The 57,671-nt window shown below is 29.2% G+C and carries 40 protein-coding genes, 4 tRNA genes and 1 other RNA gene (2 of these 45 running past the window's edge); 19 read left to right on the forward strand and 26 right to left on the reverse strand.

Annotation, left to right across the window (positions count from 1 at the left end):
• The 14 genes from pal to M9397_RS01020 form a co-directional block, all read right to left on the reverse strand.
• Positions 1-31, reverse strand: partial view of a peptidoglycan-associated lipoprotein Pal gene (pal, locus tag M9397_RS00955; protein WP_250259802.1) — the start only. Its footprint begins 506 nt before the window's first position; only the first 31 of its 537 coding nucleotides appear in the window; the start codon lies at positions 29-31; its stop codon lies beyond the left edge, outside the window.
• 60 nt (positions 32-91) lie between these two features.
• The gene (tolB, locus tag M9397_RS00960) at positions 92-1,390 is read right to left on the reverse strand and encodes a Tol-Pal system beta propeller repeat protein TolB (RefSeq protein WP_250227235.1); all 1,299 of its coding nucleotides are present in this window, start codon (positions 1,388-1,390) and stop codon (positions 92-94) included.
• Positions 1,391-1,535: 145 nt separating this feature from the next.
• Positions 1,536-2,255, reverse strand: a complete 720-nt coding sequence (gene tolA / locus M9397_RS00965) for a cell envelope integrity protein TolA (RefSeq protein WP_250259804.1) — start codon at positions 2,253-2,255, stop codon at positions 1,536-1,538.
• An 83-nt stretch (positions 2,256-2,338) separates the two neighbouring features.
• Positions 2,339-2,764 carry a biopolymer transporter ExbD gene (locus tag M9397_RS00970; protein WP_250259806.1) on the reverse strand — a complete coding sequence of 142 codons (426 nt, stop codon included), beginning with the start codon at positions 2,762-2,764 and terminating at the stop codon, positions 2,339-2,341.
• The gene (gene tolQ, locus M9397_RS00975) at positions 2,727-3,479 is read right to left on the reverse strand and encodes a protein TolQ (protein WP_250227104.1); all 753 of its coding nucleotides are present in this window, start codon (positions 3,477-3,479) and stop codon (positions 2,727-2,729) included. Before tolQ ends, M9397_RS00970 begins: the two co-directional genes overlap by 38 nt.
• A 373-nt stretch (positions 3,480-3,852) precedes the next feature.
• Positions 3,853-4,731 carry a succinate--CoA ligase subunit alpha gene (gene sucD, locus M9397_RS00980; protein ID WP_250227105.1) on the reverse strand — a complete coding sequence of 293 codons (879 nt, stop codon included), beginning with the start codon at positions 4,729-4,731 and terminating at the stop codon, positions 3,853-3,855.
• Positions 4,715-5,887 (reverse strand): ADP-forming succinate--CoA ligase subunit beta, encoded by a 1,173-nt coding sequence (gene sucC / locus M9397_RS00985; protein WP_250227106.1) that lies wholly within the window; start codon positions 5,885-5,887, stop codon positions 4,715-4,717. Before sucC ends, sucD begins: the two co-directional genes overlap by 17 nt.
• A gap of 115 nt (positions 5,888-6,002) precedes the next feature.
• Complete coding sequence (odhB, locus tag M9397_RS00990; protein WP_250259808.1) at positions 6,003-7,259, reverse strand: 2-oxoglutarate dehydrogenase complex dihydrolipoyllysine-residue succinyltransferase; 1,257 nt, start codon at positions 7,257-7,259, stop codon at positions 6,003-6,005.
• Between the two features lie 22 nt (positions 7,260-7,281).
• Entirely contained in the window at positions 7,282-10,140 is a 2,859-nt protein-coding gene (locus tag M9397_RS00995; protein ID WP_250227108.1) for a 2-oxoglutarate dehydrogenase E1 component, read from the reverse strand.
• A 211-nt stretch (positions 10,141-10,351) separates the two neighbouring features.
• Positions 10,352-11,098: a succinate dehydrogenase iron-sulfur subunit gene (locus M9397_RS01000; protein WP_250227109.1), complete on the reverse strand. Its 747-nt coding sequence runs from the start codon at positions 11,096-11,098 to the stop codon at positions 10,352-10,354.
• A 17-nt stretch (positions 11,099-11,115) separates the two neighbouring features.
• Positions 11,116-12,894: a succinate dehydrogenase flavoprotein subunit gene (sdhA, locus tag M9397_RS01005; RefSeq protein WP_250227110.1), complete on the reverse strand. Its 1,779-nt coding sequence runs from the start codon at positions 12,892-12,894 to the stop codon at positions 11,116-11,118.
• On the reverse strand, positions 12,895-13,242 hold the full coding sequence (sdhD, locus tag M9397_RS01010; RefSeq protein WP_250227111.1) for a succinate dehydrogenase, hydrophobic membrane anchor protein: 348 nt from the start codon (positions 13,240-13,242) through the stop codon (positions 12,895-12,897).
• Positions 13,218-13,625 carry a succinate dehydrogenase, cytochrome b556 subunit gene (gene sdhC / locus M9397_RS01015; RefSeq protein WP_250259810.1) on the reverse strand — a complete coding sequence of 136 codons (408 nt, stop codon included), beginning with the start codon at positions 13,623-13,625 and terminating at the stop codon, positions 13,218-13,220. Before sdhC ends, sdhD begins: the two co-directional genes overlap by 25 nt.
• A 1,722-nt stretch (positions 13,626-15,347) precedes the next feature.
• A complete protein-coding gene (locus M9397_RS01020; RefSeq protein WP_250227236.1) occupies positions 15,348-17,003 on the reverse strand; it encodes a phosphoglucomutase in 1,656 nt (551 codons plus the stop codon).
• A gap of 313 nt (positions 17,004-17,316) precedes the next feature.
• Between M9397_RS01020 and M9397_RS01025 the strand changes: the two genes are divergently transcribed.
• Both M9397_RS01025 and fldA read left to right on the forward strand, forming a co-directional pair.
• Positions 17,317-18,081 carry an alpha/beta fold hydrolase gene (locus tag M9397_RS01025; protein WP_250227114.1) on the forward strand — a complete coding sequence of 255 codons (765 nt, stop codon included), beginning with the start codon at positions 17,317-17,319 and terminating at the stop codon, positions 18,079-18,081.
• 227 nt (positions 18,082-18,308) lie between these two features.
• A complete protein-coding gene (gene fldA, locus M9397_RS01030; RefSeq protein ID WP_250259812.1) occupies positions 18,309-18,842 on the forward strand; it encodes a flavodoxin FldA in 534 nt (177 codons plus the stop codon).
• Between the two features lie 187 nt (positions 18,843-19,029).
• Here fldA and glnS read toward each other — a convergent pair whose 3' ends face one another.
• A complete protein-coding gene (glnS, locus tag M9397_RS01035) occupies positions 19,030-20,694 on the reverse strand; it encodes a glutamine--tRNA ligase (protein WP_250227116.1) in 1,665 nt (554 codons plus the stop codon).
• 923 nt (positions 20,695-21,617) lie between these two features.
• Between glnS and nagB the strand changes: the two genes are divergently transcribed.
• The 5 genes from nagB (at position 21,618) to M9397_RS01060 (ending at position 24,389) form a co-directional block, all read left to right on the forward strand.
• A complete protein-coding gene (gene nagB, locus M9397_RS01040; RefSeq protein ID WP_250227117.1) occupies positions 21,618-22,421 on the forward strand; it encodes a glucosamine-6-phosphate deaminase in 804 nt (267 codons plus the stop codon).
• An 11-nt stretch (positions 22,422-22,432) separates the two neighbouring features.
• Positions 22,433-23,596 (forward strand): N-acetylglucosamine-6-phosphate deacetylase, encoded by a 1,164-nt coding sequence (gene nagA, locus M9397_RS01045; RefSeq protein ID WP_250259816.1) that lies wholly within the window; start codon positions 22,433-22,435, stop codon positions 23,594-23,596.
• 449 nt (positions 23,597-24,045) lie between these two features.
• Positions 24,046-24,119 (forward strand) — tRNA-Met (locus M9397_RS01050).
• A 22-nt stretch (positions 24,120-24,141) separates the two neighbouring features.
• Positions 24,142-24,223, forward strand: a tRNA-Leu gene (locus tag M9397_RS01055).
• 94 nt (positions 24,224-24,317) lie between these two features.
• Positions 24,318-24,389: transfer RNA gene (locus tag M9397_RS01060), tRNA-Gln, on the forward strand.
• A gap of 298 nt (positions 24,390-24,687) precedes the next feature.
• Here M9397_RS01060 and M9397_RS01065 read toward each other — a convergent pair.
• The gene (locus tag M9397_RS01065; RefSeq protein WP_250259818.1) at positions 24,688-25,857 is read right to left on the reverse strand and encodes an FAD-dependent monooxygenase; all 1,170 of its coding nucleotides are present in this window, start codon (positions 25,855-25,857) and stop codon (positions 24,688-24,690) included.
• 473 nt (positions 25,858-26,330) lie between these two features.
• Between M9397_RS01065 and M9397_RS01070 the strand changes: the two genes are divergently transcribed.
• The 10 genes from M9397_RS01070 (at position 26,331) to rodA (ending at position 38,966) form a co-directional block, all read left to right on the forward strand.
• On the forward strand, positions 26,331-27,338 hold the full coding sequence (locus M9397_RS01070) for a PhoH family protein (protein WP_250227120.1): 1,008 nt from the start codon (positions 26,331-26,333) through the stop codon (positions 27,336-27,338).
• A 91-nt stretch (positions 27,339-27,429) separates the two neighbouring features.
• Positions 27,430-27,906 carry an rRNA maturation RNase YbeY gene (ybeY, locus tag M9397_RS01075; RefSeq protein WP_250227121.1) on the forward strand — a complete coding sequence of 159 codons (477 nt, stop codon included), beginning with the start codon at positions 27,430-27,432 and terminating at the stop codon, positions 27,904-27,906.
• Positions 27,907-27,940: 34 nt separating this feature from the next.
• Positions 27,941-28,825: a CNNM family magnesium/cobalt transport protein CorC gene (gene corC, locus M9397_RS01080; RefSeq protein ID WP_250227122.1), complete on the forward strand. Its 885-nt coding sequence runs from the start codon at positions 27,941-27,943 to the stop codon at positions 28,823-28,825.
• A 2-nt stretch (positions 28,826-28,827) separates the two neighbouring features.
• Positions 28,828-30,354, forward strand: coding sequence for an apolipoprotein N-acyltransferase (gene lnt / locus M9397_RS01085; RefSeq protein ID WP_250227123.1), 1,527 nt, complete (start codon positions 28,828-28,830; stop codon positions 30,352-30,354).
• 260 nt (positions 30,355-30,614) lie between these two features.
• Entirely contained in the window at positions 30,615-33,239 is a 2,625-nt protein-coding gene (leuS, locus tag M9397_RS01090) for a leucine--tRNA ligase (RefSeq protein WP_250259820.1), read from the forward strand.
• A gap of 4 nt (positions 33,240-33,243) precedes the next feature.
• A complete protein-coding gene (gene lptE / locus M9397_RS01095) occupies positions 33,244-33,810 on the forward strand; it encodes an LPS assembly lipoprotein LptE (RefSeq protein WP_250227125.1) in 567 nt (188 codons plus the stop codon).
• Positions 33,811-33,874: 64 nt separating this feature from the next.
• Positions 33,875-34,903, forward strand: a complete 1,029-nt coding sequence (holA, locus tag M9397_RS01100) for a DNA polymerase III subunit delta (protein WP_250259822.1) — start codon at positions 33,875-33,877, stop codon at positions 34,901-34,903.
• A 609-nt stretch (positions 34,904-35,512) separates the two neighbouring features.
• On the forward strand, positions 35,513-35,830 hold the full coding sequence (gene rsfS, locus M9397_RS01105) for a ribosome silencing factor (RefSeq protein WP_250227127.1): 318 nt from the start codon (positions 35,513-35,515) through the stop codon (positions 35,828-35,830).
• 120 nt (positions 35,831-35,950) lie between these two features.
• The gene (gene mrdA, locus M9397_RS01110) at positions 35,951-37,801 is read left to right on the forward strand and encodes a peptidoglycan DD-transpeptidase MrdA (protein ID WP_250227128.1); all 1,851 of its coding nucleotides are present in this window, start codon (positions 35,951-35,953) and stop codon (positions 37,799-37,801) included.
• 52 nt (positions 37,802-37,853) lie between these two features.
• The gene (rodA, locus tag M9397_RS01115) at positions 37,854-38,966 is read left to right on the forward strand and encodes a rod shape-determining protein RodA (protein WP_250227129.1); all 1,113 of its coding nucleotides are present in this window, start codon (positions 37,854-37,856) and stop codon (positions 38,964-38,966) included.
• A gap of 469 nt (positions 38,967-39,435) precedes the next feature.
• Here rodA and M9397_RS01120 read toward each other — a convergent pair whose 3' ends face one another.
• Both M9397_RS01120 and M9397_RS01125 read right to left on the reverse strand, forming a co-directional pair.
• Positions 39,436-40,377 carry a DMT family transporter gene (locus M9397_RS01120; RefSeq protein WP_250227130.1) on the reverse strand — a complete coding sequence of 314 codons (942 nt, stop codon included), beginning with the start codon at positions 40,375-40,377 and terminating at the stop codon, positions 39,436-39,438.
• A 187-nt stretch (positions 40,378-40,564) separates the two neighbouring features.
• Positions 40,565-40,638, reverse strand: a tRNA-Arg gene (locus M9397_RS01125).
• A 176-nt stretch (positions 40,639-40,814) separates the two neighbouring features.
• Between M9397_RS01125 and folD the strand changes: the two genes are divergently transcribed.
• On the forward strand, positions 40,815-41,678 hold the full coding sequence (folD, locus tag M9397_RS01130) for a bifunctional methylenetetrahydrofolate dehydrogenase/methenyltetrahydrofolate cyclohydrolase FolD (protein ID WP_250227131.1): 864 nt from the start codon (positions 40,815-40,817) through the stop codon (positions 41,676-41,678).
• A gap of 34 nt (positions 41,679-41,712) precedes the next feature.
• On the opposite strand, the gene cysS is transcribed toward folD, so the two are convergent.
• Positions 41,713-43,110, reverse strand: a complete 1,398-nt coding sequence (gene cysS, locus M9397_RS01135) for a cysteine--tRNA ligase (RefSeq protein ID WP_250227132.1) — start codon at positions 43,108-43,110, stop codon at positions 41,713-41,715.
• A gap of 365 nt (positions 43,111-43,475) precedes the next feature.
• On the opposite strand from cysS, the gene M9397_RS01140 reads away from it, so the two are divergent.
• On the forward strand, positions 43,476-44,222 hold the full coding sequence (locus M9397_RS01140) for a UDP-2,3-diacylglucosamine diphosphatase (protein WP_250259825.1): 747 nt from the start codon (positions 43,476-43,478) through the stop codon (positions 44,220-44,222).
• An 896-nt stretch (positions 44,223-45,118) separates the two neighbouring features.
• Here M9397_RS01140 and adk read toward each other — a convergent pair.
• From adk to tldD, 7 genes are all read right to left on the reverse strand, one after another.
• Positions 45,119-45,781, reverse strand: a complete 663-nt coding sequence (gene adk, locus M9397_RS01145) for an adenylate kinase (RefSeq protein ID WP_250227134.1) — start codon at positions 45,779-45,781, stop codon at positions 45,119-45,121.
• 744 nt (positions 45,782-46,525) lie between these two features.
• Positions 46,526-48,514 carry a DNA polymerase III subunit gamma/tau gene (gene dnaX, locus M9397_RS01150; protein WP_250259827.1) on the reverse strand — a complete coding sequence of 663 codons (1,989 nt, stop codon included), beginning with the start codon at positions 48,512-48,514 and terminating at the stop codon, positions 46,526-46,528.
• 71 nt (positions 48,515-48,585) lie between these two features.
• On the reverse strand, positions 48,586-49,143 hold the full coding sequence (gene apt / locus M9397_RS01155; protein ID WP_250227136.1) for an adenine phosphoribosyltransferase: 558 nt from the start codon (positions 49,141-49,143) through the stop codon (positions 48,586-48,588).
• Positions 49,144-50,021: 878 nt separating this feature from the next.
• Positions 50,022-50,113, reverse strand: an RNA gene (gene ffs / locus M9397_RS01160) — signal recognition particle sRNA small type.
• A 761-nt stretch (positions 50,114-50,874) separates the two neighbouring features.
• A complete protein-coding gene (gene lon / locus M9397_RS01165) occupies positions 50,875-53,241 on the reverse strand; it encodes an endopeptidase La (RefSeq protein WP_250227137.1) in 2,367 nt (788 codons plus the stop codon).
• A gap of 1,385 nt (positions 53,242-54,626) precedes the next feature.
• The gene (gene pmbA / locus M9397_RS01170) at positions 54,627-55,967 is read right to left on the reverse strand and encodes a metalloprotease PmbA (RefSeq protein ID WP_250227138.1); all 1,341 of its coding nucleotides are present in this window, start codon (positions 55,965-55,967) and stop codon (positions 54,627-54,629) included.
• A 401-nt stretch (positions 55,968-56,368) separates the two neighbouring features.
• On the reverse strand, positions 56,369-57,671 hold the 3' portion of the coding sequence (gene tldD / locus M9397_RS01175) for a metalloprotease TldD (RefSeq protein WP_250259829.1). 188 nt of this gene lie beyond the right edge of the window; 1,303 of the gene's 1,491 nt are visible here — the last part of the coding sequence; its start codon lies beyond the right edge, outside the window — the gene reads right to left on this strand; the stop codon is at positions 56,369-56,371.

Raw genomic sequence — 57,671 nt, forward strand, 5'->3', positions numbered from 1 at the left:
TTAGTTGTTTAAAAAAAATGTTCGATTTCATTTATATATCCATTTATTTATTATTTTAAATGTTGACTGCAATGAAAATTAGTTATGTATCTTATTCTAAATGTAATGGGGACCAAGTTGGAAATCTTATATCTCCTTGATTTTTTTGTATATGAGCTTTAAAATGCCCATCAACAGAGATTAATTCTAAATGAGATGTTGTTATTGTTAGATCTTTATTAATATTACTGTATACTACCATGGTATTGTTGGGAGCAATACTAGGAGTGTCAGCCAACAGTGTATCTGTTAGTATTTCTTCTTGTCCAGTTAATAAATTCAATTTAGCAATATTTTGTTTGCCTTGATGTCTATTAACCATTATTAAAAATGTTCCATCTGAACTAACACTTGGATTTTGATTACTAGTATGTAGCCAAGATAATCTTTGAATTTCAGTAGTTTTAATATTAATTTTGTATATTTGTGGTTTACCTCCTTGATCCGAAGTATAAGCTATATTTTGATTATCTGGAAACCAACTAGGTTCAGTATTATTATTTCTATTCTTGGTTAATTGTTTAACTTCTCCGGATTCTAAATCCATAATGTATAAATTTAAACTGCCTGTTTTAGACAAAGAAAAAGCTATTTTTTTGCTATCGGGAGAAAAAGAAGGGGCGCCATTATGATTTGGAAAACTAATAATACTATTAACTAAACCGGTGTTTAATGCTTGAACAACAAGCTCTGAATGGCCGGATGAAAAAGTAACATAAGCAATTTTTTTTCCATCTGGAGACCAAGCTGGAGACATTAATGGTTCTGTGGACCGACAGATTGAAATTGGATTATGACCATCGTAATCAGAAACATATAACTCATAGGGATATTTATCATTATAAATACGTAAAATATAAGCAATACGTGTACAAAACACACCTTTTATACCGGTTAACTTTTCAAAAATTTCATTGCTGATAGCGTGAGCTACATAGCGTAGCCATTTTTTTTCTACTGAATATTGATTTTCTAATATTATTAACGCAGGGTTACTAGAAGTATCTACTAAATGATATGAAATAATATAGTTTTCATCATAGTTTATATGTACTGTTCCTAATACAATTATATTGATTCCTAATTTTTCCCAAAAGGTTGGGATCACATCAGATACTTTGGTCGGTTTATGTGGTAAATATTCTACGGGAATGGTATTGAATTTGCTACTATTGCGTAAATCAGCTGCTATTATCGATGCTATATTTTCAATTGACATTGATTTATGATATTGATTATTAATATATGTAAATGGTATTACAGCAATGGGGTGCGCTGTATTTACTCCGCATGTAATTTCAATATGCATATCTGCAAGAAGTGAAGGTTTCCATACAAATGTGATTAACATTATTGATAAGGATATTTTTTGTAGCCAATTTGATAGTTTATGAGTCTTCTTAGTTATTAAATACATGGAAATTTTATAATTAAACATAGGTTATTTAAAAGACCATATATATTATTATTATTTTATAAATGTGTAAATATTTTGTTTATTGAGGAGAAAAATTTAATATTGTATTTTTAAATATTTCGTAAATACCTAGATTTGGGGGTTTAGGAATTTTTGCTAATTTAGCAGCAATAATTGCAGCTTGGCATAACTCGTAATCTCCAGATATAGCGGTGACTGATAATAACGTGCCGTCAGGTGCTAATTGGATATGTAGGTTGCATTGTTTACCAGTATAATGAGAGGAGTTATAAAATTTTTTTTGTATTGATTCGCTGATCATACATTTATACGTATTAATTTCATTATTTTTAATAATTTCGTTTGAAATGTTATTTTCATTATTGTTTTTTTTCGTTGTTACGTTTAATTTGAATGCTTTGTTATTTTTTTTTATAGATTTTTCTTTGTTAATTAATGCATTCAGTAGATTATCGAGTTTATTAGACTCATGAGATTGATGATAATTTAATTCATCATGTATTAATAAATTTTTTTCTATAGTATTCTGATTTTTCTTTTTAGCAGGGGGGTTGGACAATGTTGTCCCTGCTAATGGACGCTGTGTTTCTGTTATTTTGAATCGATCTGTTTGATCTTGTATATTATTGTTATTTTCTTTTTTGGGATTAGAGTTTTGAATAAAGGCATTAATCGAATGTTTGTTATCAGTTATTTTATTAATGTATTGTTGTTGTTTTTTTATTATGTGTTTATATAGCAATAAAGAAACGATCACATGTACAATGATTGATATCATAACTGCAAATCTAAATTTTTTGTAATATCTATTAAACAAATTTAATAATTATCATCCAAATTATGTAAGAGTGTCGTATGCATTTAAATAGAAGGATTTGTTATCATTCCAATTGAATGTATACCGATGTGATTTAATAAATTTAATACTTTAATTATTTCATTGTATTCTACAGTTTTAGAAGCAGCTATCAAACATGTTATATTAGGAATGGTGTGTGTTTGGTGACTTATTTTTGATGCAATCTGATCTAAACTCATTTTTCCTACATGTTTGTTGCTAATGGAAAGATTATAAAATCCCATACCTAAAATTTCAATAGTAATTATAAGTTTTTCATCATTAATAATATTTGATATTACTTCACTATTTGGAAGATTTACTTCAAAACTTTGTATCAATTTAGACGGTATTAACATAAAGATCATTAAAAGGACTAGTAATATATCTAAAAATGGTATGATATTAATATCAGATTTGATCGTGTTTCTTATACGTCTTCTCTTCATATTGATTTTCCTTGCTGAGTACAGAATCAATATTAAAAAAAATCTGATGATATAGAATCGTAATAAATTCTTCTATAAAATTGTTATAGTCTTGATCCATATTGTTTATTTGTGTGGTTAAATAATTAAATGCCATAACCGATGGAATAGCTACGAACAAGCCAATTGCTGTAGAAATTAATGATTCAGCAATACCTGGCGCAATCATTTGTATATGAATCATCTGAGTAGCGACATTGTTAGTCGTTGTTTTACCTAATTCTATAAAAACGTGTATAATTCCTAATACGGTTCCAAATAAACCAAGATATGGGCTGATAGACCCGATTGTACCTATTAATGGAATATAATCTTCTAATGATTTTAGTTCTATATTTGTTGCAGTATGCATGTTATCCAGTGTTCTAGATATTATTGTTTCAGGTACACAATGTTTTGTTTGATATAACTTAGAAAATTCTTTAAAACCTACGTAAAAAACTTGTTCAATTCCATTTAATTTATTACGACGAGCTACGGATTTTTGATATAAACTAGATAAATCTATTCCAGACCAAAATTCGTTTTCAAATACTTTTAATTTTCTCCGTGCTGAATTTAATACGAAGATACGATGAAAGATAATACTCCAAGATAAAACGGAAAATCCAATTAATACGAATATACTAATTTGCACTAAAATATTGGTGTCTGAAAGTAAGTCAAAAATATTCATATTAATTAGTTTAAGTTATACTTTATATATAAAGTGTATAATGTAGTCACGATAAATAATATTTATATTACAAAAACAATGTAATTCTTAAGATTAATCTAATTGTATAGAGATAATAGTTGTACAGTGATTCTTACAAAAATAGTTTATTTAAAATAATATGTAGTTTTAAAAAATATATTATAATAATAATGTTACTTAATTTTATCTAAAAATGAAATAAGACAAAAATAAAAATGATCATATTATCAGTTTGAACACAATACAACAACATTAATCATGTTGGACCTTGTTATTATTATGATGTAGGTTATTGTAGTTATCAATATTATATTATAGTATACCTGTGTATATGTGTTTTGATATGTAATGTTTATTGTTGTTTATTAATGGATTTAATGAATTGACCAATTTTAATAAAGTTATCTACAATATGTACTCCTGATTTAGACAGTATTTCGTATTTTTCATAAGCAGTGCTGCCAATTCCAGAAATAATGGCTCCTGCATGCCCCATACGTTTCCCTTTAGGAGCCGTGGTACCAGCAATATATGCAACCACTGGTTTTTTAATATATTTATTAATATATGTTGCTGCTTTTTCTTCAGATCTACCTCCTATTTCACCAATCATTACCATTAATGATGTTTGAGGGTCTTGTTCAAATAATGATAATATATCAATAAAATCAGATCCAAGTATTGGATCGCCACCAATACCGACACACGTAGACTGACCTAATCCAAGATCAGTGATTTGTTTTACTACTTCATATGTTAAAGTACCTGATCTAGATACAATTCCTATGCATCCTGGGTTATGGATGTCACTTGGCATGATGCCAAGTTTACATTGGCCTGGAGTAATAATTCCTGGACAATTTGGTCCAATCATCGTACATGTGTTATATTTTTTTAATTGTTGTTTTATTAATAACATGTCCAATATTGGAATTCCTTCGGTAATACAAACAATTAGTTTAATACCAGCATCAATTGATTCTAAAATTGCATCCTTACAGAAAGGAGCGGGTACATAAATAATAGAGGTTGTTGCGTTAGTGTTATTTATTGCCTGATCAACAGTGTTAAATATGGGTAATCCAAGATGGATGTTGCCTCCTTTCCCTGGAGTAACTCCGCCTATTATTTTAGTACCATAGTTTAATGCTTGTTGACAATGAAAACTGGCGTGCTTACCAGTAAATCCTTGACAAATTATTTTTGTATCTTTGTTAATTAAAATGGACATTTTTTAAGTTCACCGCGGTTACAATTTTTTGAATTGCATGAATTAAATTATTCGTAACAAAAATATTGAGTTTGCTATTGATTAATCGATTAGAACCTAATGTAGAATTATTTCCTTCCAATCGAGCTATGATAGGGATGTATTTTGAAGTATGTTTAGATAATGCAGTTAAGATACATTCAGCAACTAGGTCACAACATACAATTCCTCCAAAAATATTTACAAGTATCGCTAATACTTTAGTATTTTTTAAAATCATATTAAAAGCTGATATTATGCATTCTTTATTAGCACCTCCTCCAATATCTAAAAAGTTGGCAGGAATCCCACCCATTGATTTGATTACATCCATAGTAGCCATCGCTAATCCAGCACCATTGACCATACACCCAATATTTCCCTCTAAGGGAATATAATTAAAATTCAGTGTATTATCTGGTTTATTGATCGTGCATGTGTTTAATAAATTTGATTGTCTGAATATAGCATTTTGATCTATAATTACTTTAGCATCTAAACAACAAAAATGATCATCATCAGTAATAGCTAACGGATTAATTTCAATTAACGTTAGGTCATTTTCAATAAGCATATTTGTTGTGCTGACAATAATTCTGGAGAATTGATTTATTTTGGATCCAGATAATCCTAATTTACATGCTAATATTCGTCCTTGATAAGGATATATTCCAACTGAAGGATTTATGATAATTTTGTGAATGAGATTAGATGTTGTTTTTTCTGTCATTTCAACGTTTACTCCACCTTGCGTAGAAGCCATGCATATTATTTGGGATGCATCTCTATCAATTGATACGCTTAAATAAAGTTCATGAATAATCTTCACAGCTGGTTCTATTAAAACAGAACACACTAATTCTCCGATATCGTCAGTTTGATATGTTACCAATCTATTTCCAATCCATTTATTAGAAAATGATAATAATTTTTTTGAGGAGTGTACGATACACACTCCACCTGATTTCCCGCGTCCTCCTGCTTGTATTTGACATTTTACTACCCATGGGCCACTACCTATGCTATTTGCTACAATAGCATGCTCTATATCATTTATGGTACCATATACAAAACCTTTTAAAATAGGTAAATTGTATTTTACCATTAGTTTTTTTGCTTGATATTCATATAAGTTCATAGTATGTGATCGTATGTATTGTGATGTTTAAATTAAAATAATAATTTAGTTAATAGTAATGGTGCTAATTGATTACAAAATATAAGAATATAAAATGTATTTATGTATAATATTATTATATTTCTAAAAATAAGCGCGTTGGATCTTCTAATAACTCTTTGATGTATACTAGAAATTTTATCGAATCTTTTCCATCTATCAATCTATGATCGTATGATAAGGCTAAATACATCATAGGCAATATTGCTACTTGTCCATCTTGAGCTATGGGTCGGTCTTTTATTGCATGCATACCAAGAATTGCACTTTGGGGAGGGTTGATAATAGGAGTAGACATTAATGACCCAAAAACTCCGCCATTAGTAATGGTAAAATTACCTCCACTTAATTCTTCAATTGTTAGTTTTCCGTCCCTTCCTTTTTCAGCTAAATATTTGATATTTTTCTCTATATCGGACATGCTTAATGTATCAATATCTCGTAGTACTGGGGTAATTAAACCACGTACTGTAGATACTGCAATGCTTATATCAAAATAGTGATAATATACTATTTCTTCTCCATCAATGGATGCATTAATTTCGGGAAAATGTTTCAATCCCTCTAAAACTGCTTTTACATAAAAAGACATGATGCCTAATTTAATGCCATAACGTTTTTCAAATAATTCTCCATATTTCTTTCTCAATTTTATGATAGGTTGCATGTTCACTTCATTAAAAGTAGTTAACATAGCTGTAGTATTAGTTACAGATAGTAAGCGTTCTGATATTTTTTTTCGTAAGCGATTCATTAAAATACGTGTTTCTTTGCGATCGTTGTGCGTATTTTTTATGTCATCATAATCATAATCATGCGTAATATTTTTATTATTTTTTTGGTCAGTATAATGTATTTTTTTTTCGGAACGAATATGTGCTTCTATATCTTGACGAGTTAGACGTCCTTTGATTCCAGTGCCTTGAATATTTTTTGGATGTAAATTATGTTCTGCTATTAGTTTTCGAATCGACGGAGTTAAAATGTTATGATTTTCTTTGTTTTGAGCTATAATATCTTCCTGAAATGTAACGGAAGTAGTAGATTTTTGATCTTGAAATATTTTTTTTGTATCTTTTTGAAAAAAAAGATGATCGATATTTAAACGTCCTAAAATTTGTCCGGATGTTACTGTTGATCCTTCTTGTTCTAAAATTGATTCTAATACTCCTGTATTTGGAGCAGGAACTTCTAGCATAATTTTATCTGTTTCAATTTCCAACAAAATATCATCTTGTTGAACTGTATCTCCTGGTTTTTTATGCCAAACAGCAACAGTAGCGTCTGCAACTGATTCGGGTAAATTGGGAACCAAAATGTCAATATTACTCATTTTTTATCCTTTTTAAAAAAAATTAATTTAGATTTAATGCATCATCAATTAATTTTTTTTGTTGTTGTTGATGCACTGAAAAATATCCTACTGCAGGTGCAGCGGAATCAGGACGTCCTATATAATTTAATGTAATATTTGAAGGCATTATGTTATGTAGACAATCTTGTATGTAATACCAAGCCCCTTGATTTTTAGGTTCTTCTTGACACCAAGCAAAATCTTGTACATTCAAATAAGAATCGAAAATAGCCTGTATATTTGTATAAGGAAAAGGATATAGTTGTTCAATGCGAATAATGGCTATATTATATTGTTTATTTTTACGTCGTTGACTCAATAGGTCATAATATACTTTTCCAGAGCATATTATCACACGATTGATTTTATTTGAAATGATATTATTATCAATTTCGTTAAAGACCGTTTTAAATGATCCATATACTAAATTTTTTAATGAAGTAGTTACCATGGGATGTCTCAGTAGAGATTTTGGGGATATAATAATCAGTGGTTTTTTTAAATTAATATCGCATGTTGCGTGTTGAAGTAATATATGGTACATTTGGTCTGGGGTGGAAGGTATACAGATGTGTAGATTATATTCAGCACACAATTGTAAATATCGTTCTATACGAGCAGAAGAATGTTCCGGGCCTTGTCCTTCATATCCGTGAGGTAAAAGCATCACTAAACCGCATAATTGCCCCCATTTTTGTTCACCAGAACTAATGAATTGATCGATAACAATTTGCGCTCCGTTAGAAAAATCTCCAAATTGTGCTTCCCAAATGACTAACATATTATGTGCTAAACTGGAATAACCGTATTCAAAAGCTAAAGATGCTTCTTCGGATAATACTGAATTCCATATAAAAAAAGACCCTTTTTTATTGTCTGTATTAATCAAGTGTGTTAAAGGGATGTATTTTGTACCATCATTTTGATCATGTATTACAGAATGTCTATGAAAAAAAGTTCCTCGAGCGGCGTCTTCTCCAGATAAACGAATAGAAATTCCTTGATCTAGCAAAGTAGCGTATGCTAGAACTTCTGCTGATCCCCAATCAAACAATCTATTACCTAAAGCCATCTCTATTCTTTCATCATAAATTTTTTTTACTCTAGAATGCATAGCGATACTTGATGGAATATCGTTGATACGATAGGCTAAATTTTTTAAGTATTGGGTGTTTATTTTATTAGAATTCAGAATATTTTTGTTATTATGTAATCTATTTGTATGTAAAGAAGTACGAATATGCACTGGCATCCATTGATGCAGAACACAATGTTCTTTTTCTAATTTTTCACGATATGTATTAATCATTTTAGAACTTTCATTTGCACTAATAATTCCATTTTTGTTTAAAAAATCAGAATAAATATTTAGTACCGTTGGATGATTACGAATTTTTTTATACATAATAGGTTGAGTCACACTTGGTTCGTCAGCTTCATTGTGTCCGTGTCTACGGTAACATACTAAATCAATTATTACATCGCGTTTAAATGTATTGCGAAAACTTAATGCGGCGCGAGTAACATAAACGACTGCATCTACATTATCTGCGTTAACATGGAATATAGGAGCTTGTATCATTTTTGCGATATCTGTGCAATGTTGAGTAGAACGAATGTCATGGATATTTGATGTTGTAAATCCTATTTGATTATTAATAATGATATGCAGTGCACCTCCTACATCATAAGCATGAGTTTTAGACATGTTAAAAGTTTCTTGAACAATACCTTGAGCGCTAATTGCTGCGTCTCCATGTATTGTGACTGGAAGTACTATATTATGGTCTTTTTTATCGTGATCAGTTGCTTCAAGAATCAATTGATCAATCCGAGCTCGAGCGCATCCCATGACTACTGGGCTCACAATCTCCAGATGAGAAGGATTGCATGATAAAGATAAATGTACGACTTCTCCATTAATTGTAATATCTGAATAAAACCCTTGATGATATTTGACGTCGCCACTACCGCGAATAGTATGGTGTTTATTAGAAAATTCGTTAAATAGATCTTGAGGATTTTTACCTAAAATATTAATTAATACGTTTAAACGGCCACGGTGAGCCATTCCTAAGAATATTTCTTTGATGTTATGATGGCAAACGGAATGACGTATAATTTCTTTTAGCATAGGGATTAAAACATCGCCCCCTTCTAATGAAAATCTTTTAACTCCTGGAAATTTTGTTCCTAAATAACGTTCTATTCCTTCTGCCGCAATAATTTCTTCAAGGAATTGTTTTTTCTCTTCGGAATGAAAGTTAAATACTCCCGCTGTAGATTCAAAGTAATTCTGAATCCACCGCGTTGTATTTATATCAAGAATATGCATGTATTCAATACCTATGGGCCCGCAATAAGTTTGTTTAAGAAATTCATATATTTCTGACAAGGTCATTGATTCTTTATTTATTCCGAAATGGGTCATATCGAATTTTTTATGAATATTTTGTAAAACAGCATTATAACTCTCTAAGTCTAACAGATAGTTTTTGTATTCATTTTTTCGTAATTGTAAAGGATCTAATGTGGCGCATTGGTGCCCATATATTCTGAAAGAATTTATTAATTGCAATATTCGTATATAAGTAATATTATCGCAGATCTTGATATGTACGTCTGTATCAAGAGGTGCAATGTTGTGTTTTAATTGAGAATATGTGTTGTTTTTTAGATTATCAGAAGATTGATCTTCATAATTTTTTTCAATAGATAATTGTTTAAAAACTTTAATCCAACTAGAATCTATGGAATCAGGATTTTTTAAAAAATCCTTATAAATTTGTTCTATGTAAGATTGATTATTTTTTGATAAATAAGAAGAATTTAACCAATTTTTCAGTGTGTCATTATACATATTAAAATCCTTGTATTTTATTTATTACATTTATTTTTTAATACTTAATGTTAAGTAATTAGTTTAATAAAGTATTTTACTATATTATAAGTAATTGATTTTTGATTTTATCAGATACTGTAATCATACATAGATATATATAGCACTTCGTTTGAAGTGTTATTGCGCATTATTTATTGTAAAGTACGATCAAATAATGATTGTCGTTCTCTTAAATGTTATGTATACCAATTAAGTTTTTTGCTAATATTCGTTTAATATGACCTATAGCTTTAGCTGGATTTAGTTTTTTAGGACATACATTAACGCAATTCATAATATTATGACAACGAAAAATACTAAAAGAATCTTTTAAGAGTTGTAATCGTTCTTTATCATTAGTATCACGACTATCCATTAAAAAACGATATAAAGTCAATAATCCAGCGGGACCAATAAATTTATCTGGATTCCACCAAAAGGAAGGGCAAGAACTGGAGCAACATGCACATAATATACATTCATAAGATCCATCTAATTTAGAGCGTTCTTCTGGAGATTGTAAATGTTCATGAAGTAACTGAGATTGTTGGTCAGAGTGGTTATTAATTAAAAACGGTTGTATTCTTTCATATTGAAGAAAGAATTGACTCATGTCTACTACTAAATCACGAATTATTGGAAATCCAGATAATGGACGTATTACAATTGCATTCTGATGATTACTATCATATAATCTTTTTAATGAAGTAATACATGCTAGGTTGTTTACACCATTTATATTCATGCCATCTGAACCGCATACCCCTTCTCTACAAGAACGACGAAATGTTAGAGTTGAATCTTGTTCTTTCAATTTAATTAAGGCATCTAATAACGTCATATTTTTCACGTATAATAAATTAAGTGTATAATGTTTCATGTAGGCATTTTTACTCATTTCAGGATTGTAACGATAAATGGAAAATTTAATTTGCATATTTAAACTCCATTTTTTTAATAAACACGGGTTTTCGGGGGAAAAGGAGGGCGAAATTTTGGTTGCATATTCACATTACGACGAGTCATAATATCTTTTTTTGGTAAATATAATGTATGACACAACCAATTTTTGTCATCACGCATGGGAAAATCATAACGGCTATGAGCTCCTCTGCTCTCGGTTCTAAAAATAGCAGCCATAGCAGTTACATAAGCAGTTTCTAATAAATTGTCTAATTCTAAACATTCAACACGTTGTGTGTTGAATGTATAAGATTTATCTGATAAAATTGCACAATTTAATCGGGTACGTATTTCTTTTAGTTCTTCCAATCCTTTCAGCATGTTTTGTTCTTCTCTGAAGACGGAGAAATTGCTTTGCATGCATGATTGCAAATTTTGACGTATTGTTACTGGATTTTCTGTTACGCTCGATTTGTTGCTATTCCAACGAGTGTAACGAGCTAACGATTTTTCTATATCAGAATTAGTAGGACCACGAGTAGGCCATTCTTCTTCTGATAAATATGTTTGTATACATTTTCCTGTAGCATGTCCAAATACGATTAAATCTAATAAAGAATTTCCACCTAGTCGATTAGCTCCGTGTACTGATACACAAGCAGTCTCTCCAACCGCAAATAAACCTGGAACTATCGTATCTTCACCCGCATTATTTATAGTAATTACTTCTCCGTGTACTGTCGTAGGAATGCCACCCATCATATAATGGCAGGTAGGAAATACTGGAATTAACTCTTTTACGGGATCTATATAAGAAAAAGTACGTACTAATTCCAAAATACCAGGTAATCGTAATTCTAATAATTCTTTTCCCAAATGGTCTATCTTTAATTTAACATGAGGGCCGCATGAACCTGAATAACCTCGTCCTTCTTGAATTTCCAGCATGATTGCTCGAGCTACCACATCTCGTCCAGCTAAATCTTTTACGTTGGGAGCATATCGTTCCATAAATCTTTCTCCTTCAATATTTAAAAGATATCCTCCTTCACCACGGCATCCTTCGCTTACTAAGATTCCGACACCAGCTATTCCAGTGGGATGAAATTGCCACATTTCCATATCTTGAGCAGGAATACCTGCTCGTAACGCCATGCCCATTCCATCTCCTGTATTGATATGAGCATTGGTGGTAGATTGATAAATGCGTCCCCCCCCTCCAGTTGCAAGCACTGTAGCACGTGCTTTAAAATATACTAATTCTCCTGTTTCAATAGAAAAAGCAATACAACCAAGTATTCTTCCATCTTGATTTTTTACTAAATCTAACGCGTACCATTCTGAAAATATAGTTGTTTTGTTTTTTAAATTTTGTTGATATAAGGTATGTAATAGTGCATGTCCGGTACGATCAGCAGCTGCGGCAGTACGTGCTGCTTGTTTTTTTCCGTAATATAAAGTTTGTCCTCCAAATGGACGTTGGTAAATACGACCATTTTGTAGTCTAGAGAATGGTAACCCCATATGCTCTAACTCTAATACCGCTTTAGGTCCTGTTTTACACATATATTCAATAGCATTCTGGTCTCCTATGTAATCAGATCCTTTCACAGTATCGTACATATGCCATTGCCAATCATCTTCGTGATTATTGCCAAGAGCAACTGTAATTCCTCCTTGAGCAGATACTGTATGTGAACGTATAGGGAAAACTTTGGATATTAAGGCGCAAGAAAACCCCATTTTAGAAACCTGTAATGCAACGCGCATACCTGCTCCGCCAGCTCCTATAACAACAGAAAAAAATTCTTTAACTGGTATTTGATGCATCTATATACTCCAAATGATAATAATTCCAAAAAATAAGTATACGCACAATATAGAACCGGTTACCCATATTCCTAATTGTCTTAATACTGGCAATGTTATATAGTCTTCTAATATGTGGCGCATACCAATCCAAGCATGACTTAGGGCAGACAATAAAGTTATGATGCTAAATATTTTAGTGGTCTTCTTGCTGAAGAAATCATACCACTGATCATAAGATAAGTTGTTAGAAAAAATAATAAAAATAGAAATATATATAATGTATAGCAATATCCATATGGCAGACATTCGTACCAGCAACCATTCGTGTACTCCATGACATTTCAAGATTGATTTAATGGACACCATATTAAGATTCCAATGAAAATAGACAACAAAATAGTCAAAATAAATATAATTTTTGCACTCATTTTACCCATTAGTAATGTTTGGTGTAAACATCCGAAATCCATTAATATCTGACGAATACCAGCAAATACATGATAACTTAGTAGGATCATAACTATCCAAAATAAAAACTGAGAAATATAATGATTCATCAATAGAAACTGATGAATTTTGCAAAAATCATTATTAGAAGATAAAGACAATTTTAATATCCAAAGAATTGGTCCAATTGTTATGAATAATAGAATTCCCGAGATTCTGTGTAAAATAGAAGCAATAGCAGTGATAGGAAATCGTATAGTTCTAATATTTAGATATATTGGTCTTTGATTTTTTTTGATCATATAAATACTCTCAAATATATAATAGTATTGCATATTTTTTGCAGCGACATACTTTATATAGTTAAAATGTCACAAAATATAGATAATTAATAGTACAAAGATAGATGTTATTACAATTACATCTTATACAGTGTAATTATTTTTTGAATATATAATATATATATATTATTTTTTATTTTGATATCTGTATGTTGTACTAATCGATTTGCTGTCATAACAAATGATTAGATTATGGATAATATCATATCTTGTATATTATTAACAATTTAATAATATTATAAAATTTGGAATAAAATTCGATTTTTAATTTTCAAAAGGGTACGTGTATGTAATAACGAAAGTGAGATAGATCATGAATTTTGTTTTTACCTTACTCAGAAAATAACTAAAAAATAATAGATTTAAAATATGATAATTGATTTACTAAAGTATTGAGTTTTAGTATTTAAAATGTTTGTAGCATCTTGATATTCAATATATTATTGAATGTACCAAATATTTATGAGTTGAATTATATATGATAATATCTGAAGATATCATTAATGATAACATGTGATCAGAAGAAACATAGAGTTCACATGATAATGATGTTGTATTTTGAAAATATTCTTGTTGCAAAAAAAAAATTGTGTTGTTTTGGTGTTATTGAATATTGATTTGTCTTATTTCATAAAAGATAAAGAACTAAGAAATTGTGGATATATTATTTGTGATTATTGATGTTGTGTGCGACCGTTTAGACGGTCTAATAAAATTTATTTTTATTGCAAAAAAAAAATAGTTGTCAAAATAACAAATATCCCAATTGAGTTAATAATGTTGATTTTTTAATTGTTCAATAATGTGCTAGCCGTGTTTCAAAATAAAAACATTAAAATATAAATAAGTTGTTTTGTATTGAGCATAGTATGTATAGTTTTTGGTTTTTATACAATGTATTATTGTTTATGCTCTTAATTTTAAGGTTAGCAATAAATTTGTATGTTGATATCCATATATGTTTTCTCGTAATGAGAAAGAGTGTATTATTTTTAATTTTGAAGAATATGTAATCGATTCTTCGAATAATGGTTTAGATATATATATGATCATTTTCATGTAAGTTTACCAACTGATTCATATATATAAAGTATCGTTGATATAGCATATATATATAGATCTGGAAAAAATAGGGACAAACATATATAACCATATGTAAGGATAAACTGGATAACCACATACTCCAATTATGTTTTATGTTGGTAGTGTATCAAATATATTGTAAGTAATAATTAGGTCACATATTTCATGTAAATTAATTAAAAAACTGTTACATTAACAATGTTCTTTGCATGATTCATATTTTGTTTGAATACAGTTTTAGTTTAAAGCGTATGTCCTATTTAAGGATCGTTTTAAAAACATGAATGCTTTATGTCTATGAGTATAGTATTATGTTTTATAATATTTTAAACAAACAATATAGTAATCAATAACATTGATCAGGATCGTGCGTGTCTATGTTTTTTAGTTCAAGAATAACGAACACATAAACTTCTCTGTGAAATCCTAAGTGTTCACAGCAATAACGTATATATGTATATATAATTTTTTTATTTATGTCTATTTCGTATTATTGATTATGAGGTTTTTGTTAAATAACAATTAAAAGTTTAATAATCTGTAATTATATAGTAGTAACTGCTGTATCGAATATAGTATCGTGTATCTTCTATTTTAGGGTTAGTTAATGATATTGTTGATGACGCTTATTATTTCTTTTTCAATCTTTTTTTTATGAGAAACACTTAAAAAACTTTCACAATAAATTTTGTATACTGGTTCGGTGCCTGACAATCGACACGCCACCCAACCATTGTGGGTGATGATTTTTACGCCATCCATGGATATTTGATTTTTTGATGAACTTATATTGATGATCTGAATAATAGGATCATCTGCTAGTTCTGTCATATTAATTTGATTAAATAATGTCTTGGAGATAAGGGATTTTTGTGCGTAATTAATAGGTAATTGAATACGATTATAATTAGATATTTCAAAATTTTGAACTAATCGGTCATAATACTCGTGGAAGGATTTATCGTTGATAGCAATCATTTCAGCTGCTAATAGACACATAATTAACCCATCTTTATCTGTGGACCAGGGAGAACAATAAAAATCTAAGAAAGATGCTCCTGCGCTTTCTTCGCCTACAAAACCGAAGAAACTATTAAATAATCCTTGTACAAACCACTTAAAACCTACTGGCACTTCTATCAGTGGACGAGATAGATTACATGCTACGCGGTTCATCATAATACTAGATACATAAGTTTTTCCTATGAACAGTGGATGATTATGCCATAATGGGCGATTGTTGAAAAGGTAATGTGCTGCAATAATAAGATAATGATTGGGTTTTATCAAACCAAGAGGAGTAATAATTCCATGTCTATCGCAGTCTGGATCATTAACTAAAATCAAATCAAAGTTATCATGTGGTTTTATTAATACTCCAGCCATGGCGAATTCAGAAGAACAGTCTACTCGGATGCAGCCATCATAGTCAAGATGCATAAAACTAAAAGTTTTATCAATTTTTTCACTGATTAAATTTAAATCTAATTGATAATATTGGGCAATATTTTGCCAATAATCTATACTTGACCCACCTAATGGATGTACTCTTAATTTTAAACCGGATGCTTTTATAGCTTGCATGTTAATTATTGTAGATAGTTTTTTTACATAATTTTGAATGAAATCTTGTGTGTGTATATAACCGCTTTTCCAAGCATTATGCAATGTCATACGATGCACGTGTTGTAAATTATTTATTAAAAATTTATTAGCGATTTGTTCAATTGAGCGAGTTATATCGCTAGAAGCTGGCCCCCCGTATATTGAGTTATATTTTATACCCCCATCTTCAGGTGGATTATGAGAAGCAGTGATGATGATGCCATCAGCTTTTTTCGAATGATCATTGCGATGATTTTTATTATATTGAGTGATAGCATGTGAAATAACAGGGGTTGGAGTGTAACCATTATTTTTTTGAATAATAACATCAACAAAATTAGCTGCTAATACTTCAATTACAGATATGAACGCTGGTTCAGAAAGAGCGTGCGTATCTTTTCCAATGTAACATGGTCCTGTTATACCTTGTTGTGCACGTACTTGTGCGATTGATTGGCTAATTGCTAATACGTGTGCTTCGTTAAAACTGTATCGCTGAGAACTACCCCTATGACCTGAAGTACCAAATAGAACATTATGAGCGTCATTATTTGGATCTGGAGATAAAGTGTAATACTGTGTTATTAATTGAGACGTATTAATAATTTCATTATGTGACGCTAGTTGTCCAGAACGGATATGGTTTTTCATGTGAAAATCTCCTATATTGATTGTTTTTGAAATTTTAAAAATATTGTGATATATTATCATTAGGTTTATTAGATGCATTGGTATTTCTAGTCTTTAATGTACAGGAATATTAAAACATGTTTTGATAACTATGTTAGGTTAATTTTAAAAATATTACATTCATACTTGTGAATTAATGATATAAAAGTTTATGAAAAAATGTAAGCTTGTATCATTTCATTAGGTATCCTGATACGTCGTACTAAATATATAATATTGTTTAGGTAATGATAAACAAATATTACAGTGTTATTAATAATAAGTATTATACTATATGCAGCTTAATTATCGATTGCAAATGCTTAACTCTGCATTAACAAAAACTCCAGTCATAATGCTTCATGGGCTTTTTGGTGATCTTAATAATCTTGGGATTATTGCAGAAGGAGTAGCTCGGTATTGTTGTGTCGTGCAAGTTGATTTACGTAATCATGGTCGTTCTCCTCATGAACGATTTATGAATTATTCGGTAATGGCGCAAGATATTTTAGATTTGCTAGATCGGTTGTTAATAGATAAATGCATAATTATTGGCCATTCAATGGGCGGTAAAGTTGCAATGAAATTGTGTATGTTGGCTCCTCACCGCATAACCAAAGTCGTGATTATTGATATAGCTCCAATAAAATACGATATACATAGTCACGATAATATTTTTCATGCAATTGAGCGTGTTAATATCTTTGGAGTAAAAAATAGAAATGAAGCTGCGCTTCTTATGCGGCAGTATTGTCTCGATCAATCATTAATATTTTTTTTATTGAAATCTTTTCGTCAGGGATCTTGGATTTTTAATTTTTCATCCATTAGAAATAATTATATTCATATTAGTGGTTGGAATACATACCAAACTTGGTGGGGTCCAGCATTATTTATTAGAGGTGCATTATCTGCGTACCTCGATAATCGTTTTTTAAATGATATTTACCATCAATTTCCGAAGGCGCGCATTTGTATGATACCTAATGCAGGGCATTGGGTGCATTGGGATAATCCCGTGGATGTGTTAAGTGCGATTAGTGAATTTATTATGCATTAATTTTTAAAATATATGGTATATTTTATATATTATTTTTCAAAAATTTATGTAATTCAAAAATAAAAGATGTTAACGATCTATTACAATTGATTATGTGTCATCATAAATGATTATATAAACATGTGAATTGTATTGATATTTTGATGCGATATTGAATGAAATTGTATGCGTTTTGATTGATGATAAAAATGTGATTTATACTATACAATATATAAGGTTGAAATATTATGAAATCAGCGTTAGTAGGTATTTTTTTTAGTAGTGATACGGGTAATACTGAAAAACTTGCTAAAATGATTCGGACACAGTTAGGAAAAAGTATTGCAGATGTTTTTGATATAGCTATGAGTTCTAAAGAAGACATAGAAAATTATGATAATTTATTATTTGGAATCCCCACTTGGTATTACGGAGAACCGCAATGTGATTGGGATGCTTTTTTACCTGTGCTAAGAAATATTGATTTTTCTGGAAAAAAAGTAGCAATTTTTGGATGCGGAGATCAAGAAGATTATTCGGAATATTTTTGTGATGCAATGAGTATTTTATATGATATTATTTTGAAAAACGGAGCTATTGTTACAGGATTATGGTCTTCATCTGGTTATCATTTTGATACTTCAAAAAGTTTAATTGGTACAGATAAGTTTGTAGGATTAGCTATTGATGAAGATCGTCAACCTGAAATGACAGAGATTCGTGTACAACATTGGGTGAATCAAATTCGGAATGAAATGAATATTTACAATTACAACAAATAAAAATAATTGCATTGATAATTTTGTGTATACAATTAGAATGATTACAGGTTACTCTCTTTGGGGTTTTATGTACCCTGGGATGTAATGGGTTTTTGGGAGCTAGTTGGGAATTGTGATTGAAGGCAGTATTATTAGTGCATAGAAGATTGTCCAGACATGATTGTATAATAGTTTTGAATTTATTTATTTAGTAATGTTTAGATTCTTTTAAGGTTACGGTTCTATTTAATACTAGATGAGATGCTTTAGAGTAGTGGCGGTCTATAATGAAATACCCTTCTCGTTCAATTTGATACGGACCAGGACTATAGGAGTAAATTATATTTTCTTCAACAACTCCTCGAGAAATTATTAAAGATTTAGGATTGATATTGGTAATCCAATTGGTTGCAATAGAAGGATTGGGATGAGTAAATAATTTGTCGTATAGACGAAATTCAGCTGATATGTTCCTGGTCGCCGATACCCAATGTATTACTCCAGTAATTTTTCTACCATCTGTTGGATTTTTGTTTAAAGTAAGTGGGTCGTAACTGCAATAAATACAAATAATATTCCCGTTTTTGTCTTTTTTGATGTCCTCTGCTTTTATGACATAAGCATATCTTAATCGTATTTCTTGTCCCAAAGTTAATTTATAACATTTATCATTATTATTTAATATTTCACTAAAATCAAAATGATCAATAAAAATTTCTTGACTAAAAACGACATGACGAACTCCCATATTAGAGTTATTAGGATGATTCGGCATTTCTATTATTTCCTCATATCCTGTAGGAAGATTGTTAATGATAATTTTTATTGGGTTGATCACCGCCATTAGTCGTGGCGCATGTTTGTTTAAATCTGCACGAATACATGATTCTAAAAGTGATAATTCTATTTGACTTTCTTGTTTACTGATACCGATGCGATGACAAAATTCTCGAATTGATCTGGCTGTATATCCTCTACGTCGTAATCCAGAAATAGTAGGCATTCGAGGATCATCCCATCCATTAACTATGTTTTTTGTAACTAATATATTAAGTTTACGTTTAGATGTGATTATATATTTTAAATTAAGACGAGAAAATTCATGTTGATCAGGGTGTATATCTATATCAACATTATTTAATATCCAGTTATATAAAATGCGATTCTCTTGGAATTCTAAAGTACACAAAGAATGAGTGATACCTTCTATTGCATCTGAAATGCAATGACTAAAATCGTATGTTGGATAAATACACCATTTTTTTCCAATACGATGATGTGGAGTGTATTTAATACGATATAATACTGGATCTCGCATCACCATAGAAGAAGAGGCCATATTAATTTTAGCGCGCAAACACGCTCCGCCTTCTAGAAAATCTCCATGACGCATTTTAGAAAAATACATTAAATTTTCTTTAATACTACGAGATCGGTATGGGCTATTTTTACCAGAACGTGTTAATGTTCCTCGGTATTTTCTAATTTCGTCCGTAGATAATTCATCTACATATGCTAATCCTTTTTTAATTAATTTAATAGCATAATTATGTAATTCTTCAATATAATCAGATGAATAATGTACATCTCCATGCCACATAAAGCCAAGCCATTGAATGTCATATTTTATACCTTCAATATATTTTTCGTGTTCTGTCTCTGGATTGGTATCATCGAACCGTAAATTGCATTGACCGTGATAATATTGGGCAATACCAAAATTAAGACAAATAGCTTTAGCATGTCCGATATGTAAATGTCCATTAGGATCTGGAGGAAATCGTGTGCGTACGTTAAAATGTTTTTTTAATTTTAAATCTTTATCAATAATATGGTTGATAAAATTAGGTCGATAATTCATGAGAGTCTTCATTTTTATCCTTTTTGTAAATATATAATTATTGTGTTAATCCGTAGGAAAAATATCTTTATTATTATCGGTGATGATATTGAATTAAGATTATTATATGGAAAATATAAAAATTATTAAAGAATATAATTTTTTTATAAAATTATAACATGCGCTTGTGTAATGTGTTAATAAACACATAAATTAGAATTTAAAATATTTCGTTGTTGTAATTGTTATTTAAATGTAGATATATTGTGTGAAATAATTGCGATATAAATTATGTAATAATGGATTTTATTTTTTATATTAATAATGTATGATTTACATATGGAAATAAACATAATTTGTATTTACATATTTTTATAGAGATACTATGGTCTTTAAGATTATTTTGTTATAAAGTAAGAAAAATTGTAATGCTGTAGATATTTGTTTGTACATAAATTGAGAATAATTCAAACGTTATTTTGATGTTGTAATTTTTCTATATCTATATGCAATATAATATATTCATGACAGTTTTAGAATAAGTGCAATGATGTTGTTGAAGTGAATTGAGAGTGGATATTGATTTAAAGATGATTATAGCAAGTAGGAATGCTCATTTCATTAGAATAAATGTATGGAACGTTTGTATAAATAGAAATAAACACATATATTGAAGTATTAAAATAATCGAGGAATCATCGCGTGTTGGTCATATTATTACTCAATAATTATTGGTATATTGATATTGAATCAGCTACGCAGTGAGATATGTTAATTTTCATGGTTTTTTATTATTTTCAGTATTGCATCAATAAAATTCTGATCTTTATACTTACAAGATATCACATCATATTTACTACTAATGCAGATGCGTAGAATTTGTAGTATTTGTATTAGTTTTAACAATAAAATATAGGATGATTTCATTATCAACCCAATTAAATAAGGATTCTTACATGAGAGTTGTATTTTTAGGTACCTCTGATCACGTTGCTCAATGGGTTGCGCATTATGTTGTTAATCGTATTAATGCTTTTCATCCTACCTTCGACAATCCGTTTGTATTAGGTTTACCAACAGGAAGAACTCCAATAAAGACTTACGAGAATATTATAACAATGTATCGATCTAATCAAGTAAGTTTTAAATATGTAGTGATATTTACTATGGATGAATATCTTGGTTTATCTTGTACAGATTCAAACAGTTATTATACGTTTATACATACAAATTTTATTAATTATATTGATATCCCTAAAAAAAATGTATACGTTTTAAATGGAAATACTAACAATATTGAGGATGAATGCAAACGATATGAAGAAAAAATAAAATTATATGGAGGTATGCATTTGCTGATAGGAGGAGTTGGTAGTGATGGACATCTTGCTTTTAATGAGCCTGGTTCTTCTTTAGCGTCACGTACTAGACTTAAAAACTTGAGTAAAGAAACTCGTATATCAAATGCTAAGTTTTTCAAAAATAATATTGATTCTGTTCCTAAATTTGCATTAACTATTGGAATTGCTACATTAATGGAATCACGAGAAATAATAATAATAGCAACTGGAGCAGATAAAGCGATAGCAGTACAAGCGGCAATTGAAGGTAGCGTTAATCATATGTGGACTATCAGTTGTTTACAATTGCATCCTAAATCGGTATTAGTATGCGATGAATCATCAACCGAGGAATTAAAAATAAAAACAGTCAAGTATTTTCAAGAATTAGAAATAAATAATCAGACGATCATAATATAGTTTATTAAAATATGTATGCTTTAATTAATAGTACAATATACACTGGTAAAAAAATTCTTGACAATCATGCGCTTATTGTTTCTGATAATTTTATTAAAGCTATTTGTTTGAAGAGCGAGTTACCTAAACACATGGAGGTACATGATTTATCAGGGTTTTTGTTGACACCTGGATTTATAGATTTACAAGTTAATGGGTGTGGCGGTGTGCAATTCAATGATCATATCAATGCAATATCAATGTGTACACTCAAAACAATGCAAATAACTAACCAATTTTCGGGTTGTACTAGTTTTCTTCCAACGTTAATTACTAGTAATGATGTTTTGATGCAACGAGCTGTTAATGTCATGCGTACTTTTTTATCTCAAAACAACAACCAGGCTTTAGGATTACATTTGGAAGGTCCATTTTTGAACTCTACAAAAAAAGGGATACATAACTCAACATTGATTCGTGTGCCAACAGAAGAGATGATAAATTATTTGTGTGAGAATAGTGATGTTATCAGAAAGATAACTCTTGCTCCTGAACAATTATTGGACATGACATGTATTAAAAAGTTACAAAAATCAGGTATTTGTATTGCAATTGGACATTCTAATGCTACCTATAAACAAACCCGATTTAGTTTTTCATATGGTGTTAGTTTTGGGACTCATTTGTTTAATGCTATGCCTCCGTTAACTGCTCGTGAACCTGGTGTTATCGGAGCTATTTTTGATGCACCAGAAATATATTGCAGTGTTATAGCAGATGGTTTGCATGTTCATTGGGCTAACATTAGATATGCTAAAAAAATTAAAGGAGATCATTTAATTTTAGTAACTGATGCTACTAGTCCTGCGGGATTGAATAAGGGGAAATCTTGTTTTCTTTTTTCTAACAAAACTATATATCATAGTAATAATAGATGTGTGGATAGTAAAGGCGTACTCAGTGGATCAACTTTAACAATGATTCAAGCAATTAAAAATAGCGTTGAATACGCTGGAATACCATTAGATGAAGCTGTGCGTATGGCTACTTTATATCCAGCTAAAGTTATTGGAATGGATCATTGTTTAGGTAGCTTAGAAATAAATAAGATTGCTAATTTAACTGTTTTTAATACAGACTATCAAATAAAAAAAACTATTGTTAATGGGAAAATAGTGAATACATCATTGTTATAAATTTACTTACATATGGACATATATGTTTTAATAAATGCTATTCATGATGGAATGTTTGTTGTATTGATTAAATTTTTGGTGTTAGATTAGCAATTTTTAAATTGTAATCACTGTAAGTTATACGTTATTGTATAATACACAAATAACATTGAGTTATTATGTGAAATAATTTTCATAGTAAGTGTTTATTTAAACGATGACTTTTATTTTTTTTGCTTTGAATCAATGACATTGTCATTTTTTATATGAGCGTGATTGTCAGGTAAATCACATAATTTTATAATTTTTATAATAAAATGATAAGTTTACATAATAATTAAAAATATACCTATATATGTATATAAAAAGAAAGTTGACGGATATTTTATAGTTGTTGCATAATAATGATATTATGAGTTTGTGTTTTGGTTGGTAATTGGGTTATCGATGAAAAAATATGCAGAGATATTGGCTACGTAGCTCAGTGGGTCAGAGCGCAGCACTCATAATGCTGAGGTCACAGGTTCAAGTCCCGTCGTAGCTATTTATATATCAGATCAGTACAAGCGGGAGTGGCGAAATAGGTAGACGCGTCAGAATTAGGATCTGATACTGAGAAGTATGCGAGTTCAAGTCTCGTCTCCCGTATTTGTTTATTTGAATAAGCATAAAAAATATGCATATATAATATAAATCAAATATCAGTATGCAAGACATAAGGTAGATATGTTAAATGGATGATTGGGGCATAGCCAAACGGTAAGGCAACGGGTTTTGATCCCGTCATTCCCAGGTTCGAATCCTGGTGCCCCAGTGGGGTTGGATTATGTTAATCGTTATGCTTCTTAATAAACAATATAATACATTCGAAATGTTTTGTTGTATTTTTACAGTTCAAATCATTTATTGTTTGAATAGATTATTCAATATGAATATTCAAAATATACTTAAGCAAACAGTATTGTACACATACATGTGTATATGGAAAAAATATAAATATAAATTTTAATTTAAATAATTAAATTTTTAATAATTCAATGAGAATCTTTATAGTAGTATACAGCTATAAAGATTCACTATAGTATGATGCTAGTGTAAAATTAGTGCATATACTATATGCCTACAGCATATTTCAATATTTGTTTTTTTAGATATAAAGAACGTTCAATTGTCATAAATGCAAGATTTCTGGCTATTTTTAGTGGTAAATAATTATTATGAAAAATAATATATAACCAATCTATGAATGATTGCATGAGGAAAGAATCGTATTTACGACTATTTTGATAGGATGTTAATACTTCTGCAATACTTGAATATTCGTCAAACACACGTGAATCAATTAATAATTGTGATAAACTCATGACATCACGAAGTCCTAAATTTATTGCTTGTCCTGCTAAAGGGTGTAAAGAATGCGCAGCATCTCCAACTAATGCTCCTCCTGGAGTTATGTAGTTGTGTGCACACTGACGAATCAATGGAACTACAGTCATGTTGTGTAACCTAATGCGACCTAGTTGTTTTCGAAAATTATTTTCGATTTCTTTTTCTAATATTGATATAGGCAATTGTTGTAATTTATGAATACGCTCGGGAGTGTTGTACCACATTAATGATCCCCAATGATTATATAAAGGTAAGAACCCTATAGGACCATAAGGAGTAAATATTTGCCAAATTGTTCCCTTTTTGTGTTTGTCTGTTTTAATGCTGAGTAACATACAAAGTTGACGATATTTCCAACCAATTACTCCAATTCCTAATATTTTTCGAATTTGAGAATAAATTCCGTCAGCTCCTATTAATAAACGACTCACAACTATAATACCATTATCAAGAATAGATTTCCAACAAAACCCGTCATAATGTGTAGATAATAATATGGATGGGCAATACAATGTTATTGTTTTGAAGTTCATGAAGCTTCTCCAAAGTGCTGATTGTAAACGGTTATTTTCAACGATACATCCCATTGTAGATATTCCTACAGACATGGAATGAAAAATTACTTTTGATGATGGGCATTCCCACGCTTCTAGGCAGTGGTATGGTGTACAAAAATTAGAAGGAATTTTTTTCCATACATTAATTTGTTGCAAGAATTTTATTGAAGCGTGATTAATGGCAGCAACTCGAATATTCGGGTTTTTTTTTATTGGAACAGGATGTTTATGATCTACTATAATTACTTTGATACCGTATTTAGAAAGACGCAATGCTAATGATGCACCTATGATACCAGCTCCGAATATCAAGACATCACAGAATAGTTTATTCATAATATTTTATGATCTAATACAAAGGTTCATCTGTATATATGCGTATTTTAATGTGATATTAAAATTTTATGTAATAAAATATCAACCTACTCAGGATAACAGATATATATAACATATAGTCATTTTAAATTAAATAAATATTTTTAAATCTGCAGATTTAATTACAATCATATGTCCTTGACTTATGATTGTAATTGTTTTACCCTCAAATATATATGTATTATATATATTACATTAATATATTGGTTATTTTATTAAGTTATTGATTTTTAATGTTTTGGGGCATGTTTATTTCCATTTTTTGAAATTTAAAAGTTGCATTTAAAAGTGAAAATATTAAGAAGTTTTTATCGTTATAAATGGTAGATTTTTTGTTTCTAAAAATAATGTTCCCCAATGTTATCTTTAACATCTTGATGTAATCTAAATATTATTATCAATTGTTTTTATTCCAATTAATTTAGGAGTAATGTTTGAATTTAAAAACTAAAGAAATCAGGTTACAACCAGCAAATAATAAACGTTTGATAAGTCTATGTGGGCCTTTTGATGATAATTTGAAGCAATTAGAACATCAATTAAATATTACTATCAATCGGCGTGATAATTTTTTTAGATTAATAGGAACATCAGTATCAGTTGATACTGCTACTAATGTTTTGGTGTCTTTATATTCGGATACAGAAACCAAATGCGGTATGATTCATGACATAGATCCGAAGCAAGTATATTTGACTATTAAACAAATCCAGGTATTACAAACTCAATATAAATACACTAAATCAATTAGTAATAATCGGATACACATCGCAACAAAATATGGAATCATAAAGCCTCGTACAAAAAACCAAACACAATATATTTATAATATTTTTAATCATGATATCACTTTTGGAATAGGACCTGCAGGAACGGGGAAAACATATTTGGCTATTGCTGCTGCAGTAGATTTATTAGAACGTAAAATAAATAAACATATTATTTTAACTCGCCCTGCTATTGAAGCTGGAGAGAAATTAGGTTTTTTGCCGGGTGATCTTAATCAAAAATCTGATCCTTATGTACGCCCATTATATGATGCTTTATTTAATATACTTGGACATGAAAGAGTAGAGCAATTGATACAAAAAAATATAATAGAAGTAGCTCCATTAGCTTATATGCGTGGACGTACATTAAACGATTCTGTCATTATTCTTGATGAAAGTCAGAATACGACTATTACTCAAATGAAGATGTTTTTAACCCGTATTGGATTTCATTCTACAGTAATTATTACAGGAGATATTACCCAAATTGATTTACCCCCTAATCAGTCATCAGGTCTAACACATGCCATTAAAGTTTTGACCATGATTAAAGATATTAGTTTTAATTTTTTTACTAAAGACGATTCGGTACGTCATGCAATAGTAAGTCGCATAATAGATGCCTACGAAGCATGGGATAACAAGAAGAATTTTGAATATATATCAACATAATAAGATACATACAAGAATGATTATGAATTAAATTATAAATAAAATAAATAGTAGTGATAAGAATTATTATAATAATAAAGGATTATAATAGATGGAAAATAATAAAGTGATTATCGATTTGCAGTTGGCATGTAAAAATTTACATAGATTACCTGATAGGAAAATGTTGCAATCGTGGGCATCTGTTATATTTTCTGTACATAAAAAGAAAATAGAATTAACTGTACGTATAGTGGATATAAAAGAGATGCGTTATTTAAATTGGTATTATTTAAAAAAAAATTATCCCACTAATGTTTTATCCTTTCCTTTTACGCCGCCGTTGGGAATTGAGTCATCACTAATTGGAGATATAGTACTTTGCCGCCAAGTTATAGAATATGAATCTAAAAAAAGAAATATACCTGATGATAGATCACATTGGGCGCATATGATAATTCATGGATCATTACATTTATTAGGGTATGATCATATTGTTGATGAAGAAGCTATATTAATGCAACGATTAGAAAAAAGTATACTTCAACAATGTGGATATCGAACGTGTTGTTATGTCGCGCATAGATAATTAAATTTTTTATAAGATATAAGCAAATAATATTATGAATAATAGTAATTTAGAGGAGAACGTTAATTCTATTCGTAAAAAAAGTTTTTTCACTTTTATATTACATCATCTCTTTCATAGTAGCCCTAAAAATCGCAATGATTTATTAAACTTAATACGTGATTTTGAACAAAATTCTTTGATAAATTCAGATACTCGAGATATGTTAGAAGGAGTTATGGATATTGTTGATCAAAAAGTTAGAGATGTTATGGTGCCTAGGGCGCAAATTATTTTTTTAAAAAATACTCAGTCTTGGGATGAACAACTCAATATTATCATAGAATCTGCTCACTCTAGATTCCCAGTTTTATATGGTAATCAGGATAAAATTAAAGGTGTGTTGATTGCTAAAGATTTATTACCATTTATATTAAAAAAATCACAATCATGTAGTATTGATAAAATTGTACGTCCAGCGATGGTAGTGCCAGAGCATAAAGGAGTAGATAGGATGTTACAAGAATTTCGTTTACAACGTTGTCATATGGCTATTGTAATAGATGAATTTGGAGGAATGTCTGGGTTAATTACTATCGAAGATATATTAGAATTAATTGTTGGTGAGATTGAAGATGAATACGATAACAAAGATAGTTTTAATATTTGCCAAGTAAATCAACATACTTTTATTATTAACGCATTAACCCCTGTTACAGATTTTAATAAGATGTTTAACACCTGTTTTCATAATGAAGAAATAGATACTATTGGGGGGTTTATCATGCAATCTTTTGGGCATTTACCTTCAAATGGAGAATCTATTAATATTTTAGGTTATAAGTTTAAAGTTACTCTCACAGATAGTCATCGTATTGTGCAATTGCTTGTACAAATCCCCAAAAACTCATCATATATACCTAAAGAAGATAATTTGTAGACATGATTGTTGTTGTTACTACATATTATAAATATAAACAATATCTTTGGTCTTTCATTGTGTTGTTATTCGGAGCATTTGGTATTTTGGGTTTTTCTCCATATAATTTTTGGCCAGCTAGTATCATTTCTTTAACTGTTTTATTAAAAATAATTTTAGATTCTACGTGGAGACGAGCTGCATGGTATACTTTTTTTTGGGGTGTTGGATTCTTTGGTAGCGGATTAAAATGGATCTATATCAGTATAGACCAGTTTAGTAATATGTATAGTTGTATCAATATTTTATTAATTATTTTGTTGGTGTTATATCTGATATTATTTCCTATATTATTTTCTGTTTTATTGTCGTTGATGCAATCATACGCAACGATATGGCATACGGTAAGTGCTGCTCCTGTGATATGGTCAATTGTTGAATATATTAGGGGATATGTGTTTACCGGATTTCCATGGTTGCAATTTGGATATACTCAAATTGATGGACCTCTCAAAGGTATTGCCCCTATTTTTGGTGTGGAAGGTATTACATTTATTCTTATTTTAATCAGTGGATTATTAGCTGTTTCTATCAAAAGAGCGCAATTATCATCGACTATCGTATCTTTGGCAATATTATTATTGTCATGGCCCTTAACACGAATACAATGGTATCATTTACAACCACAACGTGCTGTTCATGTTTCTTTGATACAAGGCAATATTGATCAACGTATAAAATGGAATTCGAATTATGTAGAAAAAATACTGAAGACATATATAGGCCATACCTTACCTTTACTTGGAAAAACGAAAATAATTATTTGGCCAGAATCAGCTATTCCAGGAAATGAAATTGAGCATAATATAGTTTTGACATTATTAGATCATAAACTTAGACAATCCCAAACGAATTTAATTACTGGGATTATTGGAATACGTTATTCCAAAAACTATTATCATTATTATAATAGCGTTATAGTATTAGGAGAATCTGAATCCTACAAATACCCAAATTGTAATCGGTATGATAAACATCATTTAGTATTATGTTCCGAGAGATTTCCATTTCAAAGGTTTTTTAAACCACTGCTAAATTTTTTTAATATACCTGTACCTTTCATGCAAAAAGGTTGTTATTTTCAACCCCCATTGAGTGTGTCGTGTATAAAGATGACTACTGTTATTTGTTATGAAATAATTTTTGGTAAACAAATACGTGATAATTTTAAATCTGATACTGATTTTTTATTGACTGTTGCAAATAACGCATGGTTTGGTAATTCTATTGGACCATGGCAATATTTCCAAATGGCTCGTATGCGTGCTTTAGAGTTGGGAAGGCCTTTATTATGTAGCACAAATAATGGAATTACTGCGATTGTCAATGCAGATGGCTCTCTGCAAGCACAACTTCCTCAGTTTATTTCCGGTGTGCTTAGCGATCAGGTTATTCCCACCACAGGTTGGACACCATATGCAAAATTTGGATCTTGGTTTTTTTTGGGAATTGTTATATATATTTTTTTAATTTTTAAAAAATATTATTAAAAATTCAAAATGCTTAATGTCGAATTACATAGAGATCTTAAATAATTATATGTTGTATTTTTATTAAGTATGAAATGAATATTTTTATAAAATATCAATAAAATTGGACTAAATATTATTAATGATGTATATATTGTATGTGATCGTTATTTTTTTATTGGATAAAAACAATTTTCATTCAGTAAGTATTAATATTTCTAATTAGTTTGGAAATTATTAATTAAATTAACAAATTTTTTTTATTGATTGTGATATTTATTATGCGTAAATCGTATTCTCCAAGCGATATTGAAAGTGTTGTGCAAAAACATTGGTATAAAAATAAGACTTTTTCAGTAATAGAAGACAGTAATAAAGAAAAATATTATTGCTTATCTATGATTCCTTATCCATCGGGAAACTTACATATGGGACATGTACGTAATTACACAATTGGCGATGTAATCTCTCGATATCAACGGATGCTTGGAAAAAATGTATTACAACCTATAGGTTGGGATGCTTTTGGATTGCCTGCAGAACATGCTGCAATTATAAATAATACAGATCCATCGAATTGGACATATTCTAATATTAGTTATATGAAAAGTCAGTTGCAATCATTAGGTTTTGCGTATGATTGGGGTAGAGAACTTATAACTTGTCATCCAGAATATTATCGATGGGAGCAGTGGTTTTTTACTGTATTATATAAAAAAGGTCTAGCATATAAAAAAACTGCATCAGTAAACTGGTGTTCATATCATAAAACGGTTTTGGCTAATGAGCAAGTTATTAATAATTGCTGTTGGCGTTGTCATACTCGTATAAAATATAAAAGAATTTCGCAATGGTTTATAAGAATTACTAGTTATGCGGAGCAATTGTTACATGGATTAGATCAATTAATACATTGGCCTGAACAAGTAAAAGTTATGCAACGAAATTGGATTGGACGTTCAGAGGGTGTAAATGTCACTTTTAAAATTGAAAATTCTAAAGATATATTGATAATATATTTGACCCGATTAGATATTTTTATGGGCATTACTTATTTGGTTATATCTATAGATCATCCAATAACATTAGAGGCTGCAAAAATTGATTTAAATGTAGCGGATTTTATTCAAAAAAATAATGATTGTGCTAAATTAAACACAAAACATATTTTTTATTGTGAAAAAAAAGGAGTGCCTACTAATGTTTACGCGATACATCCTATTACTAATAGTAAATTGCCAATTTGGGTTACTAATTTTGTAATACCTGTGGAACATGATGGAGTAGGAGCAGCTATATCGGTTCCAGCTCATAATCAACAAGATTGGGAATTTGCTCGTAAATATAATTTACCAATAAAACCTGTTATAAAAAATCTAAGTGCAATTGAACCAAGAGTTATAATTCAAACGCAAGCAATGATTTGTGATGGGATATTATTTGATTCTGGTGAATTTGATGGATTAAGTTCCTGTATTGCGTCTAACGTGATTGCCAAATGGTTAATTGAGCGTGGTGTAGCTCAGCATGCCGTTAATTATCGCTTAAAAGATTGGAGTGTTTCGCGTCAACGTTATTGGGGGGTTCCGATCCCTATGGTAACATTATCGAGTGGGGTTGTGAAACCAGTATTGTTTCATAGATTACCAGTAATTCTTCCAAAAAGTATATCAACTATACAAAACAATAACGATGATGAATATAGATATATTAATAATTCTTTAAAAATGTATTCTAACTGGATTCAAACTACTTATAAGGGGCAACCAGCTATTCGGGATACTGATACTTTTGATACTTTTATGGAATCGTCTTGGTATTACGCTCGTTATACTTGTCCTCATGATAATGAAGCGATGTTAAATACGCATGCTGCTAATTATTGGTTACCAGTTGATCAATATATAGGTGGAATTGAGCATGCTGTTATGCATTTGTTGTATTTTCGATTTTATCACAAATTAATGCGTGATGAAGGATTAGTATATTCTGATGAACCTGCAATACGTTTATTGTGTCAGGGCATGGTATTAGCAGATTCTTTTTATTATTTGTCCCCTGATGGTCGGCATATATGGGTAGACCCAACTAATGTTAAAATAAAACGTGACGGAACAGGACACGTTATAAAGGCTACTGATAAACACGGACGTGATTTGATTTATGATGGAATGTGCAAAATGTCGAAATCAAAAAATAATGGTATTGATCCAAGTATAATTATTAAAAAATATGGAGCAGATGCAGTGCGTTTTTTTATAATGTTTGCCGCTCCAATTGAAGCAAAGTTGGAATGGCAAGAATCTGGAATAGAAGGTGCACGGCGTTTTCTTAGACGTGTTTGGAACTTAGTATATTGTCACATTCAATATGGACCTGTAGATACATTGCGTGTTGTAATGCTGAATCATGTACAAAAATTTATTCGATATAATGTGCATAAAACTATAGAAAAAGTAACTGACGATATTGATCGTAGACAAGCATTTAACACCGCTTTATCGGCTATTATGAAATTAGTAAATACATTACACAATGTTTCTCAAGCAACTATGCAGGATAGAGCGGTGTTACAAGAGGCGTTATTAGTAATAGTGAGATTGTTATATCCATTTACCCCACATATTAGTTTTGTTTTATGGAAAGCTTTAGGAGGTTCTGAAGATATTGATAATGCAACATGGCCTATTGTAGATACAGAAGCGATACAAAATAAAAGCACTCTTATTCTCGTTCAAATTAATGGAAAGATGCGACATAAGATTTTTGTACCGTTGAATAGCGATAAGAATGTAGTTTATCAATTGTTAGAAATGGAGGGAATTTTAAACAAATATCTTATTGGAAAAAAAATAAACAATATAATTTACATTCCAAATAGAGTGATCAACATTATTGCAAAATAGTAATATGTCAGGTGTTGTTTATATAAAAAAAATTATCTGTTTAATAATTGCAAGTGTTGTAGCTGTAATTATATTCACAAGTTGTAATTATCGGTTGTATACAGATAGTACTGGAGAAAAATTACAAAAAAATGTTATAAGATCTATAATATTGTGCAGTTACGATCCATTTGGTCCGATAACTCGGGCTATAATAACTGAGTTGAATACAAATCGTATTGATGTTTTTGGTGATTTAAATGATTTAAATGATAACGTGTGTATACAAGAGGCACAAATTCCTCGTTTAAACATTATCAATGCTTCAGAAAAACGCATAACCACTTCTGTATTTCAGAACGGAAAAGAAGCTGAGTATCGTTTAACATTGCATATAGAAACTAATTTGTTCATTCCAAACAGTAATTATTATCCTATCAATGTTAATGCATATCGTTCATTGATAAGAAATCCTGAAAAAGTTTTGTTTAATGACATGCAAGAACATGATATGCGTAAAGAAATATATCGAGATGCGGCTCAACAGTTAATATATCAATTATTTTTACGATTTGAAGATTTTTATAATTAGGATGTATATGAAATTGTTGTTAAAATATTTAACATAAATTTTTTATTTCACCATTGTATATATTATGATTTGGATATATCCAGAACAATTGTTGATAGAATTAAAAAAAAAATTGAGATCTGTTTATGTGCTATGCGGAAACGATTCTTATTTTTTGAGAGATAGTTATCTGAATATTGTTCAGTCAGCTAGAATGCTAAATTTCAATGAATCTGTTAATGTAGAATTGGATATGTATTTCGATTGGGAGAGCATATTTAATTTATTCAGAGTATCAAGTTTATTTGAAAAACGTAGAATATTTTTACTGAAATTCCCTCGAAACTATCCTGTTACTTTTTTAAAAAAAAATGTACCTTTATTATCCTCGTTTCTTCATGATGATTTAGTATTAATTTTACATGTTCATGAGTCAAATCAAATTAATAAAAATAATATTTGGTTACAATGTTTTAGAAAAATAGGAATGTTTGTTGATTGCAACACTCCATCATATACCCGTTTGATGATGTGGGTGGAAAACAAAGCTAAAAATATGAAACTTGTTATAGAAGATTTAGCTTGTCAATTATTATGTTATTATTATGAAGGTAATTTAACATTATTAAATCAAACGTTGCATAATCTGTTTTTAATCTATCCTGATGGAAATTTAAATTTTATTCGTGTAAAAAAAATAGCGACTGATTCGGCATTGTTTAATATGCACCATTGGATAGAATCGATTTTAATAGGCAAAAAACAACGTTCTGATCGTATCTTAAAACAATTGGAACACGTAGGTGTCGATTTAGAACTACTATTATTCAAAATTAAATCTGAGATACTAATGTTAACTAACATCAAGTATAGTATGCTCCAAGGAGAATCGTTATTTAATTTATTAAAAAAATATAAAATATACAAAAAGTATCACGGTACGTTATTATCGAGAGCAGTTAATCGATTAAGTTTATACCAATTACATCAGGCGATAGAATTATTAGTACAAATAGAATTAACATACAAAAAGAATTATATGGATTTATCCCGATCAAGTTTTGAATTATTATCACTCATACTATGTTGCGACAAACAAGTTGTTCTGACATAGTAAGATAATTCTAAAGTATATTAGCTATATTTATAATAGAACTTTTTATAAGTTTCATTTATTAGATGAGATTGTAATAATTTTTTATTTTAAAAATAAATACTTATATAATATACACATTATATGTTATTAAAGTAATTTCCGATAAAAATTTTAATAGTTTTGCTAGATTAAAGTAAAATGTTGAAAAATAGTTTTCAATTTTTTACTAACATATAGTTATATATAGTACTGTATGTATTATTATAGATAATACCTAAAAATTTAAAAAATTTATACTTCTTATCAAGAAGATAAACAATTCTTATATATTCGATACGAGAATATCTGGTGATAATTGAATGTTTAACTGAGCAATATATGTATGTAGAACTATATAAGAACGATAAAACATAACAACAAACTAGCGTTTGCTATATTTATTATGTAAAATTTAGAAGTTGAAATCATTTTTTGTTAGAATTAGTGATGTATTGTAATACTTGTATTTATCTTAAAAATTAAAAAATTGATAAGATAGTTATTGTTTCAATGTATCAAATACCATACATTAATTGTATACTAAGATAGTGTAAAAATTATAAGCAATACATATTTGGACATTAAACTGTGCAATCCGATGTTCTAAAAGAATTTGTAGTTAATGTTATATGTAATATGCAGGGACAGGATATTATATGTTTTGATATGTCTGGTAAAATTAATATTACAGATATCATGATTATTTGTACTGGTATGTCTCGTCGTCATGTGATTTCTATATCTCAGGATATACTACGAGAATCCCGTAGTTTAGGTTTACAACCTTATGGTACAGAAGGTATGAGTATTGGTGAATGGGTTTTAGTAGATTTAGGTAATTTAGTTATACATGTAATGCAAAAAGAAATTCGTAAATTATATGAATTAGAGAAGCTTTGGAATTAACGTAAATTAAAAATATCTATTTAGATCATGGTATTACAATGAATAGTAATTTATTTATTAAATAAGTGTATAATTATTTATATTGATAATTTATATTAGATATAAATAAATTTTGATTACATGAAGTTCAATGCTCATCAAATTTTTCATAATTATTCAGCGGAATCGTTGTCGTTTGTACGTCGTGTAACTATTGCGTGTGTTTTTATGTTGTTGGTCATTGGAATTTTATTTGTTCACCTATATCTAATACAGATAGTTCATTTTGATATGTATACTACTCGTTCCAATGAAAATCGGATTAAGATCATTCCTATTCCGCCTAAAAGGGGAATTATTTATGATCAAAATGGAATAGCTTTAGCATTAAATCGCACTATTTACCAATTAGAAGTGGTTCCGGAAGATGCAGCAAATTTAAGCCATACGATTCATGAATTAAAACTATTATTAAATTTAAGTGATCATGATATAGAACGTTTTGAAAGAATTCGGAAACATTCTGCTCAATTTGTTTCATTGCCTATTAAAATTGATTTAACGGAAGAACAACAAGCTCGATTTGCTGTTAATAAGTTTAGGTTTTCTGGGGTCACGATCAAAAGTTATCAACGTCGTTACTATCCTTATGGATCTGATGTAACTCACGTTATCGGATACGTTGCTAAAATTAATGGAGAGGATATAAAACGATTAAACAAGCAGGGTATTTTGGGTAAATATATTGCAGCTCCTAATATAGGCAAATTAGGCATTGAACGCTATTACGAAAATATTTTACATGGGACACCGGGTTATGGAGCTGTAGAAATAAATAATCGTGGAAAAGTAATTAGAGAATTATATAAAAAATATCCAATACCAGGAAAAAATATTGTTTTAACATTAGATTTGAATTTACAACAATACATTATAAAATTATTGGTAGGCAATCGGTCTTCTGTGATAGTTATTGACCCGAGAAATGGGGGGATCAAAGCTTTAATTTCTCATCCTAGTTATAATCCAAACTTGTTTGTTGATGGTATCTCCAATACAGAATATAGTATTTTATTAAAGGATAACAATTGTCCTTTGCTTAATCGCGCTACTCAAGGGATATATCCTCCTGCATCTACAGTAAAACCTTATATTTCTGTATCCGCTTTAACATTGGGAGTGGTTAATCAGAATTTTTTGTTTTCCGATCCTGGGTGGTGGCAATTACCTGGTTCAGAAAAACGTTATCGTGATTGGAAACGTTGGGGGCATGGTGAACTAAATATCACGAAAGCTCTTGAAGAATCTTCTGATACTTTTTTTTATCAAATAGCCTACAAAATGGGAATAGATAATTTATCAGAATGGATGCGTAAATTTGGGTATGGTCGATATACTGGTATTGATCTATTTGAAGAGTTAACTGGTGTTATGCCAACCAAAGCATGGAAAATACAACGTTTCAAGCAACCATGGTATCAAGGGGATACAATACCGGTAGGAATTGGACAAGGTTATTGGACTGCTACTCCTGTGCAAATGTCTAAAGCTTTAATTACTTTAATTAATGATGGCAACGTGCGTGTTCCACATTTGCTTGATAGTATTGTATTAGAAAAAGATCATGTTCCATATCATCAAACAGAATTTGATCAAGTAGGCGATCCAAAATCAAATGTATGGAAAATTGCTAAAGATGGAATGTTCGGAGCAGCTAATCGTCCAAATGGCACAGTAAGCAAAAGTTTTGCTGACGCTTCATATAAAGCAGCGGCAAAATCTGGTACGGCGCAATTATTTAGTTTAAAAAGTAACCAAAATTATGATCCCAGTAAGATTTCTGAATCTCTTAGAGACCATAAATTGATGACTGCCTTTGCTCCATACGAAAATCCCACGGTAGCTGTAGTGGTAATTTTAGAAAACGCTAGAATTGGAGTATCAATAGGATCAATTACAAGAAAGATATTTGATTATGTTTTACTACAATAATTATATATATAATTAAATTATTTTTTAACTCATTAGTTATTATAACGCATCCATGTATCAAATTATTCAAAAAAATTCATTATGGAACAAATATCATATTGATTTAACATTATTTCTGTTAATTATTTGTTTATTATTATATGGAACTTTTATAATGTGGAGTGCGTGTGGTCAAAATTTTGAAATGATCCAATTAAAAGTGTTACAAATGATAGGAGGATTATTGTTGATGTTTTTTTTAGCACAAGTTCCACCTAGAGTTTATGAATTTTGGACACCGTACATATATTTTTTATGTCTTATATTATTAATTTTAGTTAATATGATAGGGCAAGTTAGCAAAGGAGCTCAACGTTGGTTAGATTTTGGTATCATAAGATTTCAACCATCAGAAATAGTTAAGATTTCTGTTGTACTAATGGCAGCGCGTTATATTGATAGAGAGCAACATCCGCCATCTATCAAAAATGTTGGTATCGTACTGTTATTAATTATGACTCCTACCATATTTATGTTGTTACAACCAGATTTAGGGACAGCAATCTTAACGGTCAGTTCTGGATTTTTTGTGTTGTTTTTATCTGGAATTAGTTGGAAATTAATTTTATTTACATTACTATTAATAGTTTTGTTTACTCCTATATTTTGGTTTTTTTGTATGCATGATTACCAGAGATCTAGAATAGAAATATTATTACATCCAGAAATTGATCCGCAGGGCGCTGGATACCACATTATTCAATCAAAAATTGCTATCGGTTCGGGTGGTTTTTATGGAAAAGGGTGGTTACATGGAACACAATCACAGTTAGAATTTTTACCGGAACGTCATACTGACTTTATTTTTTCAGTGATAGGAGAGGAACTAGGATTTTTTGGAATATTAATATTATTGTTGTTGTATTTGGGAATTATATTGCGTGGATTGCTGATTGCTGTTAATACACAGCATATGTTTGGACGATTAATTATCGGTAGTTTTATGTTAGTATTGTTTATGTATATATTCGTAAATATTGGAATGGTTAGTGGTTTATTACCAATAGTAGGTATTCCGTTACCATTAATAAGTTATGGTGGTTCATCTTTATTAGTATTAATGGCGGGATTTGGTATTGTTATGTCAATAAACGGGCATAGAAAAATGATTTCTAAAATTTTATGAGTTAGTAACTATAAATATAGTATAAAAATTTTATTGTTTACATTATTAATTTTTATCAAAAATTTTAAAGATCTAAAAATGACACAGATATATAAATATGGTTATTTTAATATGTGCAAATAATATTCATATAGACGTAATAATGTAACAAATAATAATATTATAAATAAATATGATGACGTAATGGATTTACGTACTACTATAATATTAGTTAGTATGCCTATGTAAATAAGCATAAGAAAGATGTATTATTAGCACAGATAACAAATTTGGATTTGTATAAGTTAATGAATATGCTCATGATGATATATACAATAAGTGTTATCATCGTTTATTGTTGATTACAGTTGTTGATTGGGTGTATTACATGATTTTTATTTACAGTAAATGGAATAACCATGATATATTCTGTTTTCACAACAGTTCTTTCAACTATTTACTGAAAGATCAATGATTTGCAAAAATTATCTTAGTATGTGTTTTTACGAATTTTCATGATATATGTAACTCCAGAAATTAATAAAAACATCCCAACTAAAATTAAGGGAGATGGCCATAGTTGTTGATGTATACATGAGTATATTAAACCTGCCACAGTTTCTACTACAATCAATGGGCCTATTAACGTTGTTGGTAATCTTTGGCTCGCTTCATTCCAAAAGAATGTGCCTAACCAAGAGCAACAGAATCCAATTAATACCATTAATAAAATAAAAAAAATTGGTCTAGGACCAAAGGGTAGTGCGAATTCATCTTGAATTAAATCTGAACAGCAAATACATACAAAAAAATAAACGAGACATGATAGCGGTAATGTAACTATGCCTTGTGCATTAGCCCAGGTCATAGGTTTATTATATGGATGAGTTTTTAACCAATGTGCATTCCTTAATGCATACCATGCCCAACATACAACAGAAATAATTGCTAAAATTATTCCGCTTGTGTATTGCCATATACTCAGTATAAAGAATTCAGATCGCAGTTCAGAAATATTCACACATAACAAACCCGATCCCATTAGCAACAATGATATTAATAAAGTATGGTTTGGTAATTTTTTTTCATTAGGAGAAACAATATGTGTCGTTACAGTTAACATTAGAGGTAATGTACCGACAATAGCTGTTGAAATTGGCACCCCCACGCGTTGAATAGCACTTGTTAAACAAGTGTAGTATATTAAATGACCTGTTAAAACTAATTTTATTGCTTCTAACCAATCTTTTAGTAACAATCTACGTAAATGTGCTCTATCATACCATGATAGTGGTAATGAAATTAATCCAAATGCGATATAACGACCCGATGCTTGTAATATGCTGGGGTATTCTGGTATCAATAAAGGACCTATAAAAATTAATCCCCATAACAATCCTGAGATTACAGCAAAAGCAATTCCTAATATCATGATATTTTATCATACTAATGAAATATACTTAATACTATTATTTAGCAGAAGTCTATTTTTATTAAATCACAAGTATACACCTATTAAGTATACACATTTTTATTAAACTATGTTATATGATTTGTTTAATTGAGATTTATTTATGTAATTGATAACCATAATATATGATGAGCATTATGTGTAATTATGCGCCCTATAGGATTCGAACCTATAACTTACAGCTTAGAAGGCTGTTACTCTGTCCAGTTGAGTTAAGGGCGCGTCATTTGTATATTTTACTAAATATATATTCTTTTTGCGAGATGTCTTGTTAGATTAAATATTTGTTAAGCAGTATGTTTTATGAAAAAGTGTATAGTTTAAAATTAATAGTGATATGTATTTGTTATAAAATAACATCATTGTGTTCATACATAACTTATTGGATATATTCTGCAATGATCGCCAAGATAATTGATGGTAAATATGTTTCTGAAAAAATAAAAAAAGAGATGGCTAATCAAGTACGTAAAAATATGAGTTCTGGGAAGCGTGCACCGGGATTAGCTATGATCCTGGTAGGAGATAATCCAATTTCTCAAATATATGTAACTAATAAGAAAAAAGTATGCGAACAAGTGGGTTTAATTTCGTTTCTTTATACTTTACCTATTACGGCTACTGAAAATGATATTTTTCAATTAATTGAAGTTTTAAATAATGATTACCGTGTAGACGGTATTTTAATTCAGCTTCCATTACCAAATAAGTTAAATAAAATAAATATTTTAGAACATATTGCCCCTGATAAAGATGTAGATGGTTTTCATCCGTATAACGTAGGGCGTTTATGCCAACGATCTCCTACGTTACGTCCGTGTACTTCTCGCGGTATAATTACTTTGTTGAAATGGTATAATATAGATATGTTTGTATTACATGCGGTTGTAGTTGGAGCATCAAATATCGTTGGTCGGCCTATGACTATGGAATTGTTATTGGCGGGATGTACGGTATCAATCACTCATCGTTTTACTCAGAATTTAAAAATATATATTGAAAATGCTGATTTATTAATAGTAGCAGTGGGTCAAGCAAATTTTATTCCTGGTGGTTGGATAAAACGAGGGGCTATAGTAATAGATGTTGGTATTAATCGATTGAATAACGGGAACCTGGTGGGTGATGTTCACTTTTCTAGTGCTTATGAACGGGCAGCATATATTACACCTGTTCCGGGTGGGGTAGGTCCTATGACGGTAGTAACACTTATTCAAAATACTTTGCAAGCATATGATGATCATCATATGGAGGAGAGATAGTTTCATTTATTTCACTTTATTGTTACTATTTATATTATTTGTAATGCCATTTCGTAATCCCTGTAGACTTGTCTTCTAATGTTATTCCCATAATGTTTAGTTTTTTTCGTATTCTATCAGCTAATTCCCATTGATTATTTTTTCGTGCAACTTCTCGGCATTGAATTAATTTTTGAATTTTTTCAATATGATATTTTTTATTATTTTTTGATGTTATTTTTTTTAAGAAAATTTCTGGATTTTGATGTAATAATCCGATAATGTTTGCTAAATATTTTAAGGTAGCAGCTATACCTTGAGTAAGCGAATGACCTTTAATTTTTAAATCATTTAATTTGTGTGCTATTTCAAATAATACTGAATATGCTTCTGGTGTATTGAAATCATCGTTCATTTTAGAATTAAATTTTGATATAAAATGTTCCCCCCCATTTGGTTTTATTGTAGGATTAGTATCTCGTAAAGCTATGTATAATCGTTTTAACGATGCTTGTGCATTTTTAAGGTTATTATCATTATATTTTAATTGACTACGATAATGAGCAGACATTAAAAAGTATCTTATTGTTTCAGGATCATAATGTCTTAAAATATCACGTATAGTAAAACAATTATTCAATGACTTTGACATTTTTTCATAGTTAAATAACAGAATACCAGAATGCATCCATATATTTGCATAAGAAGTGTCATTAGCACATTCAGATTGAGCGATTTCATTGTCATGATGCGGAAAAATTAAATCTGTTCCCCCTCCATGAATGTCTATTTGATTACCAAAAATGGAATAATTCATAGCAGAACATTCAATGTGCCATCCTGGACGGCCATCTCCCCATGGAGATGGCCAACACGGCTCCCCTGGTTTAGATGTTTTTTTCCATAATACAAAATCCATAGGGTTTCTTTTTGTGTTTGATATTTTTAAGTTATTATAATGTGTTTCAGGTAAATTTTTTTTATTGGATAAGAGACCATAATTGCGCATCGTTTTTACAGAAAACATGATATCTCCGTTAGGAGCAGTATATGCATGTTTTTTTGAAATTAATAGACAGATAAATTTAATGATTATATTAATATGTTCTGTTACTTTTGGTTCATAATTTGGGCGTAATATATTTAATGCATCTAGGTCTAGATGCATTTCTTGAATCATACGTTTAGTTAGTTGTTCAGTAGTCTCGTTATTTTCATAAGCTTTGTTTATGATTTTATCATCTATATCTGTTATGTTACGGGCGTAATCTACGTGATATCCGCAATGACGTAAATAACGAATAATACTATCAAATGCTATAAATGTTCTAGCATGTCCGAGATGGCATAAATCATAAACTGTAACGCCACAAACATATATTTTAATTTTACCAGAATCGATAGGTGTAAATTTTTCTTTTTTTCTTGTTAAGGTATTGAAAATTTTAAGCATTTTAATTCATTATATAATTTTGATACGTAATCATATTGATTTTTAGTGTATAAGCTTAATAGGTTAATAGGATCTTTAAACTAGATTATATATATAATCTAGTTATTAATTTGGTATTGATGTCATCGTCTTTGCATAAAAACATGACATATGTTATCTTAATCATGAGGGTATGGCAATGTTTATTATATAGTAAGTATAATTATGGCATATACTATATGCATATATTCATGTATAGTATGATTTTATTTACATGATTGTTTTTATTTGATTATTAAATTTTTAATGAATAGTTTTGATCTGAAATATTAAAAATATAACAATATTAAAATTGCCATTATTATAATTATTCAATATATATATGTATGTCTATTTTATTTATTTCAGATGTTCATTTGTGTGTTAAGTCGTCATATATTACTAATGGGTTTTTGTGTTTTTTAAAAAATTATGCAATACGTGCTAAAGCTCTTTATATTTTAGGAGATTTGTTCGATGCTTGGTTAGGAGATGATGATTGTAATCCACTGCATATTAATATTGCTAAAGCTTTGAAAGCGTTACATCGAAAAAGAATTTCGTGTTATTTTATTCATGGAAACCATGATTTTTTATTAGGAAAGAAATACGCTAGCGCTTGTGGAATGAAGTTATTATCTTCTAAGCAAGTGTTACAATTAGAGTCTGGAAAAAAAATAATTATTTTACATGGGGATATTCTATGCTCTAATGATGGCTCATATCAATTATTTAGAAAATGTTTACGTCATATTATAACGCAGCGGTTATTTTTATCGTTACCATTGTCCGTACGTTCACGAATATTCAGTTCTATGCGTGCATGTTGTACACAACATGCAAAATATAAATCAACAAAACAATTAGATATCAATTTAAAAACAGCTACAGATATTTTAATACAGAATAATGCGGATATCATGATTCATGGACATACTCATCAACCTGCAACTCACAATATTTACAGATCCAGATCTAAAAAAGATATTCTTAAGATAATAGTGTTAGGATGTTGGAACAAATACGGTTCAATTGTAGAAATAAATGAAAAGAACAACGATATACTATTTACAGAATTTCCATTATATAAATAAATAGAATGTAAAGTTAGTATTTTGTATTAATAGTTAAAATATCTATATGTTATTCATAAATATTTTCATGAGAAATGGAACATTTATCATTTAGCCTAATATTTAGAATAAATGAAATGTTAAACACATGTTTTATATATATACGAGATATATATAAATAGGGAATGTATATATTTTTATTAAGATTACTTATAAATATAGATGTGGTTTAATTTTTATTAAGGATATATATTTTAAATATAATTATTTTTTTGTAGATCTTTTTCTTTTTTACAATAGTTTGCCTGTTCTTGTATAATATTAAACAGTTTACTACAAATTGTTCGAAAAGTAAATGTAAGTATTGTTGATGTGATTACTAGATTTTTGTTATTTAAAGATAATTTATTGTTTGCAAATAAATTATATTCTGTCTTATTTGAAGAGTAGAATGAAAACATATAATATGTCCTGGTAAGATTCACATTATTATGGATAACTATTGATAGTTAAAAAAATAAAAGTTAGATTTAGACAGATTCATCATAATCAATATTTTATAATTGTTGGATATATTTTATATGCTGCATACAGCAAGTTAGATGAAAATTGTTTATTATATTGTATATATGATTTCAAAATAGTTTATATATTTATAATGTTATCTTTGAGTGTTTATCATTTGTCGCTTGTATCTGCACGTCTACATTATAGAAACAATGTATCGATTTATTGTGTTTTTGATAGTTAGTATTTAGTGTCCATTATATACATTAGTGATTTTTACAATAAAATTATATATTTTTTGAGAATTAACTAAGCACTGTGGTTGATGAGATAGTGTATTTTGTGTGCTGATGATGTTTATTATGGGTGTTGATATCATAATGAAACTGAAATGGACACTCTAATAAGTATTATAAATTGATAATATTGATTAATTCTTTGTAGATTTCAGAAATATCACGATTTCCATCAACAGCAAAATATTTTATTTTTTTATCTTTCGATTCTTTTCTATAATAATCTGATACTGGTGCAGTGTGTTGATAGTAATTATGTAATCGTTGACGTATAGCTTCTTCGTGGTCGTCTTTTCGAGTAGTTAACACTTCCCCAGTAATATCATCTAATCCATAATTTTTAGGTGGATTAAATTTTATATGATAAGTTCTACCAGAACTTACATGTATTCTCCTGCCTATAATACGATCAATGATCACAGAATCTGATATAAAAAATTCTATGATATAATTTACAAAAATTTCATATTTTTTCATAGATTTTGCTTGTAAAATTGTTCTAGGGAAGCCATCTAATAAAAATCCATTACGACAATCGCGTTGACTAATGCGTGTGTTGACTAATTGCAACATAAATTCATCATTGACTAAATCACCAGCATGTATAATATTTTTTATATTTTTATTCAGTTCATAGGACTGATACGAGCTGTTATGTATCGTTTGACGCAACATCATGCCTGTAGAAATATTTGGAATGTTGTATTTATTTGTAATAAGATGAGCTTGCGTTCCTTTGCCTGATCCGGGAGGGCCTAAGAATATGATACGTATCAAATTTAATTCTCAATAAAATTATAAAAATTTAGCAAATAATGTCTATAATTATTGCAAACATACATCTACTCATATATAGAAATAACCCTTATCTAAACGTATATTTAAATTGGTATTAATCTGATCTAATTTTAATAATTGTTATTATATCATAACTAAAGTATAAAATTATATTTTATTATCTAATTATTGTAGATTATGCTGTAAGAGTGATGTTTTGATTTTATATTATAAGTAGTGATTAATAGTTAAATTAAGAACACGAATTGATAAATTGAGTAGGATGACAGTATTTACGCATGTTTCTAAATGTATTGTCGTTAAATGTCATTGTTTATGAATAATTTTTATTCATTATTACAAATGAAGGTTGATTATTGTTTTGATTTAACTAGCTTATTTGTATGGGTCAATTTTGAGTTAAAAATGAATCTTATTGATTGATAGTTTTAATTTAATTTTTTGATCATTAGGTATATAAAATAGTAATTAATTTTTATAAAAATCATGGTAGTAGTTATGTTAGTCAATGAAATTACATGTTTTTAATGTGCAGTTAATTTATTTTTTTAGACTACATATACAATATAATTGATATGAAATTAAAAGTAGTATTATTTTATTTATTTAAATTTTATAGGTTTTTTGATGCTTAAAGTACTTGAATATCATTTTCATCTATTTCAGCATCAAAAAAAGATTTAATCATTTTAACGTACGGATCACTTGAAAATTCTTTCTTTACTATTGATGATATTTTTTTTTATATAAAGTATGTAAATATTCCATTGGTGTTTTTATTGCATAGTTGTCATTTTTTTTGATGTGTAATTTTATCGGTATGCCCATATTATGGCTGAGTGATTTTTGTATGATATTGTGTAGTTTTATGGAATTTAAATGTTGATATTCGGAACGAACATGTAGGCATATTTCATTTGAAGAAATTTTTTCTTTCCATGAGTTCATAACTAATTTTTTTGCTGGTTTTGGTAATGATAATTGATATATTTGTGATATCCATAAATCTTTATTTATTGCTTCTTGAAGTATTTCTTTTATAATATTGGGTATATTTTGATGTTTTTGTAGGTTGAGTGTATCGTTAGTGTTATTATGCGACTCCAGATATTCCGATAAATTTTCATTAATTTTATTGAAACGATTAGTACTATTTTTTAAAATTATTGTATTAATATTGGCAAATCTATCTAAGATACTTTTTGTTTGTTTTTGAGATTCTGAAGTTAAATTTGATTTTTTTTCTATTACATGTAACTTATTACATTCTTTATATTGTAATAATTTTGATCGGGCTTCTAATATTTTAGAAGTGATATCTTCAATCTTTCTATTAGATAAAGATTTTGAAATTTTTGGTTTAGTATTATCCATATTGAATTTATATTTTTTAAGATTTAAGAGTAATGTATCATTTGTTTTTTTTGGTTTTTCTATATTTAATGGATGGCTACTATTTTGATAGTGATTTATTGATTGAACAGGACCAGTAGTAATATGTTGTGTAGTATTAGTATTTATTTCAGAATTATTATCTGAGCATACAGGTTTTGAAGGGATACTACTGCCATCATTGCCATTATTATTATTATTATTTTTGTTTGTTGTATCTATATCAGGACGAAAAGCTAATGCGCGTAGCATGGTCATTTCTATTCCCATGCGATGACTAGGAACGTAAGGTAATTCCCGACGACCTAACAGAAAAATTTGATAATATAATTGTACATTTTCTGGGGTAATACGATTACTTAATTTACGTATACGTTGATTGATGTGTTGTGTTACATTATTATCTTCTTTTTGTACAGAATTTGTTAGAAATTGACCTATAGCTATTTTTTGCAAGATAGTAAGAATTTCGTTGAAAATATAATCCCACTGGATTCCTAAATTGTTCAAATTTTCAATTTGGTGCATGATATTGTGTATATCCGCATCAATTAAGTTTTCAATCAAACATAATGGATGTTCGACGTTTGATATACCAAACATATTATTAATAACATTATTAGTTATATTATTATTTCCTAAAACAATAGCTTGCTCTGCTAAGCTAAGCGCATCACGCATACTTCCTTTTGATGCATATGCTAATGATTCTAAAGCAGAAGTCTCTATTTTTATGTTTTCTTTATGAAAAATATATGTGAGTTGAGTGATAATTTGAGAAATATTTAGAGGCTTCAAGTAAAACTGTAAACATCGGGATAGTATAGTTTCCGGTAATTTTTGGTATTCTGTAGTAATTAAAATAAATTTAACATGTGCGGGTGGTTCTTCTAACGTTTTTAATAAGGCATTAAAACTGTGACGCGATAACATATGTACTTCATCTATGATGTATACTTTAAAGCGACCTCGAGATGGCATGTATTGTACATTATCCAAAAATTCTCTAGTATCCTCTACTTTAGTGCGTGATGCTGCATCTATCTCAATAAGATCAATAAAACAACCTGATTCAATGTCTTTGCAATTATTACATTGACCGCACATAGTATATGTTGAACCTTGTTCACAGTTTAATCCTTTTGCGAATAATCGAGCAATAGTAGTTTTTCCTACTCCTCTTGTACCACTTAATATATAAGCATGGTGAATTTTATTTAATGAAAAAGTATGTGTGATTGCTTGAATGATATGTTCTTGTCCTACAAGATCAGAAAATTTTTTTGGACGCCACTTTCGAGCAAGTACTTGATAACTCATAAGATATAACTCATATAGTAATTATTATGAATATGAAGATCTAAACTTATTAGTTTAGTAAGATGTAATTATTAATCATGATCAGAGAACGTTACCAAACTGTAGGAATTTATTCCTATATTCTTTAATGATGATTTTCCACTTAAATTTTCTAAATCTATTATAAATCCAGCATGATTTACTTCTCCCCCTAACCGTCTGATTAATTTTACTGTGGCTGCAATTGTTCCACCCGTTGCTAGTAAATCATCTATAATTAAAACTTTATCACCTGGAGTAATGGCATCGGTATGTATTTCTAAAGATCCGCTATCATATTCTAAAATATATGGTTCTTTAATGGTATCACGTGGTAATCTTCCTGATTTACGGGCTGGAATAAAACCTAGTTTTAATATTAATGCTAATGGAGCGCTGAATAAGAATCCTCTAGCTTCTATACCTACTACTTTGGTTAATTTATGATTTTTGTAATGATGAGCCAAAAGAGTAACACTTGCTGAGTATGCTTGAGGATTTTTTAATAATGCAGTAATATCTCGAAATAAAATTCCTTTTTTTGGATAATTGGGTACAAATTTGATATTTTTTTTGATTAATTCTAATTGTTGATTTGTAACATCTATCATATTTTTTCCAAAATAGAAACAAATGTTTATTTGGATTTGTATACATTTATATATACAAAATTTTATTTCGTCGTTATATTTTATCAGATCGATTTATGAGTAAAATAATACTATACTTTTGTATAGCTTATAATATTAGTTTATTAAACATATATTTATATATGATTGATACATGTTTTATATATATTTTTAATAAAAATTTCAAGTATTTATTTAAAATTAAATACTTTATATAGGAATATTTTAAATATAGTAGTATAAATATATGATTTTAATATATTTCACTCATTGAATGAGTGATGATGGACGAGTGCATTTTATTTTTTAATTATAAAATGAAAAATTAATTGCATAGTCAAGAATAATGTATTTTTGACTAATATATTAGTATTTAATAAATAAATTTATTATAATATAATTAGTAATTTTAATTTTTTGGAATGTATTTCATCTTTTTTAAAAAGATTTTTTTATTCAGATTAATACCGAATATAATTAGACATTTTTGGTGATTATTTATTTGTGTTTGAAGTATTGTGTATTCTAAAGATTAAAAATTATGGTTGTTAGAAAAAGTACAAAAAAATTAAAAATTGATATATTTGAGCAGATACAAAAAACTATAATGAAAAATATAGCTCTTAAAAATAAAACACAATGCTTTCAAATGACGGTTTTTGAATTTTTTGATTTTTATTTGTACGACATTGCATATATTCACATATATATATTTTCGGAAAGAACATGTTTAGTTTTGGTTAAGTATTTTTTATAATAAAACAGATAAATGTATTGATCACGTTTCACTACATGACACATATGTAGTGAGTTAAATAAATCAAGAGTTATGAAAAATTTCAATAATTATCTTATCGGGATGTTAACAAAAATACTCATTATAGCTCCTTATTACGGCTGCTTCTTTCCAGACCTGACCGATTTTTAAAAAATTACTATGAATAATTTGATAACATCCCTCCTGTAAGAGTATTCCTGATTATTTTAAATTTTTCAAGTGAAAATTGCACATTTAAGTATGAATTAATTTTTAATCTAAGATATATTTTGTTTGTGATCATGTGGTTTAAAAATATTTTTTATTTTTAAAGTTAATTGTCAGAAAGCTATATTTGATGTTTTAGAAATTATGTTATGAATAAGCAATCGGTATTTTATTTATTTGAATTTTTATTAACATATTTTGCATTAAAAAATTTTTAATTATTTTTCATATTTTTTAATTAATTATTATTTTATCTCGACAGGAGATGTAAATATTTAAAAAATTATATTGAATAGTTTAGTTGCTGTTATTCTTAGCTCTTAATCTAAAAATAGATACAAATGTTCAGTTTATATAGTATGTAGTTTCATGGATATGTCATACCACTGTTTTATAATATAATAACGATAGCTTTATGTACGTGGAATATTTCACAACAATCAATAGTAAGACAATTTTTTAATTGTGATATAAGATCAACAGGTGTTATTATGAAACTATAAACTACTATTAGTGACACTAATATATATGTTTTATCAATAAAAATCAAAAAATAGCAACATTTTATTTTTTTGATTACTTGTTAATCAATAAGATTGATTCTATTGAGTGAGAATATTACATATATAGAAATATGTAGATTTATGTGTTATTTATACGCGACTATTTTAATAAACTGATACACCCCATATATTTTATATATAATGTTTCTACAATTACACGATATGTCATACTAATGATGATTTAGGTGTGACTTCAGTAGAATGAAATGGGATATTTTGTAATGCTAATATTAAAACCTCGTCTATTTGTTTGACTGGATGAATATTTAAGTTATCAACTACAATAGCTGGCATATCTTCTAGGTCGCGTTTGTTTTCATACGGTATTAATACTGTTTTAATACCTCCTCGATGTGCAGCTAACAATTTTTCTTTCAATCCACCAATAGGTAATATTTGTCCTCTTAAAGTTATTTCTCCTGTCATGGCTATGTTGGCTTTAACAGAATTTCCTGTTAAGCAAGAAACTAAGGCGGTGCACATAGCAATTCCAGCACTTGGTCCGTCTTTTGGCGTAGCTCCTTCTGGCACATGTACATGAATGTCTTTTTTTTCGTAAAAATCAGTATTAATACCTAATTTATCTGCACGCGCTCTTACCACAGTTAATGCAGCTTGAATAGATTCCTGCATCACTTCACCTAAAGATCCAGTATACGTCAATTTTCCTTTTCCAGGAACGCAAGCAGTTTCAATAGTTAAAAGATCCCCTCCTACTTCAGTCCAAGCTAGTCCGGTAACTTGTCCAATACGATTTTCTTGATCCGCGTGGGTACAATCATAGCGTTGTACTCCAAGAAAGTCTTTTAGATTATTTTTATCAATGCTGATACGTCTTATTGTTTTGTTCATTAAAAGCGTCTTTACTGTTTTACGGCATAATTTAGAAATTTCGCGTTCTAAATTACGTACTCCAGCTTCACGTGTATAATGTCTAATAATGTTTACTAACGCATCGTCTTTAATGGTTAGTTCTTCTGGTTGTAAAGCGTTACGCTCTATTTGTTTAGTGAATAAATGCTGTCGTGCTATATTTAGTTTTTCATCTTCGGTATAACCAGATAAACGTATTACTTCCATTCGATCTAATAAAGGACTGGGAATATCCATTGAATTAGAGGTAGCCACAAACATAACATCAGATAAATCGTAATCTATTTCTAAATAATGATCATTAAAAGCAGTATTTTGTTCTGGATCTAATACTTCTAGTAAAGCAGCAGCTGGATCTCCACGCATATCTAAAGACATCTTATCTATTTCATCTAAAAGGAACAAAGGATTTCTTACTCCAACTTTAGACATTTTTTGTATGAGCTTACCAGGCATTGATCCAATGTAAGTACGACGGTGACCTCTAATTTCGGCTTCATCACGCATGCCGCCTAAGGCCATACGTATATACTTACGCCCAGTAGCTTTGGCAATAGACTGCCCAAGTGATGTCTTACCTACTCCAGGTGGTCCTACTAAACATAAAATAGGTCCTTTAATTTTATTAATTCTATTTTGTACTGCTAAATATTCTAGAATACGATCTTTAACGCGATCTAACCCATAATGGTCTTTATCCAGGCTTTCTTGAGCTTTCAGCAAATCTTTTTTCATTTTACTTCTTGTATGCCAAGGTACTGACAGTATCCAATCAATATACCCACGAACTACAGTAGCTTCAGCAGACATAGGGGACATCATTTTTAATTTTTGCCACTCTGATTCTACTTTTCTTCGAGCTTCTTTAGGCATTTTAGCTGCTTCTATTTTTCGTCTAAGAGCCTCATTTTCATCGACAACAGCATCCAGTTCTCCCAGTTCTTTTTGTATGGCCTTCATTTGTTCATTTAAATAATACTCGCGTTGGCTTTTTTCCATTTGTTTTTTTACGCGATTGCGAATACGTTTTTCAACTTGTAAGAATTCAATTTCTGATTCCATCATCGCTATTAAATATTCTAGTCGTTCAGTAACGTTTGACATTTCTAAAATGGATTGTTTATCATTTAGTTTGAGCGGCATATGAGCGGCGATGGTATCTGCAAGATGATCTGAATTATCAATATTGTTTAAGGATGTTAAAACTTCGGCGGGTATTTTCTTATTGAGCTTAAGATATCCTTCAAATTGATTAATAACAGTACGCATTAAAACTTCTTGTTCATGTTCGATTGGTGCATCAATATGAAAAGTACTTGCATGAGCTTTAAAATGGTTGTCAGTATCCGTTAATTCAATGATACGGGCACGCATTAGTCCTTCCACTAATACTTTGACAGTACCGTCTGGTAATTTAAGCATTTGCAATATTATAGATATTGTTCCAACTGAAAAGAGATCACTGATGCTTGGTTCATCAGTTGACGCTTCTTTTTGGGCTACTAACATAATTTTTTTGTCGTTGTTCATAGCAGACTCGAGACATCTAATAGATTTGTCCCGCCCTACAAATAAAGGGATCACCATATGCGGATACACCACCACATCACGCAAAGGCAATACAGGTATTTCTATGCGATCAGGTTGCTCAGTGTTCATAGAGCGATCTCTCTTAGTTATAGCTTGCCAAGATTATAACATCTTTAATATTCAGCTGCACCATTTTAATAATCAAATAATTAGAAATATGGGGATACATTGAGTATATTCAACATCGAACGTTATGAAAAATAAAAAATAAATAATTATTTAATGTTGTATTTATTTTATCATTCAATATTTATTGATGTTTGCATGACGCTACAAACTATTTTTAATAAATAAAATTTTTAAACAAAAAATTGTTTTGTGGATTAAAACACACTAAATATTTTAAATGTTTAATTTTCATTAAAACATCGATATATGTTTCAATATTCTATTAACTATGAATTTTTTTGGATATAACTATTTATTTCATCAAAAGTATATCAGTGGTAATTAAGTATTTACATATGTATAGTGTATATAATATTGATCAGTTAATATAATTAACTGATCAATATATCAATTATATTATTAGATAAAAGTAATTAATTATTTTGAGATAATAAGTTTTTATTTTCAAATTGAAAGTATAGAATAATATGTAAATAATCATCATAATATGATGAACGAACAATTTTTATTTATCATCATTAATAATGATTACAGATGTTTTGATTTAATTTAATAATTAGCAATGCTAATGATATTCGAATTTTCGTGTACATATAATGATACGATCAAATTTAGTAAGATTTATTTTTATAAAATTATTTTTTAATAGTAAAAGATTATACTAATAAATGATTGTTATTGTTAGTAGTTTTGGATACTAAATTTTAGTACACAATTGTGTGTATTATAAGATGTACATTACAATTAATTAAACGTTATGTATGATATAAAAGAAAGGAGTATTTTTTATTTTTCATAACATTTAAATACATATTTTTATTATATTAAAAATTGTTTCGGTGTTTTATTGTGTTATTAACATTTATTTATGATTATTAAAATAGATTATGTTGTTGTCAACATGATTTGTTTGCAGACAATGTGTTGTAGATATTATTATTTAGATATAGATTTGTTTATTTGATAGTTTCTTATTTTAATATTTTTTATTATTAATATCCCAATTTAAATTGGATTTTTGGAACGATATAAATTAGAAAAGTTATAAATTTATTAATTCTTACGATGATCATATAATGATTGTAATACATTACATTAGTGTATGTATATTCATTTAAAATGATAGCATATTATGCTATAAATATCATTAAATCCTAAACAGATTTAATTTTTTTTTTTTTTTTACGCTGTAAAACCATAAGAATTGTTATATTGAATTGATTATGATGATTTTATTTATCAAGTATACCCATATATAACATATATTTTATGATGTTAAAAAAAGATATTTTTATTTTTAGTAAAGGTTATATTGCATCATTATTTCAAATTCCCGCTATCTTCATGGAAGATATTAACACGGACCCACAATGAATATGACTGCGCGTTTCAATATCGTGCCCAATAGAATCAATATTATAGAACATATCTTTTAAATTACCAGCAATAGTAACTTCATTGACTGGATATTGAATATCGCCGTTTTCTACCCAAAAACCAGCTACCCCGCGTGAGTAATCTCCAGTAGTAATATTAATTCCTTGCCCCATTATGTTAGTAACAATAAGTCCGCGTTGCATGTTTTTGATTAACTCTATAAAACTTAAATTTTGATGACTAATATACCAATTATAAATACCATCAGCGTGTCCAGTGTTTTTTAGTCCTATTTTCCGAGCAGAATAACTATTTAAAATCCAATTTTTTAGTATACCATCTTCTACAATAGATCTATTTAAAGTATGTACCCCTTCGCTATCAAATGGAGCTGAACCTAATCCTTTTAATACATGCGGGCGTTCGTCAATGGATATCCAAGAAGGAAAAATTTTTTTCTTCAAATCATTTAACAAAAAAGTAGATTTGCGACATACATTGTCTCCATGAATAGCACTTGCTAAATGATGGAATAAACTTGTAGCTACTTCTGCAGAAAATAATACTGGAGATTCCATTGTTTTTAATTTTTTGGGGTTTAAATGCTGTAGAGCTCTCTGAGCACATTCTTGTCCAACCCATTCTGGAGAACGTAAATCATTAAATGAGCGACTTAATGTATAGGCATAATTTTGTTCCATAATATCATTACTTGCAGCAATCACTCCACAACATAAAGAATGTTGGCTGCTGCTGTAACTTTGTAACATACCATGACTATTCCCAAACACTTTAGTGGTAAAATAACTGCTGAATCTACCTCCTTCAGTATAAATTATACGCTTATCATATTGTAATGCTGTTTTTTCTGCTGTAGATGCTAAATCCATTCCTAATTTAGTATCTAAACTAATGGGATGAAATAAGTCAAGATTCATAGGATTGAATGCTAATAATTCTTTATCGGCAATCCCAGAATGTGGATCTGAAGAAGTATAAGATGCTATATCCGCTGCAGTTTCTACAGTACGATTTATTGTTTTCTCATTTAAATCATTTGAAAAAGCAGTACCTTTTTTTTGTTGACGAAATATAGTTATACCTAAGACACCCCGATTATTAAATTCTACATTCTCAAGTTTTCCGTAACGAGTGCTGACTGTAATTCCTGTAGTTTTAATTACTGAAACTTCTACTTCCTTTGAATATGCATGTGCTAAATTTAATGTTTGATATACTATATTTTCTAAAAAGTTACGTTGTTGTATTACGTCGTCTATTATATTCATCTTATCCTCCTGTAATAAGAGTTTCTAATTAGTATATATGTATCTACCAATATGATCTACATTGATCAACATCAGTCACTGATGTTGATCAATGTAGATCATGATATTAAAAACAAAAATTTGTTTTTAATTACTAAAACAATTTATTAGTTAAAAAATTTCATAGATGTATTATTTGTAATAATTAATAATATGCATGTAATTAATATTATTAAAATTAATATTTCTTAAAGTATAATAAATCAGATAATAATGTGCATTATTTCAATCATATGTAGTATATAATATTTTTTACAATCAAAACCTATATATCAACCAATATTTTGATTATTTGATATAATAAATAACATTATTGATTTTTTAATTACTTAATATTAATACACATGAAACATATAATTAGGTTAATTAGTACCTCCAACAGTGATATTATTTAATTTTATTGTTGGTTGGCCAACGCTAACTGGTATGTTTTGTCCGTTTTTTATACATGTACCTATTCCTGTATCTAACGATAGATCGTTACCAACCATAGAGACACTTTTCATGATTTCGATACTTGATCCTATCAACGTAGCTCCTTTTATAGATTTGGTGATACGACCTTTTTCTATTAGGAAAGCTTCAGATGCAGAAAAAACAAATTTGCCCGATGTAATGTCTACTTGGCCGCCACTAAAGTTTGCAGCATATACTCCGTAATCTACACTGTCGATAATTTCTTCTGGGGTCGATTGCCCTGACAACATATAAGTATTAGTCATGCGAGGCATAGGTAAAGCAGCGTAAGATTCTCGTCTACCGTTTCCTGTTGAAGTGCATCCCATTAGTTTCGCATTTAATTTATCTTGCATGTATCCTTTTAGGATACCATTTTGAATCAATATATTATATTGACCAGGAATTCCTTCGTCATCGATAGTTAATGATCCACGTGAGCCCTTCAATGTAGCATCATCTACTATTGTGCATAGTTCAGAAGCTACTATTTTTCCGATTTTGTTAGAAAATATAGAACTACCTCTTCTATTAAAATCTCCTTCTAAACCATGCCCTACTGCTTCATGCAACAAAATACCAGGCCAACCCGACCCTAACACTACTGTCATAGTTCCTGCTGGAGCTTCTACAGCTTCAAGATTAGTTAAACTCATTCTAACAGCATCTTTAGCCCAATAATCAGCTCGAATTTCTCCTTCTACAATAGTATCTAAAAAAAAATCATACCCAAATCGTCCACCACCACCACTTATTCCTTGTTCTCTTTTTCCATTTTTTTCCACTTGCACTAATATAGATAAACGTACTAATGGTCGAATATCTGCTGCTAAAATACCATCTGTAGCTGCTATTAAAATCTGTTCATAAATACCTGATAAATTAGCATTAACTTTTTGAACTCTAGAATCAGTAGCGCGCGCTGTTTTATCTACTCTCATTAATAGTTCTATTTTTTCTTCTTTAGATATATTAGACAATGGGTTCATGTAAGAATATGCAGTGGAATAGGAATACTGTTGAGTAGGACAAACGTATTTATGTTTCTTTAAGTCAACAATAGTATTATTATTATTATTGTTGCGGCGATGTTCGCTTGTAATGCTGGTAGCAGCTTTCATGCTACGTATTAGTGCATCTAGAGTTAATTGATCTGTGTAAGCAAATCCAGTTTGTTCTCCTATGATTACTCGCACACCAGCACCTTGA

It is taken from the genome of Blochmannia endosymbiont of Camponotus sp. C-003, assembly GCF_023585685.1.
GTDB lineage: Bacteria > Pseudomonadota > Gammaproteobacteria > Enterobacterales > Enterobacteriaceae > Blochmanniella.

Excerpts from the sequence above, each read along its gene's own strand:
- M9397_RS01000 (WP_250227109.1), bottom strand. The coding sequence starts at position 11,098 with ATGCAAATTAAATTTTCCATTTATCGTTACAATCCTGAAATGAGTAAA.
- tolB (WP_250227235.1), bottom strand. The coding sequence starts at position 1,390 with ATGTTAATCACATTTGTATGGAAACCTTCACTTCTTGCAGATATGCAT.
- M9397_RS01020 (WP_250227236.1), bottom strand. The coding sequence starts at position 17,003 with ATGAAAAACCATATCCGTTCTGGACAACTAGCGTCACATAATGAAATT.
- sucD (WP_250227105.1), bottom strand. The coding sequence starts at position 4,731 with ATGTCCATTTTAATTAACAAAGATACAAAAATAATTTGTCAAGGATTT.
- lptE (WP_250227125.1), top strand. The coding sequence starts at position 33,244 with ATGTCAGGTGTTGTTTATATAAAAAAAATTATCTGTTTAATAATTGCA.
- glnS (WP_250227116.1), bottom strand. The coding sequence starts at position 20,694 with ATGAAGACTCTCATGAATTATCGACCTAATTTTATCAACCATATTATT.
- sdhD (WP_250227111.1), bottom strand. The coding sequence starts at position 13,242 with ATGGTGTCCATTAAATCAATCTTGAAATGTCATGGAGTACACGAATGG.
- corC (WP_250227122.1), top strand. The coding sequence starts at position 27,941 with ATGAATAATAGTAATTTAGAGGAGAACGTTAATTCTATTCGTAAAAAA.
- cysS (WP_250227132.1), bottom strand. The coding sequence starts at position 43,110 with ATGCTTAAAATTTTCAATACCTTAACAAGAAAAAAAGAAAAATTTACA.
- sucC (WP_250227106.1), bottom strand. The coding sequence starts at position 5,887 with ATGAACTTATATGAATATCAAGCAAAAAAACTAATGGTAAAATACAAT.
- sdhC (WP_250259810.1), bottom strand. The coding sequence starts at position 13,625 with ATGATCAAAAAAAATCAAAGACCAATATATCTAAATATTAGAACTATA.
- M9397_RS01065 (WP_250259818.1), bottom strand. The coding sequence starts at position 25,857 with ATGAATAAACTATTCTGTGATGTCTTGATATTCGGAGCTGGTATCATA.
- nagA (WP_250259816.1), top strand. The coding sequence starts at position 22,433 with ATGTATGCTTTAATTAATAGTACAATATACACTGGTAAAAAAATTCTT.
- tolQ (WP_250227104.1), bottom strand. The coding sequence starts at position 3,479 with ATGAATATTTTTGACTTACTTTCAGACACCAATATTTTAGTGCAAATT.
- mrdA (WP_250227128.1), top strand. The coding sequence starts at position 35,951 with ATGAAGTTCAATGCTCATCAAATTTTTCATAATTATTCAGCGGAATCG.
- apt (WP_250227136.1), bottom strand. The coding sequence starts at position 49,143 with ATGATAGATGTTACAAATCAACAATTAGAATTAATCAAAAAAAATATC.
- M9397_RS01140 (WP_250259825.1), top strand. The coding sequence starts at position 43,476 with ATGTCTATTTTATTTATTTCAGATGTTCATTTGTGTGTTAAGTCGTCA.
- pmbA (WP_250227138.1), bottom strand. The coding sequence starts at position 55,967 with ATGAATATAATAGACGACGTAATACAACAACGTAACTTTTTAGAAAAT.
- folD (WP_250227131.1), top strand. The coding sequence starts at position 40,815 with ATGATCGCCAAGATAATTGATGGTAAATATGTTTCTGAAAAAATAAAA.
- M9397_RS01120 (WP_250227130.1), bottom strand. The coding sequence starts at position 40,377 with ATGATATTAGGAATTGCTTTTGCTGTAATCTCAGGATTGTTATGGGGA.
- lon (WP_250227137.1), bottom strand. The coding sequence starts at position 53,241 with ATGAACACTGAGCAACCTGATCGCATAGAAATACCTGTATTGCCTTTG.
- M9397_RS01025 (WP_250227114.1), top strand. The coding sequence starts at position 17,317 with ATGCAGCTTAATTATCGATTGCAAATGCTTAACTCTGCATTAACAAAA.
- dnaX (WP_250259827.1), bottom strand. The coding sequence starts at position 48,514 with ATGAGTTATCAAGTACTTGCTCGAAAGTGGCGTCCAAAAAAATTTTCT.
- M9397_RS00970 (WP_250259806.1), bottom strand. The coding sequence starts at position 2,764 with ATGAAGAGAAGACGTATAAGAAACACGATCAAATCTGATATTAATATC.
- nagB (WP_250227117.1), top strand. The coding sequence starts at position 21,618 with ATGAGAGTTGTATTTTTAGGTACCTCTGATCACGTTGCTCAATGGGTT.
- ybeY (WP_250227121.1), top strand. The coding sequence starts at position 27,430 with ATGGAAAATAATAAAGTGATTATCGATTTGCAGTTGGCATGTAAAAAT.
- M9397_RS00995 (WP_250227108.1), bottom strand. The coding sequence starts at position 10,140 with ATGTATAATGACACACTGAAAAATTGGTTAAATTCTTCTTATTTATCA.
- sdhA (WP_250227110.1), bottom strand. The coding sequence starts at position 12,894 with ATGCATCAAATACCAGTTAAAGAATTTTTTTCTGTTGTTATAGGAGCT.
- odhB (WP_250259808.1), bottom strand. The coding sequence starts at position 7,259 with ATGAGTAATATTGACATTTTGGTTCCCAATTTACCCGAATCAGTTGCA.
- leuS (WP_250259820.1), top strand. The coding sequence starts at position 30,615 with ATGCGTAAATCGTATTCTCCAAGCGATATTGAAAGTGTTGTGCAAAAA.
- fldA (WP_250259812.1), top strand. The coding sequence starts at position 18,309 with ATGAAATCAGCGTTAGTAGGTATTTTTTTTAGTAGTGATACGGGTAAT.
- lnt (WP_250227123.1), top strand. The coding sequence starts at position 28,828 with ATGATTGTTGTTGTTACTACATATTATAAATATAAACAATATCTTTGG.
- tolA (WP_250259804.1), bottom strand. The coding sequence starts at position 2,255 with ATGATATCAATCATTGTACATGTGATCGTTTCTTTATTGCTATATAAA.
- rodA (WP_250227129.1), top strand. The coding sequence starts at position 37,854 with ATGTATCAAATTATTCAAAAAAATTCATTATGGAACAAATATCATATT.
- holA (WP_250259822.1), top strand. The coding sequence starts at position 33,875 with ATGATTTGGATATATCCAGAACAATTGTTGATAGAATTAAAAAAAAAA.